Source organism: Chryseoglobus sp. 28M-23, from assembly GCF_014789785.1.
Classification (GTDB): domain Bacteria; phylum Actinomycetota; class Actinomycetes; order Actinomycetales; family Microbacteriaceae; genus Microcella; species Microcella indica.
This window is the reverse complement of record NZ_CP061846.1, coordinates 733418-790736: the sequence shown is the minus strand read 5'-3', so window position 1 is coordinate 790736 and position 57319 is coordinate 733418. Positions and strand designations below refer to the sequence as shown.

52 protein-coding genes and 1 tRNA gene (2 of these 53 cut by a window edge) are annotated in these 57319 nt (G+C 71.6%); 25 read left to right on the top strand and 28 right to left on the bottom strand.

What is annotated here, in order from left to right:
* Positions 1 to 1077 carry the 3' portion of a PucR family transcriptional regulator gene (locus tag IE160_RS03875; protein WP_191151719.1) on the top strand. It extends 39 nt beyond the left edge of the window, so only the last 1077 of its 1116 coding nucleotides appear in the window; its start codon lies off the left edge, out of view; it ends in the stop codon at positions 1075 to 1077.
* Positions 1078 to 1108: 31 nt separating this feature from the next.
* Positions 1109 to 1190 (top strand) — tRNA-Leu (locus tag IE160_RS03870).
* A 168-nt stretch (positions 1191 to 1358) separates the two neighbouring features.
* Here IE160_RS03870 and IE160_RS03865 read toward each other — a convergent pair.
* On the bottom strand, positions 1359 to 2918 hold the full coding sequence (locus IE160_RS03865; protein WP_218925636.1) for an L-lactate permease: 1560 nt from the start codon (positions 2916 to 2918) through the stop codon (positions 1359 to 1361).
* Between the two features lie 86 nt (positions 2919 to 3004).
* Here IE160_RS03865 and IE160_RS03860 point away from each other — a divergent pair, with 86 nt between their 5' ends.
* Both IE160_RS03860 and IE160_RS03855 read left to right on the top strand, forming a co-directional pair.
* A complete protein-coding gene (locus IE160_RS03860) occupies positions 3005 to 3811 on the top strand; it encodes a DedA family protein (protein ID WP_224744562.1) in 807 nt (268 codons plus the stop codon).
* On the top strand, positions 3808 to 4845 hold the full coding sequence (locus IE160_RS03855; protein ID WP_191151718.1) for a DUF368 domain-containing protein: 1038 nt from the start codon (positions 3808 to 3810) through the stop codon (positions 4843 to 4845). Before IE160_RS03860 ends, IE160_RS03855 begins: the two co-directional genes overlap by 4 nt.
* Here IE160_RS03855 and IE160_RS03850 read toward each other — a convergent pair.
* The 7 genes from IE160_RS03850 to IE160_RS12490 form a co-directional block, all read right to left on the bottom strand.
* Positions 4842 to 5531 carry a metal-dependent transcriptional regulator gene (locus tag IE160_RS03850; RefSeq protein WP_191151717.1) on the bottom strand — a complete coding sequence of 230 codons (690 nt, stop codon included), beginning with the start codon at positions 5529 to 5531 and terminating at the stop codon, positions 4842 to 4844. The genes IE160_RS03855 and IE160_RS03850 overlap by 4 nt on opposite strands.
* On the bottom strand, positions 5528 to 6472 hold the full coding sequence (locus tag IE160_RS03845; RefSeq protein WP_191151716.1) for a cation diffusion facilitator family transporter: 945 nt from the start codon (positions 6470 to 6472) through the stop codon (positions 5528 to 5530). Before IE160_RS03845 ends, IE160_RS03850 begins: the two co-directional genes overlap by 4 nt.
* 37 nt (positions 6473 to 6509) lie before the next feature.
* Positions 6510 to 7097 carry an RdgB/HAM1 family non-canonical purine NTP pyrophosphatase gene (gene rdgB, locus IE160_RS03840; RefSeq protein WP_179873414.1) on the bottom strand — a complete coding sequence of 196 codons (588 nt, stop codon included), beginning with the start codon at positions 7095 to 7097 and terminating at the stop codon, positions 6510 to 6512.
* The gene (rph, locus tag IE160_RS03835; protein WP_191151715.1) at positions 7094 to 7846 is read right to left on the bottom strand and encodes a ribonuclease PH; all 753 of its coding nucleotides are present in this window, start codon (positions 7844 to 7846) and stop codon (positions 7094 to 7096) included. The genes rdgB and rph overlap by 4 nt, the downstream gene beginning before the upstream one ends.
* Positions 7843 to 8682: a glutamate racemase gene (gene murI / locus IE160_RS03830; RefSeq protein ID WP_224744561.1), complete on the bottom strand. Its 840-nt coding sequence runs from the start codon at positions 8680 to 8682 to the stop codon at positions 7843 to 7845. Before murI ends, rph begins: the two co-directional genes overlap by 4 nt.
* A 126-nt stretch (positions 8683 to 8808) precedes the next feature.
* On the bottom strand, positions 8809 to 9735 hold the full coding sequence (locus IE160_RS12495) for a cryptochrome/photolyase family protein (RefSeq protein WP_224744560.1): 927 nt from the start codon (positions 9733 to 9735) through the stop codon (positions 8809 to 8811).
* Between the two features lie 30 nt (positions 9736 to 9765).
* The gene (locus tag IE160_RS12490; protein WP_224744559.1) at positions 9766 to 10302 is read right to left on the bottom strand and encodes a cryptochrome/photolyase family protein; all 537 of its coding nucleotides are present in this window, start codon (positions 10300 to 10302) and stop codon (positions 9766 to 9768) included.
* A 69-nt stretch (positions 10303 to 10371) separates the two neighbouring features.
* Here IE160_RS12490 and IE160_RS03820 point away from each other — a divergent pair, with 69 nt between their 5' ends.
* A complete protein-coding gene (locus tag IE160_RS03820; protein WP_191151967.1) occupies positions 10372 to 11676 on the top strand; it encodes a nicotinate phosphoribosyltransferase in 1305 nt (434 codons plus the stop codon).
* 7 nt (positions 11677 to 11683) lie between these two features.
* Here IE160_RS03820 and IE160_RS03815 read toward each other — a convergent pair whose 3' ends face one another.
* A complete protein-coding gene (locus IE160_RS03815) occupies positions 11684 to 12796 on the bottom strand; it encodes a YlbL family protein (protein WP_224744557.1) in 1113 nt (370 codons plus the stop codon).
* Between the two features lie 105 nt (positions 12797 to 12901).
* Here IE160_RS03815 and IE160_RS03810 point away from each other — a divergent pair, with 105 nt between their 5' ends.
* Together IE160_RS03810 and IE160_RS03805 are read left to right on the top strand one after the other, a co-directional pair.
* Positions 12902 to 14320, top strand: a complete 1419-nt coding sequence (locus IE160_RS03810) for a zinc-dependent metalloprotease (RefSeq protein ID WP_191151712.1) — start codon at positions 12902 to 12904, stop codon at positions 14318 to 14320.
* A 68-nt stretch (positions 14321 to 14388) separates the two neighbouring features.
* The gene (locus tag IE160_RS03805) at positions 14389 to 15210 is read left to right on the top strand and encodes a hypothetical protein (RefSeq protein ID WP_191151711.1); all 822 of its coding nucleotides are present in this window, start codon (positions 14389 to 14391) and stop codon (positions 15208 to 15210) included.
* Here IE160_RS03805 and IE160_RS03800 read toward each other — a convergent pair.
* A complete protein-coding gene (locus IE160_RS03800; protein WP_191151710.1) occupies positions 15182 to 16918 on the bottom strand; it encodes an ATP-dependent helicase in 1737 nt (578 codons plus the stop codon). The genes IE160_RS03805 and IE160_RS03800 overlap by 29 nt on opposite strands.
* Positions 16915 to 17859 (bottom strand): NAD(+) diphosphatase, encoded by a 945-nt coding sequence (nudC, locus tag IE160_RS03795; RefSeq protein ID WP_191151709.1) that lies wholly within the window; start codon positions 17857 to 17859, stop codon positions 16915 to 16917. The genes IE160_RS03800 and nudC overlap by 4 nt, the downstream gene beginning before the upstream one ends.
* Before the next feature lie 75 nt (positions 17860 to 17934).
* Between nudC and IE160_RS03790 the strand changes: the two genes are divergently transcribed.
* Positions 17935 to 18987: a phosphotransferase gene (locus IE160_RS03790; RefSeq protein WP_191151708.1), complete on the top strand. Its 1053-nt coding sequence runs from the start codon at positions 17935 to 17937 to the stop codon at positions 18985 to 18987.
* A 19-nt stretch (positions 18988 to 19006) separates the two neighbouring features.
* Positions 19007 to 19987 (top strand): gamma-glutamylcyclotransferase family protein, encoded by a 981-nt coding sequence (locus IE160_RS03785; protein ID WP_191151707.1) that lies wholly within the window; start codon positions 19007 to 19009, stop codon positions 19985 to 19987.
* A 16-nt stretch (positions 19988 to 20003) separates the two neighbouring features.
* Here IE160_RS03785 and IE160_RS03780 read toward each other — a convergent pair whose 3' ends face one another.
* Both IE160_RS03780 and IE160_RS03775 read right to left on the bottom strand, forming a co-directional pair.
* Complete coding sequence (locus tag IE160_RS03780; RefSeq protein WP_191151706.1) at positions 20004 to 23348, bottom strand: ATP-dependent DNA helicase; 3345 nt, start codon at positions 23346 to 23348, stop codon at positions 20004 to 20006.
* On the bottom strand, positions 23345 to 26671 hold the full coding sequence (locus tag IE160_RS03775) for a UrvD/REP family ATP-dependent DNA helicase (RefSeq protein ID WP_191151705.1): 3327 nt from the start codon (positions 26669 to 26671) through the stop codon (positions 23345 to 23347). The genes IE160_RS03780 and IE160_RS03775 overlap by 4 nt, the downstream gene beginning before the upstream one ends.
* Before the next feature lie 104 nt (positions 26672 to 26775).
* On the opposite strand from IE160_RS03775, the gene IE160_RS03770 reads away from it, so the two are divergent.
* Together IE160_RS03770 and IE160_RS03765 are read left to right on the top strand one after the other, a co-directional pair.
* Entirely contained in the window at positions 26776 to 27000 is a 225-nt protein-coding gene (locus tag IE160_RS03770) for a DUF3107 domain-containing protein (RefSeq protein WP_191151704.1), read from the top strand.
* 9 nt (positions 27001 to 27009) lie between these two features.
* Positions 27010 to 27309, top strand: coding sequence for a hypothetical protein (locus IE160_RS03765; RefSeq protein WP_191151703.1), 300 nt, complete (start codon positions 27010 to 27012; stop codon positions 27307 to 27309).
* A 56-nt stretch (positions 27310 to 27365) separates the two neighbouring features.
* Here IE160_RS03765 and IE160_RS03760 read toward each other — a convergent pair whose 3' ends face one another.
* Positions 27366 to 27680: a hypothetical protein gene (locus tag IE160_RS03760; protein ID WP_191151702.1), complete on the bottom strand. Its 315-nt coding sequence runs from the start codon at positions 27678 to 27680 to the stop codon at positions 27366 to 27368.
* Positions 27680 to 28396, bottom strand: a complete 717-nt coding sequence (locus tag IE160_RS03755; protein ID WP_191151701.1) for a ferritin-like fold-containing protein — start codon at positions 28394 to 28396, stop codon at positions 27680 to 27682. Before IE160_RS03755 ends, IE160_RS03760 begins: the two co-directional genes overlap by 1 nt.
* Positions 28397 to 28485: 89 nt before the next feature.
* Between IE160_RS03755 and IE160_RS03750 the strand changes: the two genes are divergently transcribed.
* On the top strand, positions 28486 to 29982 hold the full coding sequence (locus IE160_RS03750; RefSeq protein WP_191151700.1) for a DEAD/DEAH box helicase: 1497 nt from the start codon (positions 28486 to 28488) through the stop codon (positions 29980 to 29982).
* A 12-nt stretch (positions 29983 to 29994) separates the two neighbouring features.
* On the top strand, positions 29995 to 31545 hold the full coding sequence (locus IE160_RS03745; RefSeq protein WP_224744556.1) for a DHA2 family efflux MFS transporter permease subunit: 1551 nt from the start codon (positions 29995 to 29997) through the stop codon (positions 31543 to 31545).
* A 137-nt stretch (positions 31546 to 31682) separates the two neighbouring features.
* Here IE160_RS03745 and IE160_RS03740 read toward each other — a convergent pair whose 3' ends face one another.
* Complete coding sequence (locus tag IE160_RS03740; RefSeq protein ID WP_191151699.1) at positions 31683 to 32534, bottom strand: PHP domain-containing protein; 852 nt, start codon at positions 32532 to 32534, stop codon at positions 31683 to 31685.
* Between the two features lie 587 nt (positions 32535 to 33121).
* Here IE160_RS03740 and IE160_RS03735 point away from each other — a divergent pair.
* From IE160_RS03735 to IE160_RS03720, 4 genes are all read left to right on the top strand, one after another.
* Positions 33122 to 34021: a hypothetical protein gene (locus IE160_RS03735; RefSeq protein ID WP_191151698.1), complete on the top strand. Its 900-nt coding sequence runs from the start codon at positions 33122 to 33124 to the stop codon at positions 34019 to 34021.
* A 579-nt stretch (positions 34022 to 34600) separates the two neighbouring features.
* Entirely contained in the window at positions 34601 to 35620 is a 1020-nt protein-coding gene (locus tag IE160_RS03730; protein WP_191151697.1) for an endonuclease/exonuclease/phosphatase family protein, read from the top strand.
* Positions 35621 to 35715: 95 nt separating this feature from the next.
* The gene (locus tag IE160_RS03725; RefSeq protein WP_191151696.1) at positions 35716 to 37266 is read left to right on the top strand and encodes an aminopeptidase P family protein; all 1551 of its coding nucleotides are present in this window, start codon (positions 35716 to 35718) and stop codon (positions 37264 to 37266) included.
* A gap of 109 nt (positions 37267 to 37375) precedes the next feature.
* Positions 37376 to 38818: an HNH endonuclease signature motif containing protein gene (locus IE160_RS03720; protein WP_191151695.1), complete on the top strand. Its 1443-nt coding sequence runs from the start codon at positions 37376 to 37378 to the stop codon at positions 38816 to 38818.
* 16 nt (positions 38819 to 38834) lie between these two features.
* On the opposite strand, the gene IE160_RS03715 is transcribed toward IE160_RS03720, so the two are convergent.
* Positions 38835 to 39491 (bottom strand): YflT domain-containing protein, encoded by a 657-nt coding sequence (locus IE160_RS03715; protein WP_179873391.1) that lies wholly within the window; start codon positions 39489 to 39491, stop codon positions 38835 to 38837.
* Between the two features lie 36 nt (positions 39492 to 39527).
* On the opposite strand from IE160_RS03715, the gene IE160_RS03710 reads away from it, so the two are divergent.
* From IE160_RS03710 to IE160_RS03695, 4 genes are all read left to right on the top strand, one after another.
* Complete coding sequence (locus IE160_RS03710; protein ID WP_179873390.1) at positions 39528 to 40985, top strand: magnesium transporter MgtE N-terminal domain-containing protein; 1458 nt, start codon at positions 39528 to 39530, stop codon at positions 40983 to 40985.
* Positions 40982 to 41542, top strand: coding sequence for a DUF1003 domain-containing protein (locus tag IE160_RS03705; protein WP_179873389.1), 561 nt, complete (start codon positions 40982 to 40984; stop codon positions 41540 to 41542). The genes IE160_RS03710 and IE160_RS03705 overlap by 4 nt, the downstream gene beginning before the upstream one ends.
* Positions 41539 to 42687 (top strand): Mrp/NBP35 family ATP-binding protein, encoded by a 1149-nt coding sequence (locus tag IE160_RS03700; RefSeq protein ID WP_179873388.1) that lies wholly within the window; start codon positions 41539 to 41541, stop codon positions 42685 to 42687. Before IE160_RS03705 ends, IE160_RS03700 begins: the two co-directional genes overlap by 4 nt.
* A 296-nt stretch (positions 42688 to 42983) precedes the next feature.
* The gene (locus tag IE160_RS03695) at positions 42984 to 43910 is read left to right on the top strand and encodes a LysR family transcriptional regulator (RefSeq protein WP_191151694.1); all 927 of its coding nucleotides are present in this window, start codon (positions 42984 to 42986) and stop codon (positions 43908 to 43910) included.
* Between the two features lie 76 nt (positions 43911 to 43986).
* Here IE160_RS03695 and IE160_RS03690 read toward each other — a convergent pair whose 3' ends face one another.
* Entirely contained in the window at positions 43987 to 44358 is a 372-nt protein-coding gene (locus IE160_RS03690) for a sec-independent translocase (protein WP_179873386.1), read from the bottom strand.
* Between the two features lie 63 nt (positions 44359 to 44421).
* Here IE160_RS03690 and IE160_RS03685 point away from each other — a divergent pair, with 63 nt between their 5' ends.
* Complete coding sequence (locus IE160_RS03685; RefSeq protein WP_191151693.1) at positions 44422 to 45054, top strand: O-methyltransferase; 633 nt, start codon at positions 44422 to 44424, stop codon at positions 45052 to 45054.
* 28 nt (positions 45055 to 45082) lie between these two features.
* Here IE160_RS03685 and IE160_RS03680 read toward each other — a convergent pair whose 3' ends face one another.
* The 3 genes from IE160_RS03680 to dapE form a co-directional block, all read right to left on the bottom strand.
* Positions 45083 to 45250, bottom strand: a complete 168-nt coding sequence (locus IE160_RS03680; RefSeq protein WP_152581927.1) for a DUF3117 domain-containing protein — start codon at positions 45248 to 45250, stop codon at positions 45083 to 45085.
* A 103-nt stretch (positions 45251 to 45353) separates the two neighbouring features.
* On the bottom strand, positions 45354 to 46658 hold the full coding sequence (locus IE160_RS03675; protein ID WP_191151692.1) for a hypothetical protein: 1305 nt from the start codon (positions 46656 to 46658) through the stop codon (positions 45354 to 45356).
* A complete protein-coding gene (gene dapE / locus IE160_RS03670; RefSeq protein ID WP_191151691.1) occupies positions 46640 to 47743 on the bottom strand; it encodes a succinyl-diaminopimelate desuccinylase in 1104 nt (367 codons plus the stop codon). The genes IE160_RS03675 and dapE overlap by 19 nt, the downstream gene beginning before the upstream one ends.
* Positions 47744 to 47782: 39 nt before the next feature.
* Here dapE and dapD point away from each other — a divergent pair, with 39 nt between their 5' ends.
* Positions 47783 to 48787, top strand: a complete 1005-nt coding sequence (gene dapD / locus IE160_RS03665; RefSeq protein WP_191151690.1) for a 2,3,4,5-tetrahydropyridine-2,6-dicarboxylate N-succinyltransferase — start codon at positions 47783 to 47785, stop codon at positions 48785 to 48787.
* An 18-nt stretch (positions 48788 to 48805) separates the two neighbouring features.
* Here dapD and IE160_RS03660 read toward each other — a convergent pair whose 3' ends face one another.
* From IE160_RS03660 to IE160_RS03635, 6 genes are all read right to left on the bottom strand, one after another.
* Positions 48806 to 50092, bottom strand: coding sequence for a citrate synthase (locus tag IE160_RS03660; protein WP_224744555.1), 1287 nt, complete (start codon positions 50090 to 50092; stop codon positions 48806 to 48808).
* 181 nt (positions 50093 to 50273) lie between these two features.
* On the bottom strand, positions 50274 to 51389 hold the full coding sequence (gene dapC, locus IE160_RS03655) for a succinyldiaminopimelate transaminase (RefSeq protein ID WP_191151688.1): 1116 nt from the start codon (positions 51387 to 51389) through the stop codon (positions 50274 to 50276).
* Between the two features lie 8 nt (positions 51390 to 51397).
* Complete coding sequence (gene fdxA, locus IE160_RS03650) at positions 51398 to 51718, bottom strand: ferredoxin (protein ID WP_191151687.1); 321 nt, start codon at positions 51716 to 51718, stop codon at positions 51398 to 51400.
* The gene (locus IE160_RS03645) at positions 51715 to 52140 is read right to left on the bottom strand and encodes a hypothetical protein (protein WP_179873380.1); all 426 of its coding nucleotides are present in this window, start codon (positions 52138 to 52140) and stop codon (positions 51715 to 51717) included. The genes fdxA and IE160_RS03645 overlap by 4 nt, the downstream gene beginning before the upstream one ends.
* On the bottom strand, positions 52133 to 53245 hold the full coding sequence (locus tag IE160_RS03640; RefSeq protein WP_191151686.1) for a branched-chain amino acid aminotransferase: 1113 nt from the start codon (positions 53243 to 53245) through the stop codon (positions 52133 to 52135). Before IE160_RS03640 ends, IE160_RS03645 begins: the two co-directional genes overlap by 8 nt.
* Positions 53246 to 53347: 102 nt before the next feature.
* The gene (locus IE160_RS03635; RefSeq protein ID WP_224744554.1) at positions 53348 to 54403 is read right to left on the bottom strand and encodes a 3-isopropylmalate dehydrogenase; all 1056 of its coding nucleotides are present in this window, start codon (positions 54401 to 54403) and stop codon (positions 53348 to 53350) included.
* A gap of 178 nt (positions 54404 to 54581) precedes the next feature.
* On the opposite strand from IE160_RS03635, the gene IE160_RS03630 reads away from it, so the two are divergent.
* A complete protein-coding gene (locus IE160_RS03630; protein ID WP_179873378.1) occupies positions 54582 to 54827 on the top strand; it encodes a DUF6458 family protein in 246 nt (81 codons plus the stop codon).
* Positions 54828 to 54859: 32 nt separating this feature from the next.
* Here the strand turns inward: IE160_RS03630 and serA are convergent, their stop codons facing one another.
* Positions 54860 to 56452, bottom strand: coding sequence for a phosphoglycerate dehydrogenase (serA, locus tag IE160_RS03625; protein WP_191151685.1), 1593 nt, complete (start codon positions 56450 to 56452; stop codon positions 54860 to 54862).
* Positions 56453 to 56647: 195 nt separating this feature from the next.
* Between serA and IE160_RS03620 the strand changes: the two genes are divergently transcribed.
* A protein-coding gene (locus IE160_RS03620; protein WP_224744553.1) for a molybdopterin molybdotransferase MoeA crosses the window boundary here: on the top strand, positions 56648 to 57319 show its 5' portion. It continues 579 nt past the right edge of the window; the window shows 672 of its 1251 coding nt (coding positions 1–672); the start codon lies at positions 56648 to 56650; its stop codon lies beyond the right edge, outside the window.

The window sequence follows — 57319 nt, the reverse complement described above, 5'->3', positions numbered from 1 at the left end:
CTCGGGCTGCGCATCGTGTGGGCAGACGAGCGGGCCGCCGCGCGCCCCTGGAGCTGGGTGCACTCGAGCGACCTCGCCGACCCCACCCCCTTTCTCGGCGAGGGCGACGCCCTGCTGACCACCGGCACGCAGTGGAGCAACGACGACGACATCGAGCCGTGGGTCGCACGCCTCGCGGCCGCCGGCGTGCCCGGCGTCGGCTTCGGCACGGAGGTGATCCGCGACGGCACGCCGGAGGCGCTCGTGGAGGCGTGCGAGCGGCACGGCATCGCCCTGCTCGAGGTGCCGTACCGCACCCCCTTCATCGCCGTCACGCGCGCCGTCGCCGACGCGGACGCACGCGAGAGATACGCCCGCGTGCGGTGGACGCTCGAGACCCAGCGCGCCCTCGCCCTCGCCGCGCTGCGACGCGAGGGGGTCGCGGCCGTGCTCGCGGAGCTCGCCCGCCGTATCGAGGCACCGGTCGCGCTCGTGGAGGCCGCCGGCGCACACGGCGAGGCTCCTGAGACTGTGGCCGACGCAGCGCACCGGATGCTCGCCGCGGGCCGCCGCGCCGCCCGCACGGTCGACGGCTGGAGCCTGCAGACCGTCGGCGCACCCGGGTCGCTTGCGGGCGTGCTCGCCGTCGGCCCGACGACGCCCGACGACGACGCCGTGCGCGCCGTCGTCACGAGCGTCGTCGCCATGGCCGGGCTCGCACCGCGCGCCCTGCGCTCGTCCGAGAGCGGTGATGCTGGCGAGCGGCTCGAGCACCTGCGCACGCACCTGGCGCGACTGCTCGCCGAGAGCGACCCGGCTCCCCCGCTCCTCCTTGAGCACGGCGACGAGACAGCCGCCGACCTGCTCGCGACACTGCGCGCGCACGACTCCTCGACAGGCGAGCAGCTCGAGGCGACCCTCACCGCCTGGCTGCAGGAGGACGCCGTGGCGGAGGCGGCGGCGCTGCGGCTGGGCATCCACCGTCATACGGTGCGCGCCCGCGTACGCCGCGCCGGCGACGTGCTCGATCGCGACCTGTCGTCGCTCGCGGCGCGCGCAGAGCTGTGGGCCGCGCTGCACGCCGAGGCCCGCCTCTGAGGGTTTCGCCGCCGATACACTGGCCCCACCAGCGGGAGTGGTGGAATCGGCAGACACGCAGGATTTAGGTTCCTGTGCCTTCGGGCGTGAGGGTTCAAGTCCCTCCTTCCGCACGGTGCGCCGCGCGCCGCGCACCGCACGTCGTGCCAGATCTGGCGCGAAAGGGCGCTTGACGAGCGGCCAAGGCCCAGTTTGGGGCGAATCTAAGCGCGCGGGCTCGCGTAGGGGCGCTCGCGTAGGGGCGCCCACGACACCGCGACGCGACGCGGCGCGACGCGCGGCTACAACACGAACAGCAGCGCGAGCAGCCCGCCGAGCACGAGGTAGGCGAGCGCGGTCGGCACGGTCGTGCGCAGCACCTTCCCCTCCTGGCCCGTGAGGCCCACGGTCGCGACCGCGGCCACGATGTTGTGCGGCGCGATAATGTTGCCGACCGCGGCGCCGAAGCCCTGCGCGCCGAGCAGCGGCAGCTCGGGCAGCGCGAGCGCCCGTGCGGTCGAGCTCTGCAGGTCGGTGAACAGCAGGTTCGAGGCGGTCGCCGAGCCGGTGATGAACGTGCCGAACGCGCCGACCAGGGGCGCAAAGACGGGCCACGCGAGCCCCAGCCCGGCGGCGGCGAGCGCGAGCTGCTCGGTCATGCCCGAGGCGGTCATGGTGCGCGCGATCGTGATCATCGCCACGAGCGCGACGAGCACGGGGCCGAGCTGCAGCGTCGCCGTGACGAAGGCCACGCGGATGCGCCGCCAGGAGGCCCGCTGCAGCAGCGCCCCCGCGAGGAACGCGATCGTGAGCAGCATCGTGGGGTGGTAGAGCGGCTGCACGCTGCCGGCGAAGCCTCCGGGCAGCTCCCACGCCAGAGTGACTGACTGCAGAGTCTCCCGCAGAGGGCCGATGAGCCGCGTCAGCAGGACGACGCCGACCAGCACGAGGTACGGGGCGGCGGCGCGCAGAACCGTGATCTCCGCGGTGACGACGTCGCGAGCATCCGGATGCGGATGGGTGGTGACCACCTCATCGGGCACTCCCGTCTCGCCGCGCGCGTGGACGCGCCGCCGATGCCGCACGAGCACGAACGAGAACACCAGCACGCCCACGAGAGCCCCGCCGAGGGTGGGCAGCTCAGGCCCGAGGAACCACGCGATGAGCCCGTACGGCACGAAGAAGCACACGGCGGCGAGCGCACCCCACCACCACAGGCCGCGGAAGTGCCCGTAGGCGCGCCCGATGATGACCACCATGACGGCAACGAGCACGACCCCGAGGGCGAGGTGGTACACGACCGTCGACTGCGCGAGCTCGGCGCTGGTCGCGTCGACGAGGGCGCTCTGGGCGAGCACGGGCGTGCCGATCGCCCCGAACGAGACGCCCGCCGCGTGACCGACGAGCGCCGCGGCGACGGCCGGCAGGGCGGGCATGCCCGCAGCGACGAGGAAGGGCGCCGCGAGAGCGACGGGCGTGCCGAAGCCTGCCGCGCCCTCGAGGAAGAGCGCGAAGAACCACGCGACGAGGATCGCGCCCAATCGCGGGTCGGGGTGCAGCATCGCGAGCGCCTGGCGCAGGCGGGCGGCGGCGCCCGTGCTGCGCTGCAGATAGTGGATGCCCAGGGCCGGCCCGATGATGCCGATCACGGTGAGCGCGATGAAGCCGGCTTCCGCGAGCACCCCGGCGAGACTCGCGGCGACACCGACCTGGGCGTCCTCGCCACCGAAGCCGAACACGGTGAGCGCGAGCACGAGCGTCACGGCGGCCGTGACGAGGCCTGCGCGCGCGGCCGACCAGCCGAGCACCGTCATGAGGACAAGCACGAGCAGGACGGGGGCGAGCGCGACTATGGTCAGCACGCGACCCAGCGTACGGGGGCATCGGCACGATACTCTGTCGTGACCGCACCACGCGGTTGTCCGCCCACGTCACGACCGGAGTCGCCATGCTGCCGATGGATATCGGTCTCTTCGACGTGGAAGGCATCATCACGGGAGCGGGGCCCTGGGCTCTCGCGGTCGTGTGCCTCATCGTCTTCGTCGAGACCGGCCTCCTCGTCGGCTTCCTCCTGCCGGGCGACACGCTCCTCATCCTCACGGGCGTGCTCACCTTCACCGGGGTCATCCCGCAGCCGATCTGGCTCGTGGCCCTGTGCATCATGCTCGCGACGATGGCGGGCGACAACCTCGGGTACCTGATCGGCCGCAAGGTCGGGCCGCCCATCTTCGAGCGCAAGTCGGCCGGCTTCTTCAGCCGCCGCAGCGTCGCCCGCACTGAGGCGTTCTTCGCGAAGTACGGCGGCTGGGCGGTCACGATCGCGCGCTTCATCGCCGTCGTGCGCACCATCTCGCCCGTCGCCGCGGGCGTCGGCAAGATGCAGTACCGCAAGTTCTTCCTCTTCGACACCCTCGGTGCCGCGCTGTGGGGCGTGGGCCTGCCCGCACTCGGCTACAGCATCGCGCAGATTCCGGGTGTGGCCGCGTGGGTCGTGGAGTACATCGACCTCGTGCTGATCATCCTCATCGGCCTCGTGCTCATCGGCATCGGGTACCACTGGTTCCACGAGCGCCACCAGCAGCGCAAGGAGGACGAGCTCGAGAGGCAGGGCGTCGAGCTGCCTCCCGTGGAGATCTGGCAGGACGAGCCCGAGCACGACGGCAAGCACGAGGCGAAGGAGCCCGCGTCGAGCCGCCGCACGTACGGCATCGGCCCGCACGATGGCAAGCACGAGAAGAACGACGAGCTGCCGTGACCGCGTCCCGCACGCGCCGCCTGACGCGCACGGTGCTCGACGCCGTCCGCGGCGCTCTCATCGGCCTCGCCGAGATCGTGCCAGGGGTCAGTGGCGGCACGATCGCCCTCATCGTCGGCGTGTACGACGCGCTCATCGACGGGGCCGGCCACCTCGCGCGCGGTGTCGCGCGCCTCGTCACGGACGGACTGCGCGGTCGCAGCATCGCCCCCGCGGTCGGCCACTTCCGTTCGGTTCGCTGGGCGGTCGTCCTGCCGATCGGCATCGGGATGCTCGCCGCCATCGTCGCCGGCGCCGCCGTTCTCGCTCCCCTCGTCGAGGGCTACCCGACGGCGACCCGCGCGGTCTTCGCGGGCCTCATCGCGGCATCCCTCATCGTTCCCGCGCGCATGGTCGGCGGTCGCTGGAGCGCTCGCGAGTACGCGCTCGGACTGCTCGCCGCGGTCGCCACCTTCCTGCTCACTGGGCTGCCGCAGGCGCCGGACCAGGACCCGGCGCTGTGGGTCGTGGCGATCGCCGCCGCGATCGCCGTGTGCGCGCTCGTGCTGCCGGGCGTCTCCGGCTCCTATCTGCTCCTCACGGTCGGCATGTACGCGCCGACGCTCGCCGCCGTCAACGACCGCAACATCGCCTATCTCGGCGTCTTCGTGCTCGGCGCGATCCTCGGGCTCGGCGTCTTCGTCTCGGGCCTGCAGTGGCTGCTCGCCCACCGGCGCAGGGTGACGCTCGTCATCATGACCGGCCTCATGGTCGGCTCCCTGCGTGCCCTGTGGCCGTGGCAGGACGACACGGGCGGCGTGCTCGCGCCCGGCGACGACCTTCCGCTCGCGGTCGTGCTCGCCATAGCCGGTGCAGCCTTCGTGCTCGGCCTCATCGCCCTCGAAGCGTTCCTGCTGCGCCGCCGCCTCCTGTCGGCCGACGTCGCCGCAGACCCGGCGCTGAGCGTCGTCGACGAGTCCCGCGCGCTCGACGAGACGCAGGCGCAGGATGCCGCCGCTGCCGAGGACCGGGACGCCGGAGAGCGCGAGAGCTAGGGCACCGCTGCCGGGTTCTCCGCCGCGAGCCACAGTGCACCCGCCACGGCGGGCGCGAGCACGACGACGGCGCCTCCGCGGCGACGCACGCCGACTCCGGCCCCACCGCTGTCCACCGACGCGACCGTCACAGCGTCGTCGAGCGCGAGCCCCAGGCGGTCGACGACACGCAGCACGTCGGGGTCGCGGTCGCTGATGCGCACGATGACTCCCTCGAATCCGGGAGGGGCCTCGTCGAGGCGCACGGCGGCCGGCCTGCGCAGCGAGCCGTCGGCGGCGGGAATCACGTCGCCGTGCGGGTCGCGACCGGGGTAGCCGAGCTGGGCGTCGATCGCGTCGAGCAGGCGGTCGCTCAGGGCGTGCTCGAGCACCTCGGCCTCGTCGTGCACCTCGTCCCAGCCGTAGTCGAACACGCGCACGAGCCAGGTCTCGATGAGGCGGTGCCGCCGCACCATCGCGACCGCCCTCTCCTCCCCCAGCCCGGTGAGCCGGATGGCACTGTACGGCCGGTGGTCGACGAGGCCGGCGGCCGCGAGCTTCTTGACCATCTCGGTGACGCTCGAGGGCGCGAGCCCGAGCCGCACGGCGAGCTGGCTGGGCGTGATGGGTTCGGCCTGCCACTCGGTGTGCGAGTAGATGACCTTGAGGTAGTCGTCGATCGCGATCGAGGTCGAAGTGCCGTTCACGGGTGCACGCTCTCGCGGCGCTCGTGCCCCTGCGGCTCGAGCTGGAAGGTCGAGTGCGCCACATCGAAGTGCTCGTCGAGGCACTCGTCCAGGTGGGCGAGGAGCGCGCTCGCCCGGTCGCCGTCGAAGACGTCGTCGCGCACGACGACGTGGGCGCTGAACACGGATGCTCCGCTCGTGATCGACCAGACGTGCACGTCGTGCACGCCGACGACGCCGGGGGCGGCGAGCACGTGCTCGCGGATCTCGGCGATGCTCGTCTCGGGCGGTGCGGCCTGGCTCAGCACGCGCAGCACGTCCCGCAGCAGCACGAGCGCCCTCGGCACGATCATCGCGACGATGACGAGAGAGGCGACCGCGTCGGCGGGCGCCCATCCCGTGAGAAGGATGACGCCGGCAGCGACGATGACGGCGAGCGAGCCGAGCAGGTCGCCGAGGACTTCGAGGTAGGCACCCCGCATGTTGAGCGACGTCTGGGCCTCGCGGCGCAGCAGGAGCGCCCCGGCGATGTTGCCGAGCAGGCCCGCGACGGCGACGAGCAGCATGGGCAGGCTCTGCACCTCGCCGGCCTCGGGCTCCAGCAGGCGCGAGGTCGCCTCGACGGCGACGACGACGGCGACCGCGAGGAGGATTCCGGCGTTGAGCGCGGCGCCGAAGACCTCCGCACGGCGAAAGCCGTAGGTCTGGCGCTCGGTCGCGGGGCGACGGGCGACGGTCAGCGCGATGAGCGCGACGATGAGCCCCACGAGGTCGCTCGCGACGTGCCCCGAGTCAGCGGCGAGCGCGAGGGAGCCGGTGAGCACGGCGCCGACCAGCTGCACGACGAGCACGACGGCGACGATCGCCATCGCGGCAAGCAGGCGCGAGCGCGACGCCGCGTGGGCATGGTCGTGGCCCCGTCGGCGCGGCGGCGGGGTGGAGGATGCGGGGTGCTCGGCCATCACGATCCAGCGTAGGCGGCGACCGCCCGCCGTGCGCTCAGCGGTAGCGGTTGCGCAGCACCGCGGCGAGCGCCGTGAAGGCACGCGCACGGTGACTGATGGCGTTCTTCTCGTCCGCGGTGAGCTCGGCGCTCGTCACCTCGTGACCCTCGGGAACGAAGATCGGGTCGTAGCCGAAGCCGCCGCCCCCCGCCTCCTCGCGTGCGATGGTGCCCGGCCACACGCCGAGCTCGACGTGCTCGAATGCCGGGTCCTCTCCCGGGTCGACGAGCGCGGCGGCGCACGTGAACGCTGCGACGCGGTGCTTCTCGTCGGCCAGATTCTTGAGCACGAGCCGCAGGTTGGCGCGATCGTCGCGGCGCCCCGAGTAGTGGGCCGAATCGACGCCCGGTTCGCCGCCGAGTGCCTCGACGCTCACGCCGGAGTCGTCGGCGATCGCGGGCAGACCCGTGTGGGCGGCCGCGGCGCGCGCCTTGATGAGCGCGTTGGCGGCGAAGGTGCCGCCATCCTCGACGGGGGCGGGGCCGTCGTACGCCTCCAACTGGATGCCCGGCAGCTGCTGCTCGAGAATCCGCTGCAGCTCGGCCACCTTGTGGGCGTTGTGCGTCGCGACGACGACCCTCATGAGGCGAGCGCCTCGCGCTGCAGGCGCGTGAGGTCGACGCCGCCGGCGAGACCCAGGTCGAGCAGGGCGTTGAGCTCGTCGCGGTCGAAGGGAGCGCCCTCGGCCGTGCCCTGCACCTCGACGAAGCTGCCCGAGCCGGTGACGACGATGTTCATGTCGGTCTCCGCCCTCACGTCCTCCACGTAGGCGAGGTCGAGCATGGGGGTGCCGTCGATGATGCCGACGCTCACGGCGGCGACCGAGTCGGTCAGCGCGACGGCCTTCTTGCCGATGAAGCCCTTCTCGCGACCCCACTCGACGGCGTCGGCGAGCGCGACGTACGCGCCCGTGATCGCCGCGGTGCGCGTGCCGCCGTCGGCCTGCAGCACGTCGCAGTCGATCTTGATCGTGTTCTCACCGAGCGACCGGGTGTCGATGACGGCGCGCAGGCTGCGGCCGATGAGCCGCGAGATCTCGTGCGTGCGCCCACCGATCTTGCCCTTGACGCTCTCGCGGTCCATGCGCTCGTTCGTCGAGCGCGGCAGCATGCCGTACTCGGCGGTCACCCAGCCGGAGCCTTTGCCGACGAGCCACCGCGGCACGCCGTTCGTGAAGCTCGCGGTGCACAGCACCTTGGTGCTGCCGAAGCTGATGAGCGCGCTGCCCTCCGCCTGGGCGCTCCAGTTGCGTTCGATCGTGACGGGGCGCAGCTGCGACTCGGTGCGTCCGTCGGCGCGCAGGCCGCTCGTCTCAGCGATGGTGGCGTTCATGGTGTGCCTTTCGGAAGGGGGATGGTGCCGGTCGGGAAAGCCTCGACGTGGCCGATCTCGGGCCCGAGAAACCGTGCGGCCAGCGCGCGGAAGCGCGCGGTGTCAGAACCCGTGGCCTCGAAGACGTGACCGGGAGCATCCTGTCGCGTCGTCTCGAGGCCGTGGTCGACGAGCCGGCGGTAGACGTCGTATGCGGTCTCCTCCGCGCTCGAGACGAGGGAGACGTCGGGGCCGAGCACGAACTGGATCGCACCGGCCAGGAGCGGGTAGTGCGTGCAGCCGAGCACGAGCGTGTCGATGTCGGCGGCCTTCATCGGGGCCAGGTACTCCTCGGCGAGCGCCAGCAGCTCGGGGCCCGTCGTGACGCCGGCCTCGACGAACTCGACGAAGCGCGGTGCCGCCGCGAGGGTCAGCTCGATCTGCGGATCGGCGACGAACGCCTCGGCATAGGCGCCCGAGCGGATCGTGCCCTCCGTACCGATGACGCCGATGCGCTTCGAGCGCGTGCGGCGCACGGCCTGGCGCACGGCCGGTTGGATGACCTCGACCACGGGGATGCCGTGGCCCTGCTCGAAGCGCTCGCGAGCGTCCCGGAACATCGCCGCGCTCGCGGTGTTGCACGCGATCACCAGGAGCTTCACGCCCTGCGCGACGAGCTCGTCGAGCACGGCGAGGGAGTGCTCGCGCACCTGTGCGATGGGCCGCGGGCCGTAGGGGCCGTTAGCGGTGTCGCCGAGGTAGAGCAGCTGCTCGCGCGGCAGCTGGTCGATGATCGCGCGGGCCACAGTGAGCCCGCCAACCCCCGAGTCGAAGACCCCAATCGGCGCGTTGCTCACGCCCCTCAGTCTAGGCGCGCGCCCTCCCCTACCCGCACGCGCCAGATCTGGTGCAAAGGGGCGCTTGCGGCGAGGGTGAGCGCCCATTCGTGCCAGATCTGGCCCAAAGGGGGCGTGCGCCCCCGGTCAGTAGTGGGTGCGGGCGCGCTCGTGGGCGACGAGCTGGTCGCGGTCGGCGAGGCGGCGCAGGCCCGCGAGCGGCTGCGCCATGCGGTGATTGCCCCGGATGCTCGGCTCGACCAGATCGAGAAACGCCCAGTACCCCGCGGTGAAGGGGCAGGCATCCTCGCCCACACGCTTCTTCGGGTTGTAGCGGCACGACCCGCAGTAGTCGCTCATGCGGTCGATATAGGCGCCGCCGCTCGCGTAGGGCTTGGTCGCCACGACTCCCCCGTCTGCCCACTGGCTCATGCCGACGACGTTCGCCGGCATGACCCACGGGGTGCCGTCGACGAAGGCGCCCTGGGACCAGCGGGTGAGCTCGGCGGGGTCGTAGCCGCGCTGCAGCGCGTGGTTGCCGAGCACCATGAGGCGCGGAATGTGGTGAGCCCAGCCCTCGCGCCCGACCTGCGTGAGCACGCTGCTGAGGCACGCGGCGTCGAGCTCGGCAGCCAACTCGGTGCTGTCGAGCGACCACCACGATGCGGGCAGCGGGGTGCGAGCATCCAGCGCGTTGCTGCTCGTCGTGTAGTCGGGGCCGAGATGCCAGTACAGGTGCCACACCCAGTCGCGCCAGCCGATGAGCTGCCGCACGATGCCTTCGACACTGCCCAGCGGCGCGCGCCCCGCCTCGTACTCGGCGACGACGCGCTCGACGACCTCGAGCGGATGCAGCAGCCCCAGATTGAGCGGCACGCTCAGGCGCGAGTGCGCCATGACGCCGTCGCCCGCGAGCATCGCGTCCTCGAACGGCCCGAAGTCGCCCAGCGGCACGTCGAGGAAGTCGTCGAGGGCGGCGAGCGCCTCCTCTCGCGTCGCCGCGACGCGTCGCGGGCCGTCTGACCCGAGAAAGTGCACGCCGTCGGCCTCGAGCGCATCGAGCGTCTCCCGCACCTCGGTGTCGATGTCGTCCTCGACCGGCGTCTACGGGGCCGGCAGGCCGAGCGTCGCGGCGCCCTTCGGCGGGCGCTCGCGATTGTCATGGTCGAAGCTGAACTGGCCGCCCGCCGGCTGCGACCCCTCCATGAGCATGCCCGTCTCCTCCCGCACGGGACGGTAGAAGCGGTCCATGACCAACTGGGAGGGTTTCCGACCCTCCGCCCACGCCGCGAAGCTCGCGCGCGAGGTCACGAATCCGCGGTCGGGCAGCACCGTCGCACCCAGCCGCTCGGCGAGCGCGCGCACCGCCCACGAGGTCGCGCCGACGACCTCGAGCGACTCGCCCGTGAGGCCGCGCTCGCGCAGGGCATCCTCATAGGAGTCGGCGGTGACGAGCGCGACACGGTCACCGCCCGACCGCGACCGATGCCGCAGCGCCGAGAGGTAGAGGTGCGCCTTCTGACGGTGCGTCGGGCGGCGCCGGAACACCGCGTGATTCTCGACGAGGATCACGGGGCCGCCGTCGTCGAAGTGCGGCCCCAGCTGCTCGGCCGTGAGCCACCGGGTCGGCGCAGTCGTCATGCCGACAGGCTACGGACGTAGTCTGGGCGCGTGACGACCTCGCTGCTGACCGACCGCTACGAACTCACCATGATCGATGCGGCCCTGCACTCGGGCCGCGGCCTGCGCCCGTGCGTGTTCGAGGTGTTCGCGCGCCGACTGCCCGTCGGGCGCCGATTCGGCGTCGTCGCCGGGCAGGGGCGACTGCTGGATGCTCTCGCCGACTTCCGCTTCGATGCCGACGATCTCGCCTGGCTGGCCCGTGAGCGGGTCGTGAGCGAGACGACGCTCGAGTGGCTCGCCGACTACCGCTTCGCCGGATCGATCACGGGCTACCGCGAGGGCGAGGTGTACGTGCCCGGCTCGCCGCTGCTGACCGTCACCGGCACCTTCGCCGAAGCGGTCGTGCTCGAGACGCTCGTGCTCAGCACGCTCAACTACGACAGCGCGGTGGCGAGCGCGGCCGCTCGCATGGTCGCGGCCTCCGACGGCCGGCCGCTCGCCGAGATGGGGTCGCGCCGCACGAGCGAGGCCTCCGCGGTCGCCGCGGCGCGGGCCGCCCATATCGCGGGGTTCGACGCGAGCTCGAACCTCGAGGCCGGGCGTCGCTGGGGTGTGCCGACGATGGGCACGGCCGCGCACTCGTTCACGCTCCTGCACGACAGCGAGGAAGACGCGTTCCGCGCCCAGGTGGAGACCCTCGGCACGGGCACGACGCTCCTCGTCGACACCTTCGACGTCGAGCGCGGCGTCGAGACCGCCGTGCGCGTCGCCGGCACCGAGCTCGGCGCCGTGCGCCTCGACTCGGGCGACCTGCCCTCTCTCGTGCGGGAGGTGCGGGCCCAGCTCGACTCCCTCGGGGCGACGGGCACGCGCATCACCGTCACGAGCGACCTCACCGAGCACACGATCGCGGGCCTGCGCGGCGCTCCCGTCGACAGCTTCGGCGTCGGCACGTCCGTCGTGACCGGCTCGGGCGCGCCCGCCGCCGGCCTCGTCTACAAGCTGGTAGCCCATCAGTCGCAGGAGGGTGGGGACTGGCAGCCCGTCGCGAAGGCCTCCCCCGGCAAGGTCTCGCGCGGGGGCACGAAGCGCGGTGAGCGCCTCATCGACGGCCGCGGTCGCGCGGTCGCCGAGCACGTCATCATCGACGACACGAGGGACGGCCTGCCCGACGGCGGAGCCACGAGCAGCGGGGTCGACGGCGAGGGCGGGGCGAGCATCCGCTCGCTCACCGTGCCTCTCGTGACCGACGGCGAGGCTGATGCCCGCTGGATGGGCCAGGAGGGCGTGCGACTCGCGCGCGCCCACTGCGCGGCCGCCGTGGCCGAGCTGCCCGCCGAGGCGATGCGCCTGGGCGACGGCGACCCGGCGCTGCCGACCGTCTACAAGTAGGGCGGGCTCACGCGCCGCAGCGCGGCAGAGCGTCGAGGTCGCCCTCGTCGGCGATCGTCTGCAGGACGACGATCGCCTCGTCCAGCGTCGCGACCGAGAACACCTCGAGCCCGTCGGGCACCGCGCCCACGACCTCGTCGCAGTTCGCCGCGGGGGCGAGGAACCAGTCGGCCCCGAAGTCGACCGCGCCGTGCATCTTCTGCTGGATGCCCCCGATCGGGCCGACCGCGCCATCCGCCGCGATCGTGCCCGTGCCGGCGACCTCCGCGCCGCCGGCGAGCGAACCCGGTGTGAGCTTGTCGACGATGCCGAGGGCGAACATCATTCCCGCGCTCGGGCCGCCCACGTTGCTGAGCTCGATCTCCACCTCGAAGGGGAACTCGTACTCGCCCGCGACGAGCACGCCGATGATCGGCACACGATCCTGGCCGTCGCTGAGCACGGGTGTGATGAGCGCCGTCTGCTCGGCTCCCCCGCGCACGATGAGGAACTCGGCGGGGCCGCCCGTGCCGTTCACGCTGATGAGCTCGCGCAGCGCCGTGACATCGCGCACGGCCGTGCCGTTGACCGAGACGATCACGTCGTCGGGCTCGAGCACGCCCTCCGCCGGCCCGGCCTGCATCGACTCGACGACGACGAGGGAGCTCTCGTACGGCTCGCCGAGGGCGCGCAGCGCGGCGGCGACGGCCTCGCGCTGCGAGTTCTGCATGTCGACGCGGGACTGCTCACGGCGGTCCTCCGTGGACACCCCCTCGGGAAAGACCGAGTCGACCGGCACGACGGCCTGCGTCGGGTCGATCCACGCCTGCAGCACGTCGAACCAGGAGGGGCGGCTGTCCCGATTGCCGACGACGTTGACGGTGAGGAGGGCGAGCGAGCCGGGCGTGTCGTAGGTGGGCTCGGTGGGAATGTCGATGAGCGGCACGTCCTCGCCGTCGACGGAGACCGCATCGAGCGTGTCGAAGACCGGCCCCGGTCGTTCGATGACGTACGGCGAGGGCAGGATCGCCAGGGCCACGACGCCGAACAGCGTGAGTGCCAGAAGGGTCCACCCGACCCGACGGCCTCGCGACCGCGCCTCGAGCTCGGCGGTCGCCGCATCCTCACTGAACAGACTCACCCGCACCCTCTTCTCACCGTGTCGATCCACGGCAGACTGCCGGGTCATTCCGCCCGGCGCGAACCTGATCGGTCGGCGCCAGGCACTCGCACTAGCGTAGGGGCCATGGCTGAGGATCCCCTAGGCGGCGCGGAGGACGAGTTCCGCGAGATGATGCGCAAATTCCTCGCGGGCGAGGGCGATATCGACCCTTCCAAGCTCGCGGGTGCCGCAGGGCTGCCGACCGACCCGCTCATGGTCGCGCGGCTCATGGGCCAGCTGCAGCAGGCGATGAACTCGACAGGCGAGGGCATCAACTGGCAGCTCGCACGCGACGAGGCAGGCCGCATCGCCGCGGAAGGCTCGCTTCGGCCCAACCAGACGCAGCTCGACGAGCTCCGCCAGGCGCTGCACCTCGCCGCGCTGTGGCTCGACGAGGCCACGAGCATCACGCAGCTCACGAGCGAGCCGAGCCTGACGACGCGCGCCGACTGGGCGCGGCTGACCCTGCCGGTGTGGACGCAGCTCGCCGAGCCGGTCGCGCTCTCCATCGCCGACTCGCTCACCGAGGTTCTCGACGAGCAGGTGCCGGAGGAGCTCAAGAGCATGGTCGAGAACGCCGGGCAGATGATGCGCTCGCTCGGCGGCACCCTCTTCGCCCTCCAGCTCGGGCACGTCGTCGGCCAGCTGTCGGCCGAGGTCGTCTCGGGCGGCGACATCGGCATCCCCCTCCTGCCGGGGCGCGAGGAGCACGACGTGCAAGCCTCCCTCCTGCCGCAGAACGTCGCCGCGTTCGGCGCCGACCTCGACATTCCCCACGACCAGGTTCAGCTCTACCTCGCGGTGCGCGAACTCGCGCACGCCCGCCTCTTCCGCCACGCGCGGTGGTTGCGGCAGCACCTCATCAGCGCCATCACCGAGTACGCCCGCGGCATCCGCATCGACACGAGTCGCATCGAGTCGCTCGCGGCCGAGTTCGATCCCGCGAACCCGGAGAGCCTGCGCGAGGCGCTCACGAGCGGCGCGCTCATCCCCCCGAAGTCGGATGCTCAGCTCGCCGCCCTCGCCCGCCTCGAGTCCACCCTGGCCCTCATCGAGGGCTGGGTCGACGTCGTGACCGCGCACGCGACCACCCGCATCCCCCGCGCCGATGCGGTCGCCGAGACCGTGCGGCGCCGCCGGGCCTCCGGCGGACCGGCCGAGCGCGCCTTCGCGACCCTCGTGGGCCTCGAGCTGCGCCCGCGCCGACTGCGGGAGGCCGCAGCCTTCTGGCAGGCGATCACCGACGCCGTGGGCGCGACGCGGCGCGACGAGCTGTGGGCGCACCCCGACCTGCTGCCCTCGAGCGACGACATCGACGACCCGCAGCGCGTCATCGCAAGTCTCACGGGTGAGAGCGCCGAGCCCGACGACGTCGACCGCGCGCTGAGCGACCTGCTCGCCGACGACAGCGGAGACCGCCCTATCGAGGGCAGTCCGGGCGAGGGCGCCTCCGGCGAGGAGCCGAGCGGCCCCGACGATGACGAGGACTCCCCCAGGGCCTAGCTCCTCGGCGAGTGCGGGCTGTGCAGAGTTGCTGCAGCGCGATCAGCCGCGCGCGCATCATGTGCGGCATGATCCTGCGACTCGACCCCTCCCGTCCCCTCGTGTGGCGCTCGCCCTTCAGTCTGCAGATCGGCGTCGACCCCGTCGCCGTCGTGCTCGACGAGGTCGACGACGGGGATGCGCGCATCATCGCGACGCTCGCGACGGGAGCCACGCGCACCGCACTCGACCGCTCTGCCACCGCCGCGGGGGTACGGCCCGCGCGGGTCGACGAGCTGCTGCAGCGCCTCGAGCCTGCACTCCTCCGCGGCTCGCGCGCGATCACCGCGCCCCCGGAGCGCGTCGCCGTGCGCGGCGCGGTCGACGGTCGAGCAAGCGTCGGCCGTGTGCTCGCCGAGGCCGGGTGCACGATCGTCGACGGCCCCGCGAGCGGTACCGCGCGCGCGCCCGCGGCGCAGGCCGCCGTGATCGTGAGCCATCACGTCGCCGACCCGCTCGAGCACCAGACGTGGCTGCGGCGCGACATTCCGCATCTTCCGATCGTGTTCGGCGAGCGCGCCGTCACGATCGGCCCGCTCGTCGTGCCCGGCGTGAGCCCGTGCCTCGCGTGCCTCGAGCAGCAGCGCGCGGACGCCGACCCCGCGTGGCTCGCCATCGGCAGTCAGCTGTGGGGTCGACGGGCGGCCGCGGAGTCGGGCCTCACCGCGACGCTCGCGGCGCTCGAGGCGCTCACGATGCTGCGCGAGCTCGCGGCCGGGCGGGGAACGAGCGGCACGAGCATCCGCCTCGATGTCGCCGACGACTCGCGCACCGTCACGCAGTGGGCCGCATCAGCGCGATGCGGATGCCGCGGGCTCGAGCTCAGCGCGCGCGCGAGCGGGACGCGCTGACGCCGGCGCCGCTCGGCGCCGCGGGAGCCCGCACCTCGTCGAGGAAGCGGCTCGGGGCACGCTCTGCTCGGGCGCTCGAGGCGCGCTTGCTCCACGAGAGCTCGAGGGCCCGCCGGGCGCGCGTGATGCCCACGTACAGCAGTCGTCGCTCCTCGTCGACCGCCTCGAGCCCCTGCGCGAACGTGATCGGCACGAGCCCCTCGCTGAGCCCGGCGATGTACACGGCGTCCCACTCGAGTCCCTTCGCCGCGTGCAGGGTGGACAGGGTCACCGCCTGGCGCGTCGGCTCGTGCTGCTGCTGCTGGCGGCGCTGCAGCTCGCGCACGAAGTCGGCGAGGGTCGTGCCCGGCGGCGCCTCCTCCGCGAGACCGAGAAGGGCGTTGAGGCTCTCCCATGCGACCCGCTCGGCACCGCCGCCCTCCGGCGGGTCCTGCCGCCAGCCGAGACCGCGCAGCACGTCGCTCACGCTCTTGAACAGGGGCTCGTCGACGATCGAGATCGACGCGCCGCGCAGCAGCAGGATCGCCTGCTTGACCTCCTGCTGGTCGAAGAATCGGCTGTTGGCGCGCGACTGCACGGGCACCTCGAAGCGCCGCAGGGCCGCCTCGAGCGCGATCGACTGCGTGTTGATGCGGTACAGCACGGCGATCGACTCGGGCGGAGTGCCGTCGGCGATGCGCTGCGCGATCGACTGCGCGATGCTCGCCGCCTCCGCTGCGTCGTCGACGTGGGCGCTCACGCGCGGCGTCGGGCCCGACTGCGCGCCCTCCGTGGCGGCGTGCAGCGTGAGGGCTCCAGGGCGGCCGCGCATGAGCCGGTTGGCGAGCGTGACGATGGGCGCGCTCGACCGGTAGTTGTCCTCGAGCCGCACGACGCGCGCCTCCGGGTACTCGCTGCCGAAGCGCACGAGGTAGTCGCTCGTCGCACCCGCGAAGGAGTAGATCGTCTGGGAGGCATCGCCGACGACGCACAGCTCGCGCCGTCCGCCGAGCCACAGGGCGAGCAGGTCGTGCTGCAGCGGCGAGACATCCTGGTACTCGTCGACGACGAAGAAGCGGTACTGCTCGCGCACCTGCTCGGCGACGCGCGGCTCGTTCTCGATCATGCCCGCCGTCGCGAGCAGCACATCCTCGAAGTCGATCTGCTTCCGCTCGTCCTTGAGGTCCTCGTAGCGCTGGTGCAGCGCGACCATCGCGTCGACGCTCAGCTGCGCGGGCAGCGTGCGCGAGTGGGCGACGCGCGCGTAATCCTCGAGCCGCAGGCGCGAGACCTTGCGCCACTCGATCTCGGCGGCGGTGTCCCGCAGCGCCGCCGTATCCAGGCGCAGCTTGAGCGCACTCGCGGCATGGCCGATGAGGGCCCCCTTGCCGTCGAGGATGCGCGGCGGGCTGCCGCCCGCCACGACGGGCCAGAAGTAGTGCAGCTGACGCAGTGCCGCGGAGTGGAAGGTGCGTGCTTGCACGCCATCCGCCCCCAGGGCGCGCAGGCGGCCCAGCAGCTCGCCCGCCGCGCGCGTCGTGAAGGTGAGCGCCATGACGCGCTGCGGGTCGTAGGTGCCCGTCGCGACGCCGTACGCGATGCGGTGCGTGATCGCGCGCGTCTTGCCCGTGCCCGCACCGGCGAGCACGCACAGCGGTCCGCGCAGCGTCTCGGCGACCTCCTTCTGCCGCTCGTCGAGGCCCGCGAGCAGCCGGTCGGGATCGCTCACGAATCCTCGAGCGGGCCGCCGAACCAGTCCTCGATGATCGCGCGCGCGATCGAGGTGCGGCCCGGCAGCAGGATCGAGTCGAGGCCCGCGGCGAGGTCGTCGCGGCTGAACCAGCGCAGGTCGAGGATCTCGGTTCCGTCGGGGCGCAGGAGGTTCTCGGCGTCCGCGTCGAGCGTCGCGCGGAATCCGAGCATGAGCGAGGCGGGGAACGGCCACGGCTGCGAGCCGACGTACTGCGGGTCGACGATGCGCAGGCCCGTCTCCTCGAACACCTCGCGCACGACGGCGGCCTCGAGCGACTCCCCCGGCTCGACGAAGCCGGCCAGGAGCGAGAATCGGTTCGACTCCCACAGCGCGTTGCTGCCGAGCACGAGACGATCCTGCGCGTCCGTGATGCCCACGATGATCGCCGCATCCGTGCGCGGGAACATCTCCTGGCCGTCCTCGTCGTCGATACGCACCCAGCCGCCCTTCGCCGGCGTGGTCGAGTGACCGGTGCGCGGCGAGAACCGGTGCGTCTCATGCCAGTTCGCGATGCCGAGCGCCTCGATCGCGAGACCGGCGTCGCGGTCACCCAGACGGTGGCCGAGGGTGCGCGGGCTGCGCCATCGAGCGATGTCGACATCGAGCGCCTTCGCGGTCTCGTCGTCGAACACGGCCGCGACGATGGGCGAGCCCGCGGGCAGAGCCGGGTCGACGTCGAGAGCGCGGCCCAGGTAGATGCGCAGCAGCCCCTCGGGCACGGCGTCGGTCGTAAGGTACTCGAGCGCGGGCGCCTCGTCGTCCTCGGCGATGAGCACTTCGCCGCGCCACAGCGCGACGACGCGCGTGCGGGGGTCCTCCCCGAGCTCCTCGAACAGGCGCGGCCGCTCCCGCGTCAGGTGGTCGCGGTCGATGCGATAGCGAGACAGCGGCAACCGGGCGGTGAGTGATCGATGCATGGTGAGCCCTCTTCTTGACCGGGCGCACTGCGTGGCGCGGGCCGCCGAGCACGCGCCTCGACTTACTCTGTCGGTATGGCCCGTTCGCCCCTCACTCTAGCCGCGCTCGCGACCGCCGCCGTGCCCGGCCTCGAGGTCGCGGGGGCGGCCGCGCTCGGTTCGCACGGGCGCGGCGACGTCGACTCGGCACTGCTGTCGACGCGCGACGGGCGCTCGCTCGTCATCCGCGTTCCGCGCACACCGGCTGCCGAGAACGAGCAGTCGGCCGACCTCGTCGCGCTGCGCGCGCTGAGCGACGGCGTGCGGTCTCGCCTCCCGTTCGCGGTGCCCCGGATGCTCGGCCAGGCTCCCGTCGACGGCACCCGCGCCCTCGTCTCCGAGTTCGTGGCCGGCACACCGCTCTCGCTCGAGGCCATTACTCCCGGCATCGCCGCGTCGATCGGCCACGCCATCGCGGCGATCCACGGCCTGCCGACGAGCGTCGTCGCCGACGTGGGGCTGCCGCAGCGCCGCCCGACCGACGTCGTGCGCGACGCCGTCGTCACGATGGACCGCGCCGCGGCGACCGGGCTCGTGCCGGCGGCGCTGCTCGCCCGCTGGGAGGCGGCAGCGGAGGACTCCACCCTGTGGCAGTTCACCCCGGCCGTCATCAACGGCTCGCTGGGGGCATCCTCGTTCCTCGCCGTCGGCGAGACCGTCACGGGCGTGCTCGGCTGGTCGCACCTGCAGGTCGGCGACCCGGCACGCGACCTGTTCTGGCTGCTCGGGGCGAGCGACCCGGTCGTCGCCGAGAGCGGCCTCGATGCCTACCACCAGGCGCGCGGGATGCACGACCGCCAGGTCGGCCGCCGTGCCGTGTTCGCCGCCGAGCTCGAGGTGGCGCGCTGGCTGCTGCACGGCACCGAGCAGCGCTCGACAGAGATCGTCGACGACGCCGTGGAGATGCTCGGCGCTCTGCTCGACCGCGTGCAGGGCGACGTCATGAACCCGCTGACCCCCGAGCCGTCGCGCAGCGCGACGCTCACCGATGCGATCGAGCTCAGCGAGTCGACCCCGCCCGGCCCACCGTCGGGGGATTCGCACGCCGAACCGGGCTGGTCGGGCCCGCGGCACCCGAGTTCGCCGTAGCTGGAGAACGGAGAATGCCGTGAGCACCGCTGAGGTCGTCGACACCGTCACCATCGTGGGTCAGGCGATCACGCCTTTCGCGCTCATCGTCGCCGGGTTCTGGGCGCTCTTCTCCTTCGGACGCGCCCGACGCAGCGTCGCGACCCGGTGGGCGGTCGAGCAGTTCAAGTCGTTCTACACCGACCCCCACCTGCTCACCGCGCGGCAGCTGATCGAGCACCGTTTCGAGGCCGATCTCGCCCCGATCCTGCAGCTTCGGGTCGTCGACCGCGATGTGCGCATCGATCCGACTCACGTCGTCAACAAGGCTCACTTCGACTACTTCATGAACTTCCTCGAGCAGCTCCTGTATCTCGAGAAGCAGGGAGAGTTGAGGACTCGAGATCGCGACACGTTCTTCTCGTACTGGCTCTCTCTGCTCAATGAGCCGAAGTACGGCCCGCTCCGGCGGTACGTCTGCCGACGTGGCTTCGAGCTTCTCGCCGAGACGGTGCGCGCGACGCACAAGGACCACGAGCACGTCGCGGTCTACGGCACCCTCCTGAGCGGTACGACACGGCAGGAGCAGCTCGGGCTCGACTCGCGGTTGTCGTTCTTCGCCGCGTCCACGATCACGGGAACGCTGTGGGACCTTCCGACCTGCCCCGGTTACACGCCAGACGGACAACGGGAGCACGCGATCGAGATCTACTGCGTTCCTGTCGCGGAGGAGCGCCTCGTCTTCGACATTCTCGACTGGTTGGAAGAGTACGCGCCGGGCAATGATGCCGGGTCACGGTTCGTGCGGCGGTCGATGTGGGACGCGCGCCACGAGCTCGACTTCTGGGTGTACCTCATCACCGAGGACGCGATCCCCGAGAACAGTGCGACGATTGCTCACGCCGACTGGCTCGACTTCGTCAGCGAGACGGGAAAAGCCCTGCCCCCGCGCCCACCGCACAGTGACAGCATGCCGGAATCGCTTCGCCAGCGAATCGGTCAGACCTCGCTCTTCCGGTGAGCGGCGACGCGGCCGATCACGGGCTTCGCGGCGGAGTGAGCGCGGCGGCCCACAGCGCGGCGAGCTCGGCCTCGTCTGGCAGTGTCTCCGGCCGCAGCACGGCGTCGTCGGCGACGAAGTAGAACGCGGCACTGACGTCGTCGAGAGGTCGCCTGCTCCAGCGGGCGTAGGCGAGCCGGTAGAGGGCCAGCTGCAGCTCCTTCGCGCGGCGGTCGTCGTCGTCGCGGGGAGCGCGCCCGGTCTTCCAGTCGACGATCTCGACACCCTCGCGCCCGTCGGGCAGCGTCGTCGCGTAGACGGCGTCGATCTTGCAGACGAGGATGCGCCCCGCGAAGGGCACGTGCAGCTCGCGCTCCACGTCGAGCGGTTGGCGGGTGGCCCACGGCGAGCTCTCGAAGGTGCGCTGCAGTGCGGCGATCGCGGCCTCGTCGACGTCCTCCCCCGGCCCGTCGTCGCTCTCTCCCCCGAAGGGCAGGGCCAGGCCGTCGACGGTGTCGGGCAGCGCGGCGAGGCCGTAGCGCTGCTCGACCCAGCGGTGGAAGACCGTGCCGAGCCGCGTCTGACGGTAGGGGCGTTGCGGTACGGGGCGGCGCAGCCGCTCGGCCGAGCCGGCGGGGTCGCCGACGAAGTCCTTGAACGCCGAGGCGGGCACGCGCAGGGGCACGGGCACGAGGTCGGCGCGGCGGCGGCGCTCGTCGCGCTCGGCGAGCAGCAGGTCGACGTCGGCGTGCCAGCCGTAGGGGTCGGTGCCGGGTCGAGCGCGGGCATCCTCGTACCGGCTCGCGTCGACGGCGCGCACGCGCTGCGCGGCCGCCTCGAGCTCGCCGCGTCGCCGACCGAGCGGGTCGCCTGGCCACCACGCGGCGGTGTCGTCCTCCGGCGGGCGGGGGTTCTCCTCATGCTCGCTCTGCTCGGGCCACGGGGGCAGGATGCTCCGCTCGGCGAGGGGACGGAAGAAGCTGCTCGGCCCGCGCGGCTGGGTCTGGCTCGCCCACCACGATCCGCTCAGCAGCAGGCGGTGCCGCGCGCGCGTGACGGCGACGTAGGCGAGCCGTCGCTCCTCCCGCTCGTGGTGAGCGGCGACCTCCGACTGGAAGTCCTTCACCGCGTCGAGCAGCTCTTTGCGGTCGGCGGCGCCCCGCCAGGCGAGCTGCGGCAGCTCGGCGGCGTCGCCCCGCAGCTCGTAGGGAAGCACGCCGAGGCTCAGCCAGCCCTTCGTGCCGTCGCGCGGGCGCGCGGGAAGCTCGCCGTCGACGCAGCGCGGCACGGCGACGTGATCCCACTCGAGCCCTTTCGCGCCGTGGATGGTGAGTACCTGCACGGTGCCGGGCTCGGGGTCTTCGGAGCGCGGCGAGAGGTTGTCGCGCCACTCGGCCTCCCGCAGCCAGGAGAGGAAGCCCCCGAGCGTCGCGTGGTCGGCAAGGCTGAGGTAGCTGTCGAGGGCGTCGAGGAAGGCAGTGCGGGGAGCGTCCCCGAGCACGCGGTACGGGTTCGCGGCGACCTCGATGTCGAGCTGCAGCTCGTGCTCGACCGCGACGACGAGGTCCGGCAGCGCGAGCGAGCTGCGCCCGCGCAGGGTGGCGAGTACCCGGCCGGCCTCGCGCAGCCGGGCGAGGCCGGCTGCGCTGAAGCGGCGCAGCTGCCCGTGGTCCTCGCGCGCGGTGGCGACGAAGTCGAGTGCGTCGACGAGCGAGACGCCGTCGCCCGCGGCGACGGAGGCCCGCAGCGCCTCGATGACCTCGGGGGCGAGGGGGCGCTGGGCGAGGTCGCGGTCGCGCAGCCAGCTCGCGACACGGGAGAGCGCGTGCAGGTCGGCGACGCCGATGCGCCAGCGCGGGCCCGCGAGCAGGCGCACGAGCTCGGTGCCCGCGCTCGGGTCGTGCAGCACGGCGAGGGCGCACACGAGGTCGCTGATCTCGGGCTCCTCGAGCAGACCGCCGATGCCGAGTACGTGGAACGGCACCCCCGCCTCCCGCAGGGCGGCGAGAAACACGGGCTGGGTCGTGCGGTTGCGCATCAGGAGCGCGGCGCTCGGGCGCAGCGGCCGGCCGTGATCGTCGGTCGCGCCAGGCGCGGCTCCCGCGACGGGCTCTCCCAGACGCTGGGCGAGCCATGCCGCGACGGCGGCGGCCTCCTCGTGCAGCTGCTCCTCGAAGACTGTCTCGACGGCGTGCGCGCTCGCGCTCGGACCGCTCTCGAGTCGCGCGACGGCGACGCTGCCCGGCGTCGTGAGGGGCTCCACGAGCGCGTTGGCGACGTCGAGGATGCGCTCGCCGTTGCGCCAGCTCACGCTCAATGAGTAGCGAGCGACCGGCTCCCCCGCACCACCCTCGGCGGCAGCACCGCGGAACCGCGTCGCGAAGTCGTCGAGCCCCGCCGCGCTCGCGCCGCGCCAGCCGTAGATCGACTGGTGCGGGTCGCCCACGGCCATGACCGGGGTGCCCCCGAACAGCTCGGCGAGCAGCCAGGTCTGCGCGACGTTGGTGTCCTGGTACTCGTCGAGCAGGACGACGCGGTACCGCGCGCGGATGCCCGCCGCGACCTCGGTGTGAGCGCGCACGATCTGCAGGGCGAGCGTCACCTGGTCGGAGAACGCCACGTATCCCTCGCGCTGCTTGGCCAGCTCGAAACGCTCGACGAGGTCGCTGAGCGGCAGGGTCGCCTCGAGGGTCGTCGCGAGTCGGTCGACGTCGGCGCGCGCATGCCGGTCGGGGCTCGGCAGGTCGCGCATGCGCACGAGCTCGACGATGAGGGCCCGCAGGTCGTCGACGGTCGCGTGGTGCTCAGCGAGGCCGTGGGCGAGGCGCAGCACGGCCTCGGTCGCGGAGTCGACGGAGAGGTCGAGGTCGGCGAGCCGGGCATCCGTCGCGGAGGCGACGATGTCGCGTGCGAGCTGCCACGCGCCCGCCTCGCCGAGCACGACGCCGTCGGGGTCGCGGCCGATGAGTACCGCGTGGTCGCGGTACAGGCTCGAGGCGAAGGAGTTGTAGGTCGACACGGTCGGCTGCGTGAAGGCATCCACGAGGGGGCCGCCGTCGGGGCCGGGCGGCAGCAGACCGCTCGCGCCGAGGGCGATGAGGCGGGAGCGGATGCGCGCGGCGAGCTCCCCCGCCGCCTTGCGGGTGAAGGTGAGCCCCAGTACGCCCTCGGGTGCGACGTGGCCGTTGGCGACGAGCCACAGCACCCGCGCGGCCATGGTCTCGGTCTTGCCCGAGCCGGCCCCCGCGACGACGAGAGCCGGGCCGAGCGGTGCCTCGATGACGGCGCGCTGCTCGTCGGTGGGCCGGTAGATGCCGAGCGCGTCGGCGATCGCATCTGCACTGAGGGAACCACCGCTGATCGTGGCGCGCGCGCCGCTCACGAGTCGTCCCCCGTGACGGGCGGCACGCGGTGCACGCGGTGCGCGAGAGACCCGTAGTCGTAGCGCCCGACCGTGCGGGGCCCCGCGAGCTGATCGACGGTGATGGCCGCGAGGGCGAGGCGCAACCGCTCGCGGAACGCCTCGAGCGCCTCGTCGTCGAGCACGGCCTGCACGGCTTCGCGGTAGGACTGGTCGCCCTTGCCCTCGCGCACGTAGAGCAGCACGGCTCCGCCCGCGGTCACGGGTGCCGCGGGGTCGAGCGCCCCGCGGTCGCGCAGGGGCCGCAGCGCCTCCTCGAGCGCGTCGTCGAAGGCGCCGTCCGCGAAGGCGAGCTGGTACGCACCCAGCTGAGCGTTCGCGGCGACCTTGGCGGCGTTCGTCTCGGGCCGGCCCGTCTTGAGGTCGATGATGCGCAACGCGCCGTCGGCGCCGACCTCCATGCGGTCGACGATGCCGCGCACCTGCACGCGGTCGACCTGCACGGTGAAGCGCTGCTCGGCGGCGACGGCCGCGCGGCCGTCGCCAGCGGCATCCCGCAGGTAATCGGCGAGACCGACGGCGTAGCGGCGCGCGAGGCGGCGCTGCTGCTCGGCGAGCCACGGCGATTCGAAGCTCAGCTCGCTCCACCGCGCCTCGATCGCCGCCCACACCTCCTCGACGCCCACTGCGGGCGGGGCAGCGGGGTCGAGAACCTCGGCGCTGAGTGATTCGAGAGCCCAGTGCACGATCGTGCCGATGCCCATCGCGGGGGTGCTCTCGCCCGGCGCGATCGTGTCGAGGAACCAGTCGAGGGGCGAGCGCTCGATGCTCTCGATCTTGCTCGGCGAGAGCCCGACGGTCTCCTCCTCGACGAACAGCGGCGCCTCGGTGGAGACGTCGAGCAGGCCCCACCACTCGTCCGGGTCGGCCCCGGGCACGCGCTCGGCGGCGAGGCGCGCGAGCGCCGTCGCGGCCTCCGCCCGCCGGTCGTGGCTCTCGCGGGGGTCGGTGAGCACACGGCGCAACTGGCCGACGGTGCGGCGCAACGAGCGGGCGCGGATGACGCGGTGCGGCGGCGCCGCGTACGGTGCCCCCTCGCGGCGCGGGGGCGCCGCACCGGCCGTGCCGGACCTGCCGGTGTCGCCCTCCCTCAGTGCACGCTCGCGTTCGGCCACGATCTCGTGCAGGGCGCTCGGCTGCTCGTCCTCTCCCGCGCTCGCGGTGACGACCACCTGGCGGCGAGCGCGGGAGATCGCCAGGGAGAACATGCGCAGCTCGTCCTCGAGCACGAGACGCCGCTCGTCGAGGTCGCCCGTGGGCAGGCCGCGCGCGACGCGGCTGAGCAGGGGCGCGTGCAGGAGGCTGCCGCGCAGGCGCAGATCGGGCCACACCCCGTCGAGCACGTTCGCGACGACGACGACGTCGACCTCGAGGCCGGCCGCCGCGGAGGGGGACGTGACGAGTACCGCCTCGGTCGTGCGGGCGGGTGCGAGGAGGTCGTCGGCGACGTCGCTGTCGAGCACGCGGGTGAGGAACGTCTCGACGGTCGCCTCGGGCACCGTGTCGACGATGACGGTCGCCGTCGTGAAGACGGCGACGACGGCGTCGAGCGCACGATCGGCCTCGCCCCCGGTCGTGCCGCCCGCGACGGCGTCACGCTGCCAGCGCTCGACGACGCGCGCGTCGTCCCACGCGATCCAGAGCAGCTCGTCGACGGTCGCGCCCTCCGCATGCCGCTCGGCGATGCGGGCGAGCGTGCGAGCGAGTCTGGCGGCGCGGCGTGCGACCCGGTGATCGATGGTCGCGAGCCGATCGGGCGCCGAGAGCGCGTCGACGAGCAGCTCGTCGGCCGTGCGCGCGCCGTCGCCGGCGAGCTCCTCCGCGCGCAGTGCGCGTCGCAGTCGGCGCAGGTCGACGCGGTCGAGGCCGCCGAGCGGCCCGAGCAGCAGCTCGGTCGCGGCCTCCGCCGTGAGCGGCGCACGCCCGACCCCGAGGTCGACGTGGCGGATGAGGGCGCGGGCAGCCGGATGCTCGCGCAGCGGTCGCCCGGGAGCGGTGCTGCGCACGGGCACCTCGGCGAGGGCGAGGGCGCGCACGAGCGGCGGTACGAGAGCGCCGCTGCGCACGATGACGGCCATGCGCGACCACGGCACCCCGTCGATGAGGTGGCGCTCGCGCAGCACGTCGGCGATGAGGGTGCGCTCGCGCGCGGGGCTCGAGGCGGTGAGCGCGAGCAGGGGGCCGCCGAGCTCGGGCGCCTCGGCCTCCGCGCCGCTGTGCTCGTCACCGCTGGGCCCGACGCTGTGCCCCGGCCGTGCGCGACGCTGCGCACCGGCCGCCGCCGCGCCGATGCGGCTCGTGAGCTGCGCCGTAAGGGCGCGCAGCGTGGGGCTCTGCCGGTGCGCCGTCTCCAGCACGAGGGTGGGAAGGCCCGCGAGTCGCGTGAGGGATTCCGGCTCGGCCCCGCGGAAGGTGTTGGTCGCGACGTCCGGATCGCCGAGCGCGATGACGGTCGCACCGCGAGCGGCGAGCGCCGCGAGCAGGTCGAAGCCGCTCGGGGTCGCGTCGTGGGCGTCGTCGAGGATGACGAGCGACGGCGCCTCGGGCGCCGCCGGGTGCGGGTCGGCGAGCAGACCGACGGCGGCCCGCACGAGCTCCGCCGGGTCCTGCTGCCCGAGTCGCGCCCCGCCGAGGCTGTCGCGGTACTCGTCGGCGAAGTCGGCGACCGCGGCCCACTCCGGCCGATCGAGCCGTGCCGCCGCCGCCCGCAGGTCGTCGGTGCTCCAGCCGTGCTCCGACAGCCGGGCGAGCACGTCGCGCAGCTCGGTGCGGAAGGCCGTGAGCTGCCGCACCTCCGGCCCCAGGTGCTCGGGCCACGCGGGCCCGGGCGACGCGACCTCGCCCAGCACGGCCTCGAGCGCGCTGCGGTCGAGCAGCTCGGCGATGTCGGAGTCTTGATCGGCACCGCTGAGCAGCCGCGGCTCCGGTGTGCCCGTGAGTCGAGCATCCGCCTGCACGACGCCGAACGCGTACGAGGCGATCGAGCGCGCGAGCGGGCCCGGCAGCACCGAGGCGGGGCCCGCGAGGCGCAGGGCGAGGCGGTCGCGCAGCGCCGTCGCGCTGCGCCGTGACGGCGTCAGCACGAGCACGCGCTGCGGGTCGAGGCCGTCGACCTCGATCGCGCGGGAGACGAGCTCCACGACGGTCGCCGTCTTGCCCGTGCCGGGCGCCCCGAGCACGACAGCGCCGGGCCCGCGCCGGGCATCCAGTACCGCCTCCTGCGAGGCGTCCAGCGAGACCGGATGCGCGAGCTGCGCGGGGGGCGCGGCATCGAGGGCGGTCATGGCTCCACGCTACTGGCGGGGTCGGACACCGTCGGGCGCGGTCCGCACTGCGCCCACAGTGAACGCGGCCGCCGCCGGCAGAGCGAAAAGGTACGCTGACGGACGTGGACATTCGCATCGGAATTCTCAACAGCCCCCGCGAGCTCTCGTTCGAGTCGTCGCAGCCCGCCGCCGACATCCAGAAGGCCGTGACCGCGGCGATCGAGAAGGGCGCGCCCCTCCTCCAGCTGACCGACGACAAGGGCAAGCACTACCTCGTGCCGACGAGCGCGATCGGCTACGTCGAGATCGGCTCAGACTCCGCCCGCCGCGTCGGCTTCGTCGGCTAGGAGCGCACCGTGGAGCTGCTCTTCGTCACCGTCATCGGCGCGTCGATCTCGCTCGGCGTGCGCTACCTCGTCCCCGGGCGGCAGACGCACGGCGCCCTCCTCGTGCCCGCCGTCGGCGCGGCCGCGACGGCCGCCGTGTGGGCGATCTGCGTGTGGCTCGGGCTGACCTTCGACGGCGGCTGGATCTGGGTCATCGCGCTCGTGCTCGGCCCGCTCGCCTCCCTCGCCGTCGCGCTCGCGCTGCCGAAGCGCCGCGAGAACGCCGACGCCGAGCTGCTCGAGCGGCTCATGAAGCCCACCGCCGCGTAGCAGCACGGGCGGCGGCACCGCGCGAACGGGTCGCCGCGCGAGAACAGGTCCGGCCGCTAGAACAGGGCAGGCAGCGACAGCACGCCGAGCACCGTGGCGATGATCGTCACGACGAGCAGCACGATCGAGCGGTCCTTGCGCACCGCGATCGCGATCCAGCCCATCACGGCGGCCACGACGAGCGCGATCGTCGCGGCAGCGTTGAGCGTCACGTAGATGATCGCGCCCACCGTCCCCAGGGGCGCCACCAGAACCGGGGCGAGGAACGGGATGATCGCGCCCGCCGCGATCGCGACGATCGCGAGGATGCCCGAGCGACGCCCGAGCTCCGTCTCGGGCATCTGCGGCCGAGGTCCGTACGGCTCCGCCATCAGGCGGTCAGCCCCAAGCGGTCCATGCGGCGCGTGTGCGCGGCGATGAGCTCGGTGAAGACCGGCTCGATCTGCGCCTCCTCGCGGGCGTGGTCGCCGTGGAAGACGAGAGCCGAGCGGGCCTGCAGCATCGTGTCGCCGACGAGGCGGCGGCACCACAGCGCGAGCCGCGACGACAACCGCGGGTTCGCGGCGATCTGACCCTCGATGATGCGGTGCATCGGCGACTGCAGGTCTCCCTCGCTCAAGGCCGCCTGCACCGCCTCCCGCGTGGGGCTCGGCAGACCGCCGGCGAGGCGCATCCAGAAGTCGGTGAGGAAGCCGATCGTGACGTGCGCGCTCGCGACCTGCTCATGCCAGTCGGCGCCCTGCGTACGCCGCTCGAACTCCTCCACGCCCAGCAGGTGCGGCTCCATGACGTCGGTGCGGTCGAGCTTGTGCCGCTCGAGCTCGGCGACGAGAGCCAGGTAGCGGCGCAGCGAGATGTCGCACACGCGCGCCAGCGCGTCCTTGTCGGCGATGCGCGGCGCGTTCGCGGTCGCGTGGCTGAGCGCCTCGAAGAACGTCATATGCAGTGCGGCGCATTGACCGAGGAAGTGCTCGACGGGCGGGGTGAGCTCGGCCAGATCGACGCGCAGGGCGGCGACAGCGGCGTCCCGCGGGGTGAGGGAAGGAGCCTCAGCGCGCGGGCGGGAACGTCGAAACCACGGTGCCACCCGCTCAGCCTAAGCGATGCCCGCGACCGCCCGGCCTCGTGGCGGCTAAACTGGTGCCACTCATCTATATAGACAGGCGATACACCCACGTGACTTTCTCCGACCTGGGCATCGAGACCGACATGGTCGAAGCCCTCGCAAGCAAGGGCATCATCGAGCCCTTCCCCATCCAGACCCAGACGATCCCCCTCGCGCTCAGCGGGCAGGACATCATCGGCCAGGCCAAGACCGGTACAGGCAAGACCTTCGGTTTCGGGCTTCCGCTCATCCAGCACCTCGGCCTGCACCCCGAGCCGGGCGTCAAGGCGCTCGTCGTCGTGCCCACGCGCGAGCTGTGCGTGCAGGTGACGCAAGACCTCGAGCTCGCCTCCGCCAACCGCGACGTCAAGATCGTCTCCATCTACGGCGGCAAGGCCTACGAGGGCCAGATCGAGCAGATCAAGGCGGGCGCGCAGATCGTCGTCGGCACTCCAGGCCGCCTGCTCGACCTCGCGAGCCAGCGGCTGCTGTCGCTCGCCGACGTGCAGGTCATGGTGCTCGACGAGGCCGACAAGATGCTCGACCTGGGCTTCCTCGGCGACATCGAGAAACTCTTCGCGCAGACCAAGCCCACGCGCCACACCATGCTGTTCTCGGCCACCATGCCGGGCCCCATCGTAGCCTTGGCGCGCCGCTTCATGACGCGGCCGATTCATATTCGCGCGACCGACCCCGACGAGGGCCTGTGGCAGTCGAACATCAAGCACATCGTCTACCGGGCGCACGCGCTCGACAAGGATGAGGTCATCGGCCGCATCCTGCAGTCCGAGGGGCGCGGCAAGACCGTCGTCTTCACGCGCACCAAGCGCGCCGCGGCGAAGATCGTCGAAGAGCTCAACGACCGTGGCTTCAGCGCCGGTGCCGTGCACGGCGACATGACGCAGGAGGCGCGCGAGCGCTCCATGGCCGCCTTCAAGGCCGGCAAGAAGGACATCCTCATCGCCACGGATGTCGCCGCGCGCGGCATCGACGTCAACGACGTGACGCACGTCATCAACCACACGGTGCCCGACGACCACGACGCCTACCTGCACCGCGTGGGCCGCACCGGCCGCGCGGGCAAGACCGGCATCGCCGTGACGTTCGTCGACTGGGCCGACATGCACAAGTGGGCGCTCATCAACCGCGCCCTCGACATGGGCCAGCCCGACCCGGTCGAGACGTACTCGTCGTCGCCGCACCTCTATGCCGACCTCGACATTCCCGAGGGCTCAAAGGGCCGCCTCAAGGCGACGCCCATCCCGCGCGTCGAGCGCGAGGCCTCGCGGCCGCCGCGTGAGCGCGGTCGTGGCGGGTCTGGCGGGTCTGGCGGCGGCGGTCGTTCGGGCGGCCAGGGTTCGGGCGGTCAGGGTTCTGGCGGTCAGGGCGGCGGGCAGCGCTTGGGCGGTGGCCGTGACAGTGAGTCGTCGCAGGGCGCTGGCGCAGCATCCGGATCAGGCGAGGGCGGCGCACCGCGTCGGCGTCGTCGGCGTCGCAGTGGCGGCGGCTCCGGTGGGCAGGGTGCTGGTGGGCAGGGCTCGGGCGGGAATGCCGCAGCCAGCTCGTAGGTTGGCCTCGCGGTGACCACCTCTCCTTCCGCGCCCGCCGCAGCATCCGCTTCGTCGCCGACGACGATGGATGCCCGGCACAGCCTCGTCATCTCGCTCCTGCTCGTCTCCGCCTTCGTGGTGATCTTGAACGAGACGCTGTTCGGCGTCGCGATCCCCGAGCTCATCGACGACCTCGGCGTGACGGCGGCGATGGCGCAGTGGCTGACGACGGCGTTCATGCTGACCCTCGCGGTCATCATTCCCATCACGGGGTTCCTGCTGCAGCGCTTCCAGACGCGCCCCATGTTCATCGTCGCGATGAGCCTGTTCAGCCTCGGCACGCTGCTCGGCGCGCTCTCCCTCGGTTTCGAGATGCTGCTCGTGTCGCGCATCGTGCAGGCGAGCGGCACGGCCATCATGATGCCGCTGCTGTTCACCACCGTGTTCGCGCTTGTGCCGCCGCAGATCCGCGGCCGCATCGTGGGGCGCATCTCGATCGTCATCGCCGTCGCGCCCGCGCTCGGGCCGTCGGTGTCTGGTCTCATCCTCGACTCGCTCGGGTGGCGCTGGCTGTTCATCGTCATGCTGCCCATCGCGCTCGGCGCCCTCGCGCTCGGCGCACTGCGCGTCGTCAACGTGGGCGAGCCGCAGCCGGGCCGCCTCGACCTGCTCTCGGTGCCGCTCTCGGCGATCGGGTTCGGCGGCTTCGTCTACGGGCTGAGCCTGCTCGGCGAGGCCGGGCAGAGCGGCGGCGCGGGCGGCGAGGCGGGAGCATCAGCGATCAGCGAGGCGACGACGACCGCGATCATCGCGATCGCTATCGGGATGCTCGGTCTCGCGCTGTTCGTCTGGCGCCAGCTCGTCCTGCAGCGCCGCGGGGAGCGTGCCCTGCTCGACCTGCGCACCTTCCAGGCGCGGCAGTTCACCCTCTCGATCATCACCGTGTCGGTCGCGTCGATGGCGCTGTTCGGGGCGATCATCCTCATCCCCCTCTACGTGCAGCAGGTGCTCGGCCTGAGCCCGCTCGTCTCGGGCCTGCTCATCCTGCCGGGAGCGCTGCTGCAGGGGCTCATCGCGCCGCTCATCGGGCGCCGCTACGACGCGGTCGGGCCGCGCGGCCTCGCCCTGAGCGGAGCGATCCTGCTCGCCGTCGCCATGTGGGGCATGACGTTCCTCTCGGCCACGACGCCGCTGTGGCTCATCACCGCCGCGCACATCGGGCTCAGCATGGGCCTCGCGCTGCTGTTCACGCCGCTTCTCACGAACGGGCTCTCCGCTATTCGCCCCGAGCTCAACTCCTACGGCTCGGCCATTGTCGGCACCATTCAGCAGGTCTCCGGGGCCGCGGGCATCGCGCTCTTCATCTCGGTCGCGGCCGCCGCCGGCGGGCCGGGCAGCGTGGCGAGCGAGGTCTCGGTGCCGGGCATCCAGCTCGCCTTCATGGTCGGCGCGATCATCGCGACGCTCGTGCTGCCGGTCGTCCTGCTCGTGCGCCGGGTCATCCCTGCCGAGCCGCCGACGGCCACCGGTCAGATCGCAGCGCAGACGCCGCTGCACACGGAGGCCGAGCCGACGAGCTAGGGGCTCTGGCTCGGTGGCGCGCGACACCACTTGTGCGCGTTGCCGCTCGAGCGCACCCCGTCACGCCGTTCGTGACACTCCACGCCGAACGTTTCGCGTGTCTTGTCACAATCGGCGTGACTCGCCTCGCGCCCGCCCTAGGCGCGCACGGGCCGCACGCCGCTCGTGCGCGCGATGAGGCGCTCGAGTGCCTCGGGCTCGGTCGTGTTCTCGGCGAGGCGGTTGGGCTTGCCCTCGCCGTGGTAGTCGCTCGACCCGGTGACGACGAGGTCGAACTGGGCGGCGAGCTCGAGCAGGCGGGCGCGGCCGTCGGGCGTGTTCTCACGGTGACCGACCTCGAGCCCCACGAGCCCCGCCTCGACGAGCGCCGCCATGCCGCGGTCGTCGACGACCGCCTCGCGCCCGCGCGTCGCCGGGTGGGCGAGCACCGCGGCTCCTCCGCCCTCGGTGATCATGCGCACCCCGTCGAGCACCGTCGGCGCCTCGTGCGGCAGGTAGTAGCCGCCCGTGAAGTGCAGGATCGACGCGAAGGCCTCGCTGCGGGTGCGCACGATGCCACGCGCCACGAGCGCGTCGGCGATGTGGGGGCGGCCGATGCTGTCGCCTCCGCTCTGCGCGAGCACGTCATCCCAGCTGACGTCGTAGTCGCGCGCGATGTTGGTGACCATGCGCTCGGCCCGGCCGAGACGGTCGGCGCGGATGTGGGCCGTCTCGGCGACGAGCTCGCCGTCGTTGGGGTCGAAGAGGTAGCCGAGCACGTGCACGCTGCGCCACTCGTAGCGCGTGCTGAGCTCCATGCCCCGAATGATCTGGATGCCCGTGCCCTGGGCCGCGGTCAGCGCCTCATCCCACCCGGCCGTCGAGTCGTGGTCGGTGATCGCGACTGTGTCGAGGCCCGCCTCGAGCGCGGCGCGGATGAGCTGCGTGGGGGTCTCGGTGCCGTCACTGACGCTGCTGTGCGTGTGCAGGTCGATGGGGCCGCGGGGCATGGGGTTAATCGTAGGTGGCGCGGGTGTACCAATCCTTGACTACAACTGCTGTCGCACATGGTGTCTCAGCAATCAATCCGGGAGTTTCGGCGACGAGAACTAAGGCAAACAGCCGTACGTCAGGGCAATCGTGTTGGCGCCTTCGCTCGTCCATTCAGGCTGAAACGACGCTGTGACGGAAACGACCTGGGGAAAGCCCCAACGGCAACGACGCCGAAGTCACGAGCGGCTGTCGGCGCCCTGGCGTCCCCATGCACATAGTCAGAATCACCCACGCCGGAAAGCTTCATGCGGCAGAGAGGCTCACGGACGGTGCGATGAACGGAAATTCTCCATCATCTCCTGTCCACGGTTTCGCCTCGATCAGACTATGCCTCATGCCATTCCACTTCTTGTCGCTTCGTCGATCATCAGGCCGCCGCGGACCTCACGAGGACTTTTGGACAGTAGGACCATCCCGATGCGAGCTAGAGACCGTCGACCGACGAAGGCGCAGCGGCCGAGGGTAGACATATCGTTCTATATCTGTTTGCCTGGGTGTAGGTGACCTGATCAATGGTCAATACCTTCGAGTGAACGGAGCTAATGTGAAAAAGATCAAGACATTGGCCGCACTGGCCTTGGCGGCAATGCTTTCCGGAGTCGGAGCCACACCCGCGATGGCCGACGATGCGGCCGCTCTTCGAGCACTCGAAGCGGTAGATGAGATCGTGGGCGCTAACCTCGCAAATTCCGCCTTGAAGCCCGGACGCAGCAGCGTTCTTGAGGTTCGCTCTCCGTCAGGCCGCCTAGTTGGGATCGAACCCGCAGTAGACCGCGGCACAATTCGAACGAGTGTCGAGCGCGACACCACCGTAGTCGCCACCAACAAGTCACACTCGTACGTATTGACGCGTGGAAAGGGCACACCCGGATCGGCATACGTGGTTCTCGAAGAACCAACGAGCGATGCCATTCACCGATTCACGATCACCATTGACGGACAGCCCGCGACCTTGAAGTCTCTTGATGGCGGTTGGGTGACAATCTCCGACGAGGCCGGGAACCTCGAGAACATAATTTCGCCTGCATGGGCGCTCGATGCACAAGGAAAGCCCGTCCAGACACACTACGAGATCGATGGATCAACTCTTGTGCAAGAAGTTGCGCTCACAGGCAAGGAGTCTTACCCCGTTGTCGCCGATCCCGCGCTCGCCTGCGACTGGCTGTTCTGCACGGTAGAAATGAACCGATGGGAGACTCGCCAGATCGGCTTCTACGGTGGGCTCGGCACCCTCACGGCGGGAATATGCGCCCCCCTGTTGCCTGCTGCAGGTTGGCCGGCCGCGATCTGCGCCGCAGCAATCGCCGGGATGGCACTGTGGATTCAAGGCACGGCTGCAGACGCCTATGACCAGGGAAAGTGCTTGGGCATTAGGGCCATGATCTACAGTCCCACAGCGACAATGCACCCGGTCATTTATGGCCCGGGCGGCAACTGCTACTAGCGAGAGGGGTGATCAAGAGGTGGACCCCACTGTGAACCCTAGGCGACGGTCAAGCTACTCAGCACGGCTCCTCAGCCTGACAGCGGCTTTGTGCGCGATCGGCGCACTGATGGTTGCGCTGTTGGAGTACCGCACCATCGACCCGTCACTCGCGAATGGGTCGTTTGCAGCGGTTTCTGCGATCGCCTACGCAGGATTCTTCTGGTCGCACCGAAACCTGTCCGGCTCAGGAAACACTCGGCCGGGACTGCGGGCCACCCTGGTGCTCGCGGCGGCTCTCATCGTGGTGATAGCCGCGATAGTCGGTGTGATACTCACCAGCAGTTGGCAACTCTTAGTTGCTGCTTCCTTATTGCTCGCGGTCGGCGCACTAATCCTCAAGCCCCGAGTGTGAGGAATCTGGTTGGGGCGGAGACGAAAACGCGCCTCCGCCCCGACCGGGTCAACCCAATTGCCCCGAGCGGCGCCCACGACATTCGCCGCCAATTACAGCAGCTGGATCCCAGTTCGCGTGACGTCTGCGCAAACCCGCCGGTTGACAGGACCTTAGCCAGATCGCCGGGATAGGCTCGCGGAACAATGATCCGCCGAGTTGTTTCCGCCGCCGTGCTGCTCGGTGTGGGTGCCGCGCTGCTCGTCATCGCGTGGCCCGCCCTGTTCGGGTTGTCGGAGGCGCCCGTCGTCGCTCAACTCGTATCGATTCGGGCGCTCAGCGCCGCGCTCGCGATTCTCGGAGCCCTCACGCTCGCCCTCGTGGCGATGCTGTGGCCCGCGGCGCGGCGCTTCCTCGCCTCCCTCGCCCTGATCGCGATCGTCTTTGCGGGAGTAAACGTCGCCGTGCTGTCGACGCGCGGGTTCGGAAACGAGTCGTTCCCGACCCGGGCACCCGCAGAACTCTCCGTGCTCAGCTGGAACACCCTCGGCGACGCCCCCGGCACCGACCGCATCACGCAGCTCGCCCTCGACGAGCAGGCCGACATCATCGTGCTGCCCGAAACCAGTCAGGAGACGGGGGTCGAGGTCGCCGAAGGCCTGCGTGCTGCCGGCCGACCCATGTGGGTGTACTCGTTCGCCTTCGACTACATCGCCAAAGCGCGCTCGACGACCGTCCTCGTCTCCGCCGCGATCGGCGAGTACGTGGTCGACGACAGCGTCGGCAACACGACCGTGCTGCCGAGCATGGTGCTGCGCCCCGACGGGCACGACGGCCCCACCATCATCGGCGTGCACCCGGTGGCTCCGCTGCCCAGCCAGCTCGCCAACTGGCGCGCCGACCTCGACTGGGTGGGCGGCATCTGCCGCGGCGAGCAGACCATCCTGGCCGGCGACCTCAACGCGACCGCCGACCACTTCCGCGCCATCGGCGGCGACTCCGGCGGGGCACTGCGCCTCGGCCTCGGCGACTGCCTCGACGCGGGCCTCCTCACAGGCAACGGCGCCGTCGGCACGTGGCCCACCCGCCTCCCGGCGATCCTCGGCGCGCCCATCGACCACATCATGGTCACCGACGACATCACCGTCACCGGCTTCCGCGTCATCACCACCGAGGACGGCACGGGCAGCGACCACCGGCCGATCGTCGCGCGGCTCATTCTCTGAGGCGCGGCTCTGCGGCGGGCGACCGTCGCAGAAGGGCGGAACAACTGGGTGGATGCTCCGGGCCGGCCCTGAGCATCCGGTGCCAGAATGGGCGCATGGCCGACACCGAACTCAGCGCAGCCAGCGAGACCGAGACCACCGAAGCGCCGCCGCGCGCGACCGAGAACCGGTCGACGACGCCGCGCTCCGACGCCTTTCAGCAGTACATCTCGACCGGGTGGGCGGAGCGCGCGACCGGCATCGGCGGGCCGCGCGAGCAGGCGCCCTTTGCCGCGGCACGACGCGCTCGCCTCAGCGGTCTGTACACAGGCGTGCGGCTGCTCGTGCCCGCCGGCGACGCCCGCCAGCGCTCCAACGACACCGACTACCCGTACCGCGCGCACAGCGCCTTCGCGCACCTCACCGGGTGGGGCAGCGACGCCGTGCCGGGCAGCGTCCTCGTGCTCGAGCCCCACGCCGACGGGGCCGAGGGGCACGAGGCTGTGCTGTACTTCCGCGAGGCGGCCGGGCGCGACTCCGACGAGTTCTACGCCAACCCCGCCGTCGGCGAGTTCTGGACGGGGCCACGGCCGTCGGTCGACGACGTCGCGACCGACCTCGGGCTCGACGCTCGGCCGCTGAGCGCGCTCGACGCCGTGTGGGACGCCCTCGACGCTGACGGCCCCGAGACCCTCATCGTGCGCGAGGCAGAGCCGTCGCTGACCGACCGACTGGATGCTGCGCGCATCCTGCACGCCGGCGCCGAGCCCGGCACGGCCGAGGTCGACACGGCGCGCGACGACGAGCTCGCGCGCGACCTCAGCGAGCTGCGCCTCGTCAAAGACTCGTTCGAGCTCGCGGAGATGCGCCGTGCCGTCGAGGCGACCCAGGTCGGATTCGACGACATCATCGCCGACCTGCCGCAGATCGTGGCGCACCCCCGCGGCGAGCGCCTCGTCGAAGGCACCTTCAACCGACGCGCGCGAGCCGACGGCAACACGGTCGGCTACGACACGATCGCCGCGAGCGGGCCGCACGCGTGCATCCTGCACTGGACACGCAACGACGGGCCCGTCGTGCCGGGCGACCTCATCCTCATCGACGCGGGCGTCGAGCTCGACAGTTACTACACGGCCGACATAACCCGCACCCTGCCCGTCTCGGGTGAATTCACCGAGGTGCAGCGGCGGGTGTACGAGGCGGTGCGCGAGGCGGCCGACGCGGCGTTCGAGATCGTGCGGCCGGGCATCCGGTTCAAGGATGTTCATGCCGAGGCCATGCGCGTCATCGCGCGCGTCACCGCCGAATGGGGACTGCTGCCCGTGAGCGCGGAGGAGTCGCTCTCGCCCGAGGGCGGCTACCACCGGCGGTACATGGTGCACGGCACCTCCCACCACCTCGGCATCGACGTGCACGACTGCGCGCAGGCGCGGCGCGATCTGTACCTCGACGGCGTGCTCGAGGAGGGCATGGTGTTCACGATCGAGCCGGGGCTGTATTTTCAGCCGGACGATCTGACGGTGCCGTCTGAGCTTCGTGGGATAGGTGTGCGCATCGAGGATGACGTGGTTGTGACGGCTGATGGGGTCGAGAGTCTGTCGGCGGGGATTCCGCGCACGGCGGATGAGGTCGAGGCGTGGATGCGCGAGGTTGCTGGGCGCCGGTAGATCGCGCTGAGGGTGCATCCTCTCCTCCACAGGCCGCGCTCTACGCGAGTTATCCCAAGATTTCCTCATACCTCTTGTTCGAACGTATGTTCGATGGGAGCATGGATGCATGACCTACCCCGCACCCCTCGAGCACCTGACCGCCCTCGTGGCGGCGCTCGAGCGCGTGCCGCTCGACGCGACCGCACTGCGCGCGCTCGGGGACGACGATCTGCTCGCAATCACGCAGCTCGGCGCACAGGCACACCGATTGCTGGATGCCCGAACCGCACTCTTCGCGGGGGAACTGGCCCGGCGCTCGCGCCCAGAACTCGCGCACGACGGTCTTGCCCAGAGGTCGGGGCACCGCACGGTCGAAGAGCTCGTGCGTGTCACGACCGGGGAGTCCCGGCGCGACGCTGTTGCAGCAGTCAACACGGGTCGGATGCTCGTAGCGCCCGACACCAGTGCGGGGCGCGAGGCCGGCTCTGACGACCTGCCGATGGTTGCCCCCTACTTGACCGCGGCACTGCAGGCGGTGCGCACGGGCAGCATCAGCATCGGCGCGCTCGACGTGATTCGTGCCGTCTTCGACGGCATCGATGAGTCGGTGGCGCCGGACGCACTTCGGTCGGCCGTCGCCCGGGTCGTGGAGGCGGCTGCGCACCTCGACGTCGACAGACTGCTGCGGCTTGCTCGCCACGCGCGCGAGGAGCTCGATACGGCGGCACTCGTCGATCGCGAGCGCGCACAGAGAGATGCGCGGTCATTCCGACTGTGGACGCTGCCAGACGGCATGACGCGTGCGACGTGGATGCTCGACCCGGAATCCGCCGCACAGGTTCGTGAGCTTGTCGAACGAGCGACCTCCCCGAAGCGACGTGGCGTGCACTTCGTCGAGACGGTCGGCGCGGGCGACGATGCTGACGCTGCGAAGGCCTCACGCATCGCCGAGGATGAGCGCACGCCCGAGCAGTACGCGTCAGATGCCCTCGTGCACCTGCTCGCCGCAGGAGCCGACGCCGACTCGAGCATGATCCTCGGCACCGGCGCACCGCAGGTACGCGTGCTCGTCACCGCCGCTGACCTCGCGCGGGGAGAAGGATCAGGGTCCATCGAACCGGCGACGGGCAGCCCCGAAGGCACCGTCGTCGCGCTCCCAACCGTGCATCGGCTGCTGTGCGGAGGCGTGCAGACCCCGATCCTCATCGGCTCGACCGGTCAGCCGCTCGATGTCGGCCGGTCTCAGCGCCTCTTCACCGCCCGCCAGCGCGTCGCCCTCGCGGCCCGCGACGGCGGATGCCGTTGGCCCGGGTGTGAACGCCCGCCGAGCGGGTGCGAAGCGCACCACATCAATGAGTGGGAGCGTGATCGCGGCCGCACCGACGTCGACGTCGGAATCCTGCTCTGCCGACACCACCACCTGCTGCTGCACGACCACGGGTGGCGCATCACCAGAGTGGGGCCGTCACCGGAGTACGAACTCGTGCCGCCCGCGACCGTCGACCCACAGCAGAGACCACGCCCCATGCTCAGTAGGGGTCGAGAATGGCAGCGCGCCCTCGCAGGCTGAGCTGCGCGCGCGAGTGCTAGTCGCGCTTCTCGGCGGGCGCGTCGACCGGGCCCGAATCGGAGGGCGGGGCGTCGGCAGGAGCGTCAGAAGGAGCGTCAGCCGGGCTCGAGGCCGAGGGAGTCGAAACAGAGGGAGGCGGCGAGGCGTGCTGACCGCGCGGGGACTCCGTGAGCGAGATCGGCGCATCCGGGTTGCCGCCCGCGAGCACCGTGCGCGCCCGTGCCGTCTGCATCGGGTCGATGATCACCTGGTACGACGACGCCAGCACCTGCTGCTGCGATGCGAAGTCACGCCGACGACGCGCGAACGCGTACGACACGAGACCCAGGAGCATTCCGAAACCCGCACCGATGAACACCGCCGCGAGAATGAACGAGAACTCCGGCTCCGGCGAGAACAGGAAGAGCAGCAGACCGAAGAACAGGCCGAACCAGATACCGCTCAACGCACCCGACAGTGCCGCGCGCCCGTAGCTCAGGCGCCCCCCGATCCGCTCCACCGTCTTCAGGTCGTGACCGACGATCGCGAGACCCTTCACGGGGAACTCCGCCTTCGCGAGACGGTTCACGACGCTCTGCGCTTCCGGGTACGTGTCGTAGCTGCCGAGCACGTCCCCTCGCGGCACGCTCAACGGCGCGGCACTGCGACGACTGAAAGGACTCTGGTTGCTCACCAGACCATTGTGACAGGGCGACGATAAGGTTTAGCCGTGAGCGCCTCGACTGTCTTCGTCGCCCGGCTCAACGGGTGCTCCGTTTTCGACCCCGCAGGCGACCGGGTCGGCAAGGTGCGCGACGTCCTAGTCGTCTACCGACCCACCGAATCGCCCCGCGTCGTGGGCCTCATCGTCGAAGTGCCCGGTCGCCGCCGCGTGTTCCTCTCCATCGGGCGCGTCACGAGCATCAGCAGCGGGCAGATCATCACCACCGGCCTCATCAACCTGCGGCGCTTCGAGCAACGCGGCGGCGAAGTGCGGGTGCTCGCCGAACTCGTCGGCCGCACCATGCGCTTCCGCGACGGCGGCGGCACCGCCGTCATCGAAGACGTCGCCATCGAGGAGTCCGGCCCCGGCGAATGGGCCGTCGAGCAGCTCTTCCTGCGCAAGCCCCGGGCCGTCCCCGCGCCGTTCACGAAGGGTCAGAGCGTCTTCGCCCGGTGGAGCGACGTCACCGAGGTGACGGGCAGCACCGAACCGCAGAGCGCCGAGAAGCTCATCGCCGAGTACAACGACCTGCTGCCCGCCGACCTCGCCGCCACCCTCCTCGAACTGCCGGACGGCCGCCGACTCGAAGTCGCCGAAGAGCTTCCCGACGAGCGCCTCGCCGACGCCCTCGAGGAGATGCCGGAAGCCGACCAGGTCGCCCTCCTGACACGCCTCGACGACGAGCGCGCGGCCGACGTGCTCGACCACATGGAACCAGACGACGCGGCCGACCTCATCGCCCAGCTCCCGGTCCTGCGCGGCGAGGCGCTGCTCGACCTCATGGAACCCGAAGAGGCGCAGGACGTGCGCTTCCTGCTCTCCTACGACGCCGACACCGCCGGCGGGCTCATGACCACCGAGCCGATCATCGTCTCCGCCGACGCGACCGTCGCCGAAGGCCTCGCGCTCATCCGCCGCCACGAGCTCGCGCCCGCGATCGGCGCTGCCATCTGCGTCACGCTCCCCCCGTACGAGCCGCCGACCGGCCGGTACCTGGGCATGGTGCACTTCCAGAGGATGCTCCGCTACCCGCCGCACGAACGCCTCGGCACCCTCCTCGACCAGGGCATCGAACCCGTCACGCCCGAGACCTCGGCCGCCGAAGTCTCCCGCCGCCTCGCGAGCTACGACCTCGTCTCCCTGCCCGTCGTCGATGAGACCCGTCGACTCGTCGGCGTCGTGACGATCGACGACGTGCTCGACTACCTCCTGCCCGACGACTGGCGCAGCACCGATGAGCACTCCCCCGCACCCCCTCGCCCACCGGCACGCGGCAAGGCTCGGGGCCGCGTGCCCGGGTCGACGGCGCCCGCACGCGACCGCAGTGCGACCGTGGGCGAGCATCCCGCTCCTGGCCGGTTCAGCACCGCGAACCCCAGCACGACAGCGATTCCGGTTGTCGCCCCGGAGACGCCGCGCACCGACCCGCCTCGCCACGACGCCCCTCCGGGTGATCGCCGATGACCGCGCGCGACAAGGACGCCGCACGTCGGCGCGCGACGCGCGACTCGGGCAGCCTCTCCGCTCCCAAGGGGCTCCGCGCGGGGCTCCTACCGAGGTTCTCCAGCCGCGACCGGTTCGGCCGCTTCACCGAGGGCGTCGCCCGCGGCATGGGAACCCCCTGGTTCCTGTTCGCGCTCTCCGTCTTCGTCGCGGCCTGGATCACCTGGAACACCGTCGGCCCTGAGTCGTTGCGCTTCGACTCGCTCGCGCTCGGCTTCACCGCGCTGACCCTCATCCTGTCCCTCCAGGCCTCCTACGCTGCCCCGCTCATCCTGCTCGCCCAGAACCGGCAGGACGACCGCGACCGCGTGCAGATCGAGCAGGACCGTCAACGGGCCGAGCGCAACCTCGCCGACACCGAGTACCTGGCCCGCGAGGTCGTCTCCCTGCGGCTGGCGATGAAGGACGTCGCGACGAAAGACTTCATCCGCGCCGAGCTGCGCGCTCTGCTCGACGAGCTCGATCGCGAGCCGCACGACACAACCGATTCCGAGCGCGGCGAGGGCACGACCCGGTGACGGCGGAATCCACGGCGAGCGCCCTCGAGCAGCGCGTCCTCGCAGCCCTCGCGCGCGTCATCGATCCGGAGATCCGTCGCCCGGTGACCGAGCTCGACATGATCGACGGCGTGCACGTCGCCACCGACGACGCCGGTGCGACGCGCGCCGAGGTGCAGCTACGACTCACGATCGTGGGCTGCCCCGCCGCGGACCGCATCGAGCGCGATGTACGCACCGCGGCATCCTCGGTCGACGGCATCGACGACGTGACCGTCGACGTGGGCGTCATGGATCGCGCCACGCGGGATGCTCTCATCGAGCGTCTGCGCGGCGACCGGCCGCGCGGCCACCCTTTCACTCCGGATGCCCTGACTCGCGTCATCGCCGTGACGAGCGGCAAGGGCGGCGTCGGCAAGTCGACCGTCACCGCCAACCTCGCGGTCGCGCTCGCCCAGCGCGGGCTGCGCGTCGGGCTCATGGACGCCGACGTGTTCGGCTTCTCGATTCCGGGCATCCTCGGCATCGCCAACGCCAAGCCGACCCGCGTCGGCGAGATGATCATGCCCCCGCGGGTGCACGGCCTCGCCGTCATCTCGATCGGCATGTTCGTCGACCCGCACACCTCCGTGTCGTGGCGCGGCCCGATGCTGCACCGCACGGTCGAGCAGTTCCTCACCGACGTCTACTTCGGCGATCTGGACGTTCTGGTGATCGACATGCCGCCCGGCACGGGAGACATCGCCATCTCGATCGGACAGCTGCTGCCGCACGCCGAAGTGCTCGTCGTGACGACGCCGCAGAAGGCGGCAGCCGATGTCGCCGAGCGCTCAGCGCTCGTGGCCCGGCAGACGGGTCAGACGGTCATCGGCGTCGTCGAGAACATGACCGGCTACGTGCAGCCCGACGGCAGCGTGCTCGAGCTGTTCGGCTCCGGTGGCGGCGACGAGACGGCCCAGCGGCTCGACGTCGATGTGCTCGCGCGCGTGCCCCTGAGCCTGGCCCTTCGCGAAGGGGGCGATGCCGGTCGGCCGATCGTGCTGCGCCGCTACGACGCACCCGGCGAGACGGATGCGGCCGCCCAGGCGATCCTCGACCTCGCCGATCGTGTGATCGAACGGGGCCGCGGGCTCGCCGGGCGGCCGCTCACCGTCACCCCGCGCTAGCCGAGGCACCCGTCAGGGGCGGGCCGTCCTCGCTGGCGGAGCGACCCGAGTCAGAGGGTGCGCGCCGGGACCTGTCGGTAACCGTCGCGCACCGTCACAACGGCGGTCGCAGTCACGGCGACGAGGGCCAGGGCTGCGGTGACGATTCCGATGATCATGGCGCGTACTCCTTCTGTCGTGTGGCTCGCGCACTCCGGGAGCGGCGAACCCGTTCTGTCCTGAACAGTGACCAGTCCATCGCATCGGTATCTTTAGCACAATCGATTGTTTCTACACGTAGCGTGTAGTTTCTCTACATGGACGTACACCGTTTGGAACTGCTCCGCGAACTCGCCGACCGGGGCACCATCACGGCCGTGGCCGCCGCGACCCACCGCACCGCATCCGCCGTCTCGCAGCAGCTCAAGCTGCTCGAAGCCGAAGCGGGCGTGCCCCTCACGGAGAAGGAGGGGCGGGGCATCCGGCTCACGGGGGCGGGGCGCGCCCTCGCCGAGACGGCGCGCAGAATCGCCGTCGCGATCGAGTCGGCCGAGGCGCTGTGGTCGGAGTACAAGCAGACTCCGACCGGCACGGTGACGCTCAGCACCTTCCCGACCGCGGGGCAGATGCTGCTGCCCGGCGTGCTGGGTGCGCTCGAGCGCGAGCCCGCCCTGAGACTGCTCGTCACCGACCAGGACCTCCCCCTCGCCGACTTCGCCGAACTCACGCCCGACTTCGACATCGTGCTCGCCGACTCGCAGGGCGTGCCCTCGCACTGGAACGAGCGAGGGCTCACGACCGTGCACCTCATGACCGAGCCCTTCGACGTCGCCCTCCCGGCCGGCCACCCGCTGCTGGAAGAGAGCGTGCTGAGCCCCGCCGACGTCGCCGACTACCCGTGGATCGGCGCACCGATCGGCTACCCGTACGACCGCTGGCTCGACGCGCTCGGTGCCGCCGTCGGGCGGGAGCCGCGCATCGTGCAGCGCATCATGGACAACCTCGTCGTCGAGGGCCTCGTCGCGGCCGGGCTCGGCCTAGCGATCCTGCCCCGCTTCACGACCCGCAGCCACGGCACCGACATCGCCACGCGGCCTCTCGTCGGCATTCCCGCCGAACGGCAGATCTCGGCGCTACTGAGGGCCGATCGCGCCGAACGGCCGAGCGTGCGGCGGGTGCTCGAGCTCCTGCGTGCGGAGGGCGAGCGCGTCGCCGCGAGCCACCGCATCATCGGCACTCGCTGAGCGCCGAGCCCCGAGCGCGCCGGGCGTCAGCCATAGGGCGTCAGGCCGAGCACGTGCCGTCAGCTCTCGGCGTCCTCTACGTGGCCTCGAGGTCGAAAGGCGCCGGCTTGCCCTCGCGGATCAATCGCTGACGCTGGGCGTAGGCCGACTCGCGCTTCGGTGCCGACACCGTCGGCGCGACCGGCTTCTCCTCATCCTCCAGGAGCGCCTCCCGCACGATGCGACGCGGGTCGTACTGGCGCGGGTCGAGCTTCTTCCAGTCGATGTCGTCGTAGTCGGGGCCCATCTCCTCGCGCATGCGGTCCTTCGCCCCGCTCGCCATGTCGCGCAGCGAACGCACGAGTCGCCCGAACTGCGCCGCGTACATCGGCAGACGGTCCGGGCCGATGAGGAGCACAGCAATGAGACCGATCAGCAGCAGCTTCTCGAACGTCAGGCCTAGGGACACCCCTCGACAATAGCCCGGCGAGACCGAGTCTTCGCCCTAGGCTGGGCGCAACGAGGAGTGCGTGTGCCGAGCAAAGAACTGTCCTGGAAGTACGTCGAGGAGACCACGGTCGAACCCGATGTGATCGCGCGCGCCCGCGCGCAGTCGGTCGAGCAGGGCATCGACGCGGTGAGCCCCGCCACGGGAGCCCAGCTCGCGCTTCTCTGCGGCGCTGTCGACGCCCAGTCGATCATCGAGATCGGCACCGGTCTCGGCGTCAGCGGGCTCTGGATGCTCAGCGGTGCGCCGCACGCCCACCTCACGTCGATCGACCTCGAGGCCGACCACCACGAGGTCGCACGCACCGCGTTCACCGATGCGGGGCATCCGGCCGCGCGCGTGCGCCTCATCACGGGCCGTGCACTCGAGGTGCTGCCGCGCATGAACGAGGCCAGCTACGACGTCGTCCTCGTCGACGGCGACGCCGCGAGCATTCTCGACTACATCGCCCACGCGATCCGGCTCGTCCGCGTCGGCGGGCTCGTGCTCGTACCGCACGCGCTGTGGCGCGACTTCGTACCAGAGCCCGCGAAGCGCGACGGCGTGACGGCGCAGCTGCGCGGAGTCCTCCGTGAGCTGCGCGAGTCACCTGCCGTGCGCATCGCGGTGTCGCCCGTCGGCGACGGGCTGCTGCAGATCCTCACCCTGCCCGAGTAGCGGGCGGGCGGGCGGGCGGGCGGGTGCGCTAGGAGATCGCCGCGGCGAGCGCGTCGTGCAGCTCCTGCGCCTCGGCGTCGTTGACCGACACCACGAGGCGTCCGCCGCCTTCGAGGGGCACGCGCACGATGATGAGGCGACCCTCCTTGACAGCCTCCATCGGTCCGTCTCCGGTCCTGGGCTTCATGGCTGCCATGGTGGTATCCCCTTTCAATGAGACTTCCCCTCTATTATCCCGCATCCGCCGACATTGCCTAAATCGAGGGGATGCTCGGGGCCGCAGTCGAGCGTCGCGAGGGTCACGGCGGGGTCCAGTCGTAGCCGTCGACCCACCAGCCGAGGTGCACCCAGAGCACCTGGCCGGCGATGCCGATCGCGATGGCGAGCGCGGCGAGCACTCCGCGCAACGGGCCGACCCCCGGCCGCGATAGCCGCCGCCCGAGCGGCCCGTTCCCCACGCTCACGATGCCGAGCGCGATCGCCCCGAGGGCGGGCGCGAGCGGCACGAGCAGGCGGAACGTGCTCGACTGGGGGAAGAACACCGCGAGCAGGTAGAGCGAGTAGGCGACGATCCAGCAGCGCAGCTCCACGGGCATGCGCCGCATCGCCGGGAGCGCGAATGCGCACGCCACGAGCAGCAGCACCGTCACGAGCGCGACAGGGCCCAGCATGTCGCCAAGCCACCATTGCGCGCCCTGCCACCACGGCGTGAAGGGCACGAGGTGCACGTCGCCGATGTACGGTCGGCGCCAGGCGAGCTCGGTGTCGGTGTACCCGAGAAAGTCGCCGGTGGCGAGGGCGACGATGCCCGGCCACGCGAGGCCGGCGAAACCGGCGACGGCGGTGACGCTGAGCAGAGTGACGCGCTCCCGCATCCCGAACGGTTCGATGCCGCGCCGCGCCCGGCGCCACCGCCACAGCCAGACCAGCGCGAGCAGCAGCGCGAAGGCGAGCCCGCTCGGGCGCGTGAGGGCCATGACCGTCACGACCACGGCGAGGGGCACCCACCGCCGCTCGAGCACGAGCAGCAGCGCGAGGAAGAGGAGCGCCAGGTGCAGCGCCTCCGCGTACGCGACCTGGTAGATCGGCGAGAGCGGCGCGATGCAGAACAGCGCCGTGCCGAGCATCGCCGCCCCCGCGCTCATCCAGCGCCGCAGCAGGGCGTGGAAGAGCAGCGCGGCAGCGCCGCCCGCGACGACCGAGATCGTCACCGCGACGGCCGCGAAGTCGGAGGCCGAGCCGCCGCCCATGAGACCGAGCCCCGCCCGCACGAGCATAGGGTAGACCGGCATGAACGCCCACGCGTTCTCCTGCGCGAGGCCGTCCTCGTCGCGCGGGATCTCCTCGGGGTAGCCGACGGCGGCGATGATCCAGTACCAGTGACCGTCCCACAGGCGCGCGAAGTCGAGGTAGCCGGGGTTCGCCTCCGTCCACGGGTTGTCCTCCTGGCGGGCCGCGAACGCCAGGAGGATGCTCGTGGTCACGACCCGAGACGCGCTGTAGACCGCGAGCACCCACGCCCACCACGGCACGCGGCCGAAGGCGGTGGCGAGGCGCCAGGCTGCGTGCCCGACGGCGGGAACCGCTACTGCCCGCTCAGCCACGCGCGAAGGCCCCGCTCGCACGCGAGGATCTGCTCGACCGGCACGCGCTCGTCGTCGGCGTGCGCGAGCGACCCGTCGCCGGGACCGTAGTTGACGGCGGGGATGCCGAGCTCGGCGAAGCGCGCGACGTCCGTCCAGCCGTACTTGGGGGCCGGAGTGCCGCCGACCGCTGCCACGAAGTGCTGCGCGAGCGGAGCATCCAGTCCCGGCCGGGCGGCGGAGGACTCGTCGGTCACGACCATCTCGAGGCCGCGCGCCGCGGCGTCGCCCGGCAGCAGCACCGAGCGCACGTGCTCGAGCGCCTGCGCGACCGTCTTGTCGGGGGCGAAGCGGTAGTTGACGGTGAGCACGGCCGCATCGGGGATGACGTTGCCGGCCACTCCCCCGCTCACGCCCACGGCGTTGAGCCCCTCGCGGTAGGCGAGCCCGTCGACCTCCACCGTGGCGGGCTCGTAGGCGGCGAGGGCGGCGAGCGCCGGCGCGAGGGCCTGGATCGCGTTGACGCCCATCCACGACCGCGCCGAGTGCGCCCGGCGGCCCGAGGCGCGCAGCTCGACACGCACGGTGCCGTTGCAGCCGCCCTCGACGACGCCGTTCGAGGGCTCGCCGAGGATCGCGAAGTCCGCCGCGAGCAGCTCGGGGTGCGTGCGCGCGAGACGGCCGAGACCGTTGAGGGTCGCCTCGACCTCCTCGTGGTCGTACCAGACCCACGTGACGTCGTGCACGGGCTCGGCGAGCTCGACCGCGAGGGCGAGGGCGACCGCGACGCCGCCCTTCATGTCGACCGTGCCGCGCCCCCACAGGGTGCCCGTGAGCTCGTCGCCCTCGAGCCGGGTCGGCAGGTTGTCGTTGATGGGCACGGTGTCGATGTGGCCGGCGACGATCACCCGCTGCGCGCGCCCGAGTTGCGTACGGGCGACGATCGCGTCGCCGTCGCGCGTGACCTCGAGGTGGGGCGCCTCGGCTCGCAGCGTCGCCTCGAGGGCGTCGGCGAGCATCCGCTCATCGCCGGAGACGCTGGGCAGGTCGCACAGGGCGCGGGTGAGGCCGACGACGCCGGCGCGCACGGGAAGGGTGGCGGTCACATCGCCCAGCCTAGTTCGGCGCCCCGGTAGCCTGGAGTCATGGCCTCGAGCACCTCCCCCACTGCGACTGACACCCCCGCCGACGGCACCGCGCCGACCCACGCCTGGGGCTACGGTCTCGCGACGGTGCGCGCGAGCGACGGCGAGGTGCTCGACACCTGGTACCCCGAACCGCACCTCGGCACGCTGCCGGAGGGCCGCGACCCGTACATCGTCCCCGCCGAGATCGCCCGCCTGCAGGGCGAGGACGAGCGGCGCGGCGTGCGCCTCGAGGCCCGCACGGTCGAGATCGAGCTGGATGCGCCCCCCGCCTCGACTCCCGACGCCTACCTGCGCCTGCACCTGCTCAGCCACCGACTGGTGCTGCCCAACACGATCAATCTCGACGGCGTCTTCGGCCACCTGCCGATCGTCATGTGGACGACCGGCGGCCCCGTGCACCCCGACGACCTCGACGCGCTGCGCCCCGGACTGCAGCGCGCGGGCCTCTCGCCGCTCGGCATCGACAAGTTCCCGCGCATGCTCGACTACGTCACGCCGCCGCGCGTGCGCATCGCCGACGCCTCCCGCGTGCGCCTGGGCGCCTACGTCTCGCCCGGCACGACGGTCATGCACGAGGGCTTCATCAACTTCAACGCCGGAACCCTCGGCGCCTCCATGGTCGAGGGCCGCATCAGCCAGGGCGTCGTCGTCGGTGACGGCACCGACATCGGGGGCGGCGCATCGATCATGGGCACGCTCTCGGGCGGCGGCACGCACCGCATCGCGATCGGCGAGCGCGCGCTGCTCGGTGCGAACAGCGGCATCGGCATCTCGCTCGGCGACGACTCGGTGGTCGAGGCGGGGCTCTACGTGACCGCCGGCCAGAAGGTCTACGTGGTCGACGGAACGACCGGGCCGGATGGTCTGCCTCGCGCCGTGAAGGCTGCCGAGCTGAGCGGGGTCGCGGGGCTGCTGTTCCGCCGCAACTCGCTCACGGGCGCCGTCGAGGTGCTGCCCCGCACGGGCGCGGGCGTGCAGCTCAACGAGGCCCTGCACGCCTAGCCCGCGGTGCGGGTGCTGCTAGCGCTGGGGCCAGTCGCGCGCGGCCGAACCCGTGTACAGCTGCTGGGGACGGCCGATCTTCGTGCGCGGGTCGTCGTTCATCTCGCGCCAGTGGGCGATCCAGCCGGGCAGGCGCCCGATCGCGAAGAGCACCGTGAACATGCGCGTCGGGAAGCCCATCGCCTTGTAGATGACGCCCGTGTAGAAGTCGACGTTCGGGTACAGCTTGCGCTCGATGAAGTAGTCGTCCGCGAGCGCGATCTGCTCCAGCTCACGGCCGATGTCGAGCAGCGGGTCGCTCATGCCGAGGTCGGCGAGCACGGCGTCGGCGCTCTCCTTGACGAGCTTGGCGCGCGGGTCGTACGACTTGTAGACGCGGTGCCCGAAGCCCATGAGCTTGACACCGTCCTCCTTGTTCTTGACGCGCTCCACGAACCGCTCGACGCTCTCGCCGCTGTCGCGGATGCGCCCGAGCATGCTCAGCACCGACTCGTTCGCGCCGCCGTGCAGCGGACCCGAGAGCGCGTTGATGCCCGCCGAGATGGAGGCGAACAGGTTGGCCTGCGTCGAGCCGACGAGCCGCACCGTCGAGGTGGAGGCGTTCTGCTCGTGGTCCTCGTGCAGGATGAGCAGGCGCTCGAGCGCCTGCGACAGCACGGGGTTGATCTCGTAGGGCTCGGCCATCGTGCCGAAGTTGAGGCGCAGGAAGTTGTCGACGAAGCTCAGCGAGTTGTCGGGGTACAGGAAGGCCTGCCCGACCGACTTCTTGTGCGCGTAGGCGGCGATGACGGGCAGCTTCGCGAGGAGGCGGATCGTGGAGATCTCCACCTGCTCGGGGTCGTGCGGGTTGAGGGAGTCGCCGTAGTAGGTCGAGAGCGCCGACACCGCGGAGGAGAGCACCGACATGGGGTGCGCCTGGTGCGGGAGCGAGTCGAAGAAGCGCTTGAGGTCTTCGTGGAGGAGCGTGTGGCGGCGCACGCGCGAGTCGAAGGCGTCGAGCTCGGAGGGCGTGGGCAGCTCGCCGTAGATGAGCAGCCAGGCCACTTCGAGGAAGGAGGCGTTGGCCGCGACATCCTCGATGGCGTAGCCGCGGTAGCGCAGCACGCCGTTGTCGCCGTCGATGTAGGTGATGGCGCTCTGCGTCGAGGCGGTGTTGACGAAGCCGTAGTCGAGCGCGGTGAGACCGGTCTGCTTCGTCAGCGTCGAGACGTCGATGCTGGAAGCGCCGTCGACGCTCGTCAGGATCGGGAACTCCGCGGTTCCTCCCGGGAACTGCAGGGTGGCCTTCTGATCGGCGTCGCTCACTGCGCCTCCTCGCGTTGGTCGTGTCCGGGTTGGACGTGTCCGCATCGGTCGTGTGTCCGCGTTGGACGGTTCTGGGGAGAGGACCCTCCGCTGCGCGCCGAGGTGTGGTGGCGTGCGGGAGTGGTCCGCTTACAGCCTAGGCGCAAATGGGAGCCAGTGCGCCACCCGCCAACGCAGACGCTCAGGCGTTGGAGGATGAGACCAAGCGCGCGGCCGCCGCGGCGATGCGCTCATCGCTCGCCGTGAGGGCGAGGCGCACGTGGCGCGACTGCTCACCCTCGTAGAAGGTGCCGGGGGCGACGAGGATGCCCTGCTCGGCGAACCATGCGACGGTGTCGAGGGCGGGCTCGTCGCGCGTGCACCACAGGTACAGCCCGGCTTCGGAGTGGTCGATGCGCAGTCCCGCGGTGCGCACGGCTGCGGCGAGGGCATCCCGTCGCGCGCGATAGAGCTCCTTCTGCTCGGCGACGTGGACGTCGTCTCCGAGGGCGGCGATCATGGCCGCCTGCACGGGCGCGGGCGGCATGAGGCCGGCATGCTTGCGCACCTGCAGGATGCTCCGCACGAGCTTCTCGTCGCCGGCGAGGAACGCGGCGCGATAGCCGGCGAGGTTCGACTGCTTGCTGAGCGAGTAGACGCTGAGCACGCCGGTCGGGGGGCCGTCTCCGACCACGCGCGGGTCGAGGATGCTCGGCGCTGGCCGGTCCGCCCACGGGGCATCCCAGCCGAGTTCGGCGTAGCACTCGTCGTTGACGATGACGGCGCCGAGCTCGCGGGCTCGCGCGACGGCAGCGCGCAGGGCGTCGACGTCGAGCACCGCTCCCGTGGGGTTGCCGGGGCTGTTGAGCCACACGAGGCGCACCTCGGCGGGCCACAGCGCGGGGTCGTCGGCGGCGACGGCGGTCGCACGCGCGAGGGCCGCGCCGACGGCGTAGGTGGGGTAGGCGACCGTGGGGTGCACGACCACGTCGCCGGGGCCGAGCCCGAGCAGGAGCGGCAGCCACGCGACGAGCTCCTTCGAGCCGATCGTGGGCAGCACCGCGTCGGGGCCGAGCCCGCTCACGCCGCGTCGGCGGGCGTACCAGTCGACGATCGCCGCGCGCAGCTCGGCCGTGCCCGTCGTCTGCGGGTAGGCGTGGGCATCCGTGGCCGCGCGCAACGCCTCGCGCACGACGTCGGGCGTCGGGTCGACGGGCGATCCGACGGAGAGGTCGCAGATCCCGTCGGCGTGCTCACGGGCGCGCGCCGCGTGGGGCGCGAGGGAGTCCCACGGGAAGTCGGGTAACGCGATACCCACCGGTACGGCTACTGCTGCTGCGGCGGCAGCGCGGCCACGATCGGGTGGTCGTAGTGGATGACGCCGACCTTGGCTGCTCCACCGGGAGAGCCGATCTCCTTGAAGAACTCGACGTTAGCCGTGTAGTAGTCGGCCCACTTCTCTGGGATGTCGTCTTCGTAGTAGATGGCCTCGACAGGGCACACCGGCTCGCAGGCGCCGCAGTCGACGCACTCGTCGGGGTGGATGTAGAGCATCCGGTCACCCTCGTAGATGCAGTCGACGGGGCATTCGTCGATGCAGGCGCGATCCTTGAGGTCGACACAGGGGAGGGCGATGACGTAGGTCACGGTGCAGTCGAGTCCTTCTCTTTGGCGGGCCCCTCCATGCTAACGGCCCGAAGCCGTGAGAGCCGTGCAGGGTCGGGCCACGCGATCACGACGAGGGCGATGAGTGCGACGCCGAAGGTCCAGGCGAGGCCGACGGCGTTGGCGGGCACGAGCACCGTGCCGCCGACCGGCAGGCTCAGGATCGCGCTCATGCCGGCGACCCCGAGCGCGCCCGTCGCCGCGGGCGACCGCACGGATGCCCAGCTGCGCAGCCCCGTGAGGAACAGTCCGACCGTCCCGAGGGCGACGATGAGCCCGATCGGCGGCAGCGACTGGTGGAAGAACGTGCCGATGAAGCCGAGCACGGTGCCGAGCAGCAGGACGATCGCGAGAGTGCCCGCCTGCGCCCAGCCGGGCATGCGGGCGAACTCGTGCTCAGGCATCCAGGCGCAGCATCCAGCCGTGCGGGTCGGGGCGGCGCCCGTACTGGATGTCGGTGAGCTCCTCGCGCAGCGACATCGTGAGCTCACCAGGCTCGGCGTCGGCGGAGCCGATCGTGAAGTCGCGGGCCGAGATCATGCCGATGGGCGTGATGACGGCGGCGGTGCCGCACGCGAACGCCTCGACGATGTCGCCGTTCGCGACGCCCTCGCGCCACTCGTCGATCGAGACCTGGCGGCGCTCGACGGTGTGGCCGCGGTCTTCGGCGAGCTGCAGCACGGAGTCGCGCGTGATACCGGGCAGGATCGACGGGCTCTGCGGCGTCACGAGCGTGCCGTCGCGCGTCACGAGCACGATGTTCATGCCGCCGAGCTCTTCGAGGTAGCGCCCTTCGACGGAGTCGAGGAAGAGCACCTGCTGGCAGCCGTGCTCGGCGGCCTCGGCCTGCGCCACGAGCGAGGCGGCGTAGTTGCCACCCGTCTTGGCGGCGCCCGTGCCGCCCTTGCCCGCGCGCGAGTACTCGGTGGAGAGCCAGATGGAGACGGGGCTCACACCGCCAGGGAAGTAGGCACCCGCCGGGGAGGCGATGACGTAGTAGGCGACCTTGTGGGCGGGTCGCACGCCGAGGAACGCCTCCTTGGCGAACATGAAGGGCCGCAGGTAGAGACTCGTCTCCGGCGCGGTCGGCACCCAGTCGCCGTCGACGGCGACGAGCTGCCGCAGCGACTCGATGAAGTACTCCTCGGGCAGCTCAGGCAGCGCCATGCGCCGCGCGGAGGCCTGCATGCGGCGCGCGTTGGCGTCGGGGCGGAACGACCAGATGGAGCCATCGGCGTGGCGGTAGGCCTTGAGCCCTTCGAAGATCTCCTGGCCGTAGTGCAGCACGCCCGCCGCGGGGTCGAGGGCGATGGGGCCGTAGGGCTGCACGCGGGGCCGGTGCCAGCCGCCGTGCTCGCTCCAGCACACGTCGACCATGTGGTCGGTGAAGGTCTTGCCGAAGCCGGGGTTGGCGAGGATCGCCGCGCGATCGGCGTCGCTCGCCGCAGACTCGTTGCGCGTCACCGCGAACGTGAGGTCCTTCTGGGCTAGGGGCAGCGAGATCGTCATGGTGTGTCCTCGGCAGGTCGACGGCGGCGCGTCTGCGCGCCGGTGAAGCGTTGGTCTAGCGTACTCCGGGCTGTCGCATGACGCCCGTGCGGGATGCTCGGCTCAGGCCGCGGCGGCCTCCGCGATCGCCGCGCCGATCTCGACGGTGCTGCGCGGAGTCGAGCCGCGCGCGGCGAGGTCGGCTTCGACGGCGCGCGTCACACGGGCCGCGGCCTCGCCGAGGCCGCTCTGCTCGAGCAGCAGCGCCACGGAGAGGATCGCCGCGGTCGGGTCTGCCTTCTGCTGGCCGGCGATGTCGGGCGCCGAGCCGTGGACCGGCTCGAACATGCTGGGAAAGTCGCCGCTCGGGTTGAGGTTGCCCGAGGCGGCGAGGCCGATACCGCCGCCGATGGCGGCGGCGAGATCGGTGAGGATGTCGCCGAACAGGTTGTCGGTCACGATGACGTCGAAGCGCGCCGGGTCGGTGACCAGGAAGATCGTGGCGGCGTCGACGTGCAGGTAGTCGACGCTCACGTCGGGGTGCTCGGCGGCGACCGCGGTCACGACGCGCTGCCAGAGCCCGCCCGCGTGCACGAGCACGTTGGTCTTGTGGACGAGGGTGAGCTTCTGCCGCCGCGCGGCGGCCTGGGTGAAGGCGAAGCGCACGACGCGCTCGATGCCGAAGGCGGTGTTGACGCTCGTCTCGTTGGCGATCTCGTGCGGCGTGCCGACGCGCAGCGCGCCGCCGTTGCCCACGTAGGGCCCCTCCGTGCCTTCGCGCACGACGACGAAGTCGACCTCACCGGGATCGGCGAGCGGTGAGGTGACGCCGGGCAGGATGCGCGTGGGGCGCAGGTTGACGTAGTGGTCGAACGCGAAGCGCAGCTTCAGCAGCAGCCCGCGCTCGATGATGCCGCCCGCGAGCTTCGGGTCGCGCGGGTCCCCGCCGACGGCGCCGAGCAGGATGGCGTCGTGCTGGGCGAGCTTCTCGAGGGTCTCGTCGCCGAGAATCTCGCCGGTCGCGAGGTAGTGCGCGGCACCGAGCGGGTAATCCGTCTGCGTGACCGTCGCCTCGTCGCCCACAGCGGCGCGCAGCACGCGCAGCGCCTCGGCGGTGACTTCAGGGCCGATGCCGTCGCCGGCGATGACGGCGAGGTCGAGGGTGCGGGTGCGGATCACGGGGCCTCCATCAGGCGATTCTCAGTCAACGGGCAGGATCCGCACTCCTGCGCCGATCTGCCGCTCTCAGGCTAGCGTCTTACCCCACGTCGCCCGGGTCGGGAACCTCGCGAGCAGGCGCGGCCCGCGCTACGGTCTCAGTCGGCTCCTACCGGGGTCACAACGAAAGGACCACGTCATGAGCATTGGTTTCGGAATCTTCCTGTTTGCCGTTGGCGCGATCTTCGCCTTCGCCGTCAACGTCAGCCTCGACTGGATCGAGCTGTCCACGGTCGGCTACATCCTCATGGTGGCCGGTGCCATCACCATCATCATCGGCGGTGTCCTCATGGCCCGTCGTCGTTCGGCAACGCAGGAGACGACCGTCGACCCCGCATCCGGTGCGAGCACGACGCGCCGCACCACGACCGACCCGGTCGATTAGCGCGCCGACCCAGAGGGGTCGGGCCTGAGGGGTCAGGCCTCGTAGAGCGTGATCTCGCGCAGGAACGAGGCATCGATCTCGCCGCGCAAGCGCTCCAGCAGCTCGTCCGGCACCTGCGAGTCGACGGTCAGCACGCTCAGTGCCGGCCCGCCCGCGGTGTGCCGGGCGATCTGCATGCCGGCGATGTTGATCTGGGCCTCGCCGAACTCCTTGCCGTACACCGCGACGATGCCCGGCCGGTCGGTGTAGAGCATGACGATGAAGTGCTCCGCCATGGGCACTTCGACGTCGTAGCCGTTGATCTCGACGATCTTCTGCACCTGCTTCGCGCCGACGAGCGTGCCGCTCACGGACAGCTGCGTGCCGTCGGCGAGCGAGCCGCGGATCGTCAGTAGGTTGCGGTACTCCTCGCTCACCTCGTCGGTGATGAGGCGCACCTCGACGCCGCGCTGCTCGGCGAGCAGCGGCGCGTTGACGTAGCTGACCTGCTCGGAGGAGATACGGCCGAAGATGCCCTTGAGGGCGGCGAGCTTGAGCACGCCCACGTCGTGCGCGACGATCTCGCCGCGCACCTCGACGTCGATGCTCGCGAACGAGTGATCGGCGAGGCTCGCCCAGACCTGGCCGAGCTTCTCCATGAGCGGGATGCCCGGGCGCACGCTCGGATCGATCGTGCCACCGGCCACGTTCACGGCGTCGGGAACGAGCTCGCCGTCGAGCGCGAGGCGCACCGACTTGGCGACCGAGACCCCGGCCTTCTCCTGCGCCTCGTCGGTCGAGGCGCCGAGGTGCGGCGTCAGCTGGATGGTGGGCAGGTCGAGCAGCGGGGAGCCCTTCGGCGGCTCGCTCACGAAGACGTCGAGGCCCGCGCCGGCGATGCGGCCGCTCGCGAGGGCCTCGTGCAGGGCATCCTCGTCGATGATGCCGCCGCGGCTCGCGTTGACGATGCGCAGGGAGGGCTTCGCCTTCGCGAACTCGTCCGTGCTGATGAGGTTCGTGGTCTCGGGCGTCTTGGGAATGTGGATCGTGATGACGTCGCTGCGCTCCATGAGCTCGTCGAGGGTCACGAGCGTCACGCCGAGCTGCGCGGCGCGCGCCGGTGGAACGTAGGGGTCGAAGCCGAGCAGCTCGACCTCGAACCCGGCGAGACGCTGGGCGACGAGGGTGCCGATGCGGCCGAGGCCGACGATGCCGATGGTCTTCTCGTACAGCTCGAAGCCCGTGAAAGCGGAGCGCTTCCACTCCCCCGCCTTCATGGAGGCGTTCGCCTCGGGAATGTGGCGGGCGAGGGCGAGGATGTGCCCGACCGCGAGCTCGGCGGCGCTCACGACGTTGCTCGTGGGCGCGTTGACGACCATGACGCCCGCCTCGGTCGCAGCCTTGACGTCGACGTTGTCGAGCCCGACCCCGGCGCGCGCGACGACCTTGAGGGCGGAGCCGGCGGCGATCGCCTCGGCGTCGACCTGCGTCGCCGAGCGGATGAGGATCGCGTGCGCCTCCGGCAGGGCGGCGAGCAGGGCGGCGCGGTCGGTGCCGTCGACGTGGCGCACGTCGAAGTCGGGGCCGAGAGCGTCGACGGTGGCGGGAGACAGCTGTTCGGCGATGAGCACGACGGGCTTGGACACGAGTGGAACCTCACGGGGGTGTCGACAGGATGGGCGGACTGCGGGCGAGCACGGGGCTCGCACAGGGCGATCACGGGGCGCGGTGGTCGGGGCGCCGTTGGTCTGTGCCTCCAGGGTAGTGGAGCACTCACGGCGCCCAGGACCGCGGGCACGAGCGGGCCCGCCCCGGCCGCGCCGACCGGCTAGCGTGAGGCCATGGTCGGCACGTCGCACATGCGCAGCGTCGAGGAGCACCTCGACGACATCCTCGCGGGCGTTCGCGAGCGTCCCGTGGAGTCCGTTCCGCTCGACGCGGCGCTCGGGCGCGTGCTCGCGCGGCAGGTGACGGCGCAGACGGCGATCCCCCCGTTCGACAACTCGGCGATGGACGGCTACGCCGTGCGCGCGGAGGACGTGCGCGGTGCATCCGAGACCGCATTCGTGCGCCTGCCCGTCACGGCCGATCTTCCCGCGGGCGCCGCGGCGGATGCTCGGCTCGAGCCCGGCACGGCCGCACGCATCATGACGGGGGCCCCGGTGCCGCTCGGTGCTGATGCGATCGTGCCCGTCGAGCACACCGACGGCGGCACGGCGAGCGTGCGCGTGCACCGGGAGGCGGTGCTCGGGGCGCACGTACGACGCGCGGGCACCGACCTGGAGGCCGGCGCGACGGTGCTCTCCCCCGGCGTGACGCTCACCTCGCGCGCGATCGCGGCGGCGGCGAGCGCGGGACGCGCGACGGTCGACGTGCACGCCCGCCCACGAGTCGCCGTCATCTCGACGGGCAGCGAGCTCGTGCCGCCCGGCGAGCCGACGCGGCGCGGTCAGATTCCCGACTCGAACTCCTTCCTGCTGGCCGCCGCCGTCGAGGAGGCGGGAGGGGCGGCC

Excerpts from the sequence above, each read along its gene's own strand:
- IE160_RS03860 (WP_224744562.1), top strand. The coding sequence starts at position 3,005 with ATGCTGCCGATGGATATCGGTCTCTTCGACGTGGAAGGCATCATCACG.
- IE160_RS03845 (WP_191151716.1), bottom strand. The coding sequence starts at position 6,472 with ATGGCCGAGCACCCCGCATCCTCCACCCCGCCGCCGCGCCGACGGGGC.
- rdgB (WP_179873414.1), bottom strand. The coding sequence starts at position 7,097 with ATGAGGGTCGTCGTCGCGACGCACAACGCCCACAAGGTGGCCGAGCTG.
- rph (WP_191151715.1), bottom strand. The coding sequence starts at position 7,846 with ATGAACGCCACCATCGCTGAGACGAGCGGCCTGCGCGCCGACGGACGC.
- IE160_RS12490 (WP_224744559.1), bottom strand. The coding sequence starts at position 10,302 with ATGACGACTGCGCCGACCCGGTGGCTCACGGCCGAGCAGCTGGGGCCG.
- IE160_RS03820 (WP_191151967.1), top strand. The coding sequence starts at position 10,372 with ATGATCGATGCGGCCCTGCACTCGGGCCGCGGCCTGCGCCCGTGCGTG.
- IE160_RS03810 (WP_191151712.1), top strand. The coding sequence starts at position 12,902 with ATGGCTGAGGATCCCCTAGGCGGCGCGGAGGACGAGTTCCGCGAGATG.
- IE160_RS03805 (WP_191151711.1), top strand. The coding sequence starts at position 14,389 with ATGATCCTGCGACTCGACCCCTCCCGTCCCCTCGTGTGGCGCTCGCCC.
- nudC (WP_191151709.1), bottom strand. The coding sequence starts at position 17,859 with ATGCATCGATCACTCACCGCCCGGTTGCCGCTGTCTCGCTATCGCATC.
- IE160_RS03790 (WP_191151708.1), top strand. The coding sequence starts at position 17,935 with ATGGCCCGTTCGCCCCTCACTCTAGCCGCGCTCGCGACCGCCGCCGTG.
- IE160_RS03775 (WP_191151705.1), bottom strand. The coding sequence starts at position 26,671 with ATGACCGCCCTCGATGCCGCGCCCCCCGCGCAGCTCGCGCATCCGGTC.
- IE160_RS03760 (WP_191151702.1), bottom strand. The coding sequence starts at position 27,680 with ATGGCGGAGCCGTACGGACCTCGGCCGCAGATGCCCGAGACGGAGCTC.
- IE160_RS03740 (WP_191151699.1), bottom strand. The coding sequence starts at position 32,534 with ATGCCCCGCGGCCCCATCGACCTGCACACGCACAGCAGCGTCAGTGAC.
- IE160_RS03730 (WP_191151697.1), top strand. The coding sequence starts at position 34,601 with ATGATCCGCCGAGTTGTTTCCGCCGCCGTGCTGCTCGGTGTGGGTGCC.
- IE160_RS03725 (WP_191151696.1), top strand. The coding sequence starts at position 35,716 with ATGGCCGACACCGAACTCAGCGCAGCCAGCGAGACCGAGACCACCGAA.
- IE160_RS03720 (WP_191151695.1), top strand. The coding sequence starts at position 37,376 with ATGACCTACCCCGCACCCCTCGAGCACCTGACCGCCCTCGTGGCGGCG.
- IE160_RS03705 (WP_179873389.1), top strand. The coding sequence starts at position 40,982 with ATGACCGCGCGCGACAAGGACGCCGCACGTCGGCGCGCGACGCGCGAC.
- IE160_RS03695 (WP_191151694.1), top strand. The coding sequence starts at position 42,984 with ATGGACGTACACCGTTTGGAACTGCTCCGCGAACTCGCCGACCGGGGC.
- IE160_RS03680 (WP_152581927.1), bottom strand. The coding sequence starts at position 45,250 with ATGGCAGCCATGAAGCCCAGGACCGGAGACGGACCGATGGAGGCTGTC.
- dapD (WP_191151690.1), top strand. The coding sequence starts at position 47,783 with ATGGCCTCGAGCACCTCCCCCACTGCGACTGACACCCCCGCCGACGGC.
- IE160_RS03645 (WP_179873380.1), bottom strand. The coding sequence starts at position 52,140 with ATGCCTGAGCACGAGTTCGCCCGCATGCCCGGCTGGGCGCAGGCGGGC.
- IE160_RS03640 (WP_191151686.1), bottom strand. The coding sequence starts at position 53,245 with ATGACGATCTCGCTGCCCCTAGCCCAGAAGGACCTCACGTTCGCGGTG.
- IE160_RS03630 (WP_179873378.1), top strand. The coding sequence starts at position 54,582 with ATGAGCATTGGTTTCGGAATCTTCCTGTTTGCCGTTGGCGCGATCTTC.